Here is a 55844-nt window from a genome sequence, read left to right as displayed (position 1 = left end):
AAGCGCATGGCCGGCGTGGACATGCTGCACGTGCCATACAAGGGCAGCGGCCCCGCGATGACCGACCTGATCGGCGGCCAGGTACTGAGCATGGTGGAAACGGTGCCCGCCGCGCAGGCCTATGTGAAGGGTGGCAAGATCCGCGCGCTCGCGGTGACCTCGGCCCAGCGCGTGAGCGCCCTGCCCGACGTGCCTACTGCCGCCGAAGCGGGCCTGAACGACTTCGAGGTGAGCTCCATGTTCGGCATCGTCGCGCCGGCCGGCACGCCGGCGCCCGTGATCGATCGCCTGAGCGCCGACCTGAAGAAGATCCTGGCGGAGCCGGAGGTCAAGGATGCGCTGCTCAAGCAAGGCGCCATCGCCACGTGGACCAGCCCGGCGCAGACCGGTGTGCGGATCAAGGCGGAAACGGCGAAGTGGAATACGGTGATTCGCGACGCGGGTGTGAAGCCGGACTAGGCAGGCGCCGGCCGGAAGCGGCCTGGGCGGGGTACCCACATTCAGGCCACGGCTCCCGGCACGCCTGCCCCCCCCCCGTCGCGCGCTCCCTGGCCGAGACGATGCGGCCGCACAGATCCGGCGCGGTATAGCAAACCAGAATCGCCATCCCCCCGTTTGGGGCTTTGGCATTGGCCGAATTTCGCCCACCATGACAGGAAACCGCCCGGCACGCGCGCCTGGGCAATCACGGGACCTTGAATTGAGCAAACAAGCCGTGTTGCGCCGCATCGGGATGCGGTGGATGCCCTGGACGACCCTACGCCCCAGCGGATCGGGCAGCATGCCGTGAACCGCCACCTCGCCAGCCTCGAACAAGCCTTCTCCTCGTTCGAGGAGGCCATCTGCCTGGTCGGCGCCAGCGGTGCGGTCATCCGCGAATCGCCGCTGGCCCGCGAGATCTTCGCCAGCGCCTTGTTCGCCCCGCGCCATGGCGTGCTCTGGCATGCCGACCCGCGCGTCCGCGCGATGCTGCTGCGGCAGGTCGCCGCTGCCAGCCAGAGCGGAATGCGGCAAGCCATGACGGTTTCCGCCGGTGGCGGCGCCACGGTGTCGATCGACATGGCCGTGGCCGTGCCCTCCCTGAGCGTCGCCGGCGAGCGCTGCGTGCTGCTGCGGATGCAGCGCCGCCACGCCGCTGGCGCGCCGCCCGACCCCGACCGCCTGGCCGCGGTATTCCGCATCACGCCGGCCGAGGCGCGGGTGCTGGCCGCACTGGCGTCGGGCCAGACCGCCGCCGCCCATGCGGCGTCGGTGGGCGTGTCGGTCAATACCGTGCGCAAGCAGATCGCCATGCTGATGACGAAAATGCACTGCAACCGGCAGTCGGAACTGGTCAGGAAGGCAATCCTGGGCCAGGGATAGCGCGGTATTCGCCTCTGCCAGGCGACCGGCAACAACCGTCAACAACCGGCAGCGACCGGCAATGACCGGCAACAATCGCTGCGGCAGCCGTATACTCTGCGCCAGAGGCAATGCCTCCCCGCGCGGCGCGTCTCCATGTGGTGCCTGCTACAGGAGCCGCCAGCAGCCGCCGCGCGTCACCGAATATCCAACAATATCCAATCAGTTACGGAGTCGCAGCATGCGCGTCGCATTTCTCGGGCTTGGCGTCATGGGTTTCCATATGGCCGGCCATCTTGCCGCCAAGGGCCATGAAGTCACCGTGTATAACCGCACCGCCGCCAAGGCGCAGGCCTGGGTCGCACAATTTGGCGGCAACGCGGCGGAAACACCGGCGCTGGCCGTCAGGCAGGCGGACGTGGTGTGCTCGTGCGTCGGCAACGACGACGACCTGCGCTCGGTGCTGATCGGCCCCGACGGCGCCTTCTTCACCGCGCCCACCGGCTGCATCTTCGTGGACCACACCACCGCCAGCGCCAATGTGGCGCGCGAACTCTACGCGGCGGCGCGCGAGCGGGGCCTGCACTTTGTCGACGGCCCTGTGTCGGGCGGCGAAGTCGGCGCGGAGAAAGGCATCCTGACCATCATGTGCGGCGGCGACGCCGAGGCCTACGCGCGCGCCGAGCCGGTCATCGGCGCGTATGCGCGCGCCGTGACGCGCGTCGGTGACGCAGGAGCGGGCCAGCTTGCCAAGATGGTCAACCAGATCAGCATCGCCGGGCTGATCCAGGGCCTGTCCGAAGCGATCGCCTTCGGCGAGCGCGCCGGCCTCGACATGCGGCTGGTGCTCGACGTCATCAGCAAGGGCGCGGCCGGCTCCTGGCAGCTCGAGAACCGCGGCCCGACCATGATCGACAACAAGTTCGACTTCGGCTTCGCCGTGGACTGGATGCGCAAGGACCTGGGCCTTTGCCTCGACGAGGCGCGCCGCAACGGCGCCAGCCTGCCCGTCACCGCAATGGTCGACCAGTTCTACGCCGACCTGCAGCAGATGGGTTGCGGCCGCGCGGACACCTCGTCGCTGATCAAGCGCCTGCGCCGCTTCTCCGGGGAATGAGCGATGCGGACGGCACCTGCCGCCGTCCGATAATTCCTACACCGCAATCGGCAAGCGCCTGAAAGGCCCGCTGGATCGTCCTGCCTAAGCTGTAGTCAGAAGCGCGGGTGGCTGGGGTCACCTGTGCACGGTACGGGAGATGACCATGTGGAAACTTGCAATCGCGCTGGTGATCAGCGCTGGCATGGGCCTGGCCGGCTGTACCGCGACGGGTGCGGTAGCCGGCGGCGTGGCGGGGCATGAACTCACGCACGGCAGTACCGCCGGCACCGTGGGTGGTGCCGTGGTGGGCGGCGTGGTCGGCCACGAACTGGGCAAGTAGCCCTGGACCGGACGCCAGCCAGTCCTCGCCCCAACGCCCGCTGCTCGCAGCGGGCGTTTGCATAGGTGCCGGGGCACCGTGACAAGGGCGGCTTCAGCGGTTTTGCACGCGCTGAAGAGTGTTGTTGCACGGTCCCGGCCGCCCGGATTCCCGCATTATTCGGCTACGATAGGCGGGCAAGCCACATCTACCCGATCTCCATGACACCTGCCACGCCTCGCAAGCGCCTGTCCTCCATTCCCGCACGCCATGCCCGCCACTGGATCGGCGGCACGCTCGCTGCCTGGCTGCTGGCCTGCGCCGCGAGTGCTGGCGCGCAGCCGCTATGGTTCGCCGGCGGACGGCCGACGCCCGACGCCCAACAGGCCGTGGCGGCGCTGGCCGGCGCCGAGGCGGATGGCCTGACGCCGAAGGACTACGACGCCGACGGCCTGAAACGCGCGCTGGCGCAGGCCGCCACCAACCCGCAAACGGCGCCGGACGCCGTGGAGAAACTCGACAACGCGCTCAGCGACGCCATGCGGCGCTACCTGTCGGACCTGCACAGCGGGCGCGTCGATCCACGCAAGGTGCACGCCAATTTCACGGCGCCGGCGTCGGCGCCGTTCGATCCCGACAGCTACCTGCGCGCCGCCGTGGCCAGCCATCGCCTGCCCGACGCCATCCGCGAAGCCGCGCCGTCCTTCCCGCTCTACGGCACGCTGCGCGATGCGCTGGCGCGCTATCGCAAGCTCGCGGCGCAACCTGGCTGGGAACATCCGCTGCCGGGGCTGCCTGGCGGCAAGCTGACGAGCGGACAGGCCTACGGCGGCATTGGCGAACTGGCTGGCCGCCTCAAGACGCTTGGCGACATGGCTGCCGACGCGCCCGTGCCGCAACGCTATTCGGGCGCCGTCGTGGACGGCGTCAAGGCCTTCCAGTCACGCCATGGCCTGGAGGCGGACGGCACCATCGGCGCCGCCACCCTGACCCAGCTCAACACCCCGCCGGCGGCGCGCGTGCGACAGATCGAGCTGACCATGGAGCGGCTGCGCTGGACCCCGCTCGCCGAGGGACCGCGCGTGATCGTCGTGAACATCCCCGAGTTCATGCTGCGCGCCTATGAGTACAACGACGGCAAGCTCGACATCAAGCTGGAGATGAAGGTCATCGTCGGCAAGGCGCTGGACACGCGTACGCCGCTGTTCAAGGAGGACATGCGCTACATCGAGTTCAGCCCGTACTGGAACGTGCCGCCGTCGATCGCACGCTCCGAGACCATTCCGCGGCTGCGGCGCGACCCGGGGTACTTCACGCGCCAGGGCTTCGAGTTCGTCTCCAACGGCAAGGCCGTGACCACGCTGTCCGATGCCAACCTCGAGGCCGTGCTGAACGGCCAGATGCGCATTCGCCAGCGCCCCGGCCCGATGAACGCGCTCGGCGACATCAAGTTCGTGTTCCCGAACAACCAGAACATCTACCTGCACCACACGCCCACGCCGCAATTGTTCAAGCGCGACCGGCGCGATTTCAGCCATGGCTGCATCCGCGTGGAAGAGCCCGTGGCGCTCGCGCAGTTCGTGCTCAAGGACATGCCGGGCTGGGACGAGGCACGTATTCGCCAGGCCATGACCAAGGGCCAGTCCAACACGGTGGCGCTACAGCAGCCGCTGCCCGTGGTGCTGGCCTATGGCACCGCGATTGCCCGCGCCGATGGCCGGGTATACTTCCTGGCTGACATTTACGGCCAGGACAAGCTGCTGGACCAGGCGCTGCGGCAGAACGCGGCGCGCCGGCCGGCCAGTGTGCCTGCCGCGGCACCGGCTACACCGGACGCCCTTGCCCGCCCCGCGCCAACGCAGAACCCGACATGAAACACTCTCGCAATCCTTCGCGCCGCCGCTTCCTGCAACACACGGGCGGCCTGGCGATTGGCGCCGGCCTGGCCGCGCTGTCGCCGCAATTGGCCTTGGCCACCGCGCCCGGCGCTCGCAGCCTGTCATTCGACCATACGCATACCGGCGAGCACTTGTCGCTGGTGTATGCGCTGGGCGAACAGGTGCTCCCGCAGGCACAAACCACGCTCAACCGCTTCCTGCGCGACCATTATTCCGGCCAGGTCGGCGTGATCGATCCGCAATTGTTTGGCCTGCTGTTTGATCTGCGCCAGACACTCGGCAGCGAGTCGCCGTTCCAGGTGATTTCGGGCTATCGCAGTCCCCTCACCAACGCGCGGCTGCGCCGCACGGGCGGTGGCGGCGTCGCGAAGCACAGCCTGCATATGGACGGCAAGGCCATCGACATCCGCCTGCCCGGCGTGGCGCTGGCGGACTTGCGCGATGCCGCCATGTCGCTCGGCGTTGGTGGTGTGGGCTTCTATGCGCAAGAGGATTTCGTTCACGTGGATACAGGTCGCGTGCGGCACTGGGGCTGAACTCCCGCACTGCTACGGCAAAAAAAGCACCCGACTGCTGCTGTGCGCGGGAGGGGCTCATCGCTAGGCTTGAGTCTGGTCCACGCCTGCCGGCGTGGTAGGCCCAGAGCGATGCGAGACCAGCCCCCATGTACCTCTATGATTCCACGGACCAGCAACTGGTCGACGAGCGCGTTGCGCAGTTCACTGACCAGGCCGCGCGCTTCCTGAACGGCGAGCTTTCGGAGGAAGAGTTCCGCGTGCTGCGCCTGCAGAACGGCCTCTACATCCAGCGCCATGCGCCGATGCTGCGCGTTGCCATCCCTTACGGCATGCTGGTCTCGCGGCAGCTGCGCAAGCTTGCGGAAATCTCGCGGCGCTGGGATCGCGGCTACGGCCACTTCAGCACGCGCCAGAACATGCAGTTCAACTGGCCGCGCCTGGAAGACGCGCCGGCCATCCTGGCCGAACTGGCAACGGTGCAGATGCACGCGATCCAGACCAGCGGCAACTGCATCCGCAACACCACTACCGACCACTTCGCCGGCATTGCGCCCGATGAAGTGGTGAACCCGCTGGTGTGGTGCGAAATCATCCGGCAGTGGTCCATGCTCCATCCCGAATTCGCCTACCTGCCGCGCAAGTTCAAGATTGCCGTGAGCGGCGCTAGCACGGACCGCGCCGCGGTGGGCGTGCATGACATCGGCCTGCAGGCCGTCGAGCGCGATGGCGAAACGGGCTTCCGCGTCTGGGTCGGTGGCGGCATGGGCCGCACGCCGATGGTCGGCAAGGTGATCGGGGAATTCGTGCACTGGTCCGACCTGCTGACCTACCTGCAGGCCATCCTGCGCGTCTACAACCTGCATGGCCGCCGCGACAACAAGTACAAGGCGCGCATCAAGATCCTCGTGAAAGACCTCACGCCGGAAGTCTTCGCGCAACAGGTCGACGAACACTGGCAAGGCATCCGCGGCGGTCCCGATACGGTCGACGCCGCTTTCGTGCGCGAGATCGCCATGCGCTTCACCACCCCGGACTACGCGCCTTCCGCAGCCAACGACGAAGACCCGAACCCATCGCTTGCCGCGGCCGATCCTCGCTATGCGCGCTGGCTGCGCAGCAACGTGCATGCGCACCGCGTTCCCGGCTATGCCGCCGTCACGGTGTCGCTGAAGGCAACCGGCACGCCGCCCGGCGATATCACGGCCGACCAGATGGAAGCCGCGGCCGACCTCGCCGACCGCTACGGCAGCGGCGAACTGCGCGTCTCGCATGAGCAGAACCTGATCATCGCCGACGTGCGCCGCACGCGCTTGCATGAATTGTGGCAACAGCTGCAGACGTGGAACCTGGCTACGCCCAATATCGGCTTGCTCACCAACATCATCGCGTGCCCCGGCGGAGACTTCTGCTCGCTGGCAAATGCCGTGTCGATCCCGCTGGCCGAAGCAATCCAGCAGCGCTTCGACGATCTCGACTATCTCTACGAGATCGGCGAACTGGACCTGAACATTTCCGGCTGCATCAACTCGTGCGGGCACCATCACGTGGGCCATATCGGCATCCTCGGCGTCGACAAGGCCGGTGAAGAGTGGTACCAGGTCACGATCGGCGGACGCCAGGGCGGGCCTTCCGGCGCAGCGATCGGCCGCATCATCGGGCCGTCGTTCGCACGCGACGAGATCCCCGAGGTCATCGAGCTACTGATCCGGAGCTACCTTGCCATGCGCGACAGCGATGCAGAGCGCTTTATCGATGTGGTCGAGCGCGTCGGCTGCGAACCGTTCAAGACGGCGGTCTACCAGAACCCGGCGATCGCCCTGCGCAGACAGCAAGCCGAGGCCGCCCGCGGCTGATCGATGGCCCTCAGATCCGCAATCCGCCCTCGTCGCGGCCGAGCCTGCGGATCACGCAGGCCATCCAGGCCGCCAGCCCGGCCGCGGCAAAGACAACCAGCGCGCGTCCTGCCGCACCTTGCTGATCCGCCAGGTACACGCTGCAAAGCTGTTGCGGCGCGTCCTGGTAGAGCAGTCCCGCCACCAGCGTCATCGCGCTCCAGTTGATCGCGAAGAATGCCTGCAGCACGATCCCGGCACGCGGCCAGGACATACCGAGCGCGGCGCCAGCCGCGATCATGCTCGCCACTTTCGCAACGGACCAGCGCGCATCGAGCACGGCAAGATCCAGTGCGACCGGAAGCATCCAGTAGCTGGCGATGGCCGTGGCGGCAACCAGCCCCGGCAAGCCGCGCCGGTTCCATGCAATGACCCGCGCAAACCGGCCGCACAATGCGGCCGCAACCATGCCGAGTGCCAGGAGCGATGGCAGTTCGATCGCCATATGCCGGAACATCGAGGCCTCCAGCCACCCGCGCAGCAGCGCCAGCACGGCCAGCGCCGCGCCGGGCAGCCAGACCACCGCGGGCCGCTCAGCGCTGCGCATGGACGATGTCGGCCAGCACCGCATCCGGGCGGTCGATGTCGTAGGCGCGGGCGAGCCGGCCCTGCGCGTCGATGAGGAAATGCGCGGCATTGTGGACGTAATCGCCGCGGCCATCCGGCAGCACGACCACGCCGAACGCCTTCAGCAAGGCCGGCAAGTCAGCGGCGTCCGCCACCGAGGCCATGCGCCAGACGGCGGGATCGGTCCCCTGCTTGCGGCCATAGGCACTGAGTACCTCAGGCGTGTCACGGCGCGGATCGAAGCTGATGGCCAGCAACTGGTAGCGCCCGGCAAGGCCGCGCGCAATCAGCTGCGCTTGCAGGTAGGCTTGCCCTGACGCGCTGCTGCGGCAGACCGTGAGGCAGTGTGTGTAGATGAAAGTGACCAGCGTCTGCCGTTGCGCATTACCGGTTTGGCGCAGGGAGAAGCGGCGTCCGGACGCATCGGCCAGCTCGATATCCGGCAGTGCAACGGGGGCTCGCGCCAGGTCGAATTGCCTTGCACCATCCGACGTCACAACGCGGAAGCCGCGTGTCACGTGGGCAAAGGCGAACAGCGCCAGTGCGCTGGCGAGGGCAGTCGCAAACAGGGTGCCCCGCCAGCCGCCCGGCATCACTGCGCTCCGGCGAGCTTGTGCAGTTCGTCGCTATGCCAAGGGTCCTTGCGAGATGCGCTCCATTTGCGCGCCGCGCCAACGGCCGCCGCGTCGATGGCGGGCGCCCTGTTGCCCCACTCGCTGCGGATATGCGTGAGCACCGCGGCCAGTTCGGCATCGCCGAGTTGCTCGCCAAAGGCCGGCATGGCGCCGTTATAGGTCGTGCCCAGGATCTCGACGGGCCCGGTCAGCCCGTGCAGCACGATCTGCGACAGCACCACCGGATCACCCGTCACCAGCGGCGATCCGGCCAGTGGCGGGAAGACGCCGGGCAGGCCCTGGCCGGTGGCCTGGTGGCAGGCCTGGCAGTTGGCCGCGAACAGTTGCTTGCCGTCGGCCACGCGGGCACCACCAGCGGCAGCGCCCTGGGCCAGCGCCTGCGCATTGCGCCGATCGCCAAGCTGGGCGAGCCCGTCGGCGCGCTCGGTCCAGATATAGCTGGCGGCCCAGACCACCAGTCCCGCGACCAGGCCCAGCACGATCTTCGGCACCGGGTTGTGCTGCTCGTGCGGGTCGGCGTGTTCAGTCTTGTGGCTGCTTGGGGGCTTGATCTGCGGCATGGTTCTTCGTGGTGCTGGCGGCGAGTACGAGGCCCTTGGCCAGGCTCGCTTCGGTCGGGGTCAGGACGGGATAGGTGTGGCGCAGCCCGGTGAGGTAGGCCACCAGGTCCAGTGCCTGCGGCGTGGCGACCACGGCCTTCCCGGCCGGGGCGGCGCCGGGCGGCAGCGAAACGACGCGATCGTCCTTGCCGACGGCATCGCTGTCCCTGGTCTCGAACAGGAACGGATAGGCCGGCATGATGCTGCCCGGCACATACGCGCGCGGCTGGTACAGGTGCCCGAGGTGCCAGTCGGCACTGGGCTGGCGCACGCCGATATTGAACAGGTCGGGGCCGGTGCGCATGGTGCCGAGCAGCGGCGGGTCGTCATAGTGATAGTCCGCCGCGACCGAGGGCCGGCCCCAGCCGCGCTGCGCGTCGGCAATGCCCGCGCCCGTGGAACTGGGCTGCTGGGTATGGCAGGCGATGCAGCCGTTGGCCATGTAGACCTGCCGGCCCCGCAATTGCGCGCTGGTGTAGGGCGCGAGTTCCTTCGGCGCGGGCACGTCCTTGAGTTGCAGGAAGGGCACCACGATCATGGCGCAGGTGGCCAGCGACAGCGTCACCATGGCGCCGCCTACGAGCTTCAGTTCGTTTTCCATCGTCGTCGGTCGTCGTCGGTCGTTCAGGCCAGGGATTCGGAAACCACGCGATCGCCCTGCCGCAGCGTGGCCGGACGGAACGCCATCAGCGCGAAGTGGCAGGCAAACACCAGGTGGCCCAGCGTCATCAGCGCGCCGCCGATCGAGCGGCCCTGCAACCATGGCAGGGTCACCGCGACCGACTCCATGAACGGCCGCGCCGGGTCCAGCAGCGCCAGCCCCTGCAGCACGCCGCCGATCGTCAGCGTCACGAGGTAGACCGCAAACCCGCCAGCCACCAGCCAGAAGTGCGCGGAAATCAGCGCCGGTTCCGGCCACGGCGCGTCGACGATGCGCGGCATGGCGAAGTAGATGCCGCCGAAGATCACCATCGACACGAAGCCATACATGCCCAGGTGCGCGTGCGCCACGGTGAAATGCGTGAAGTGCGTGATGGCGTTGAGCGAGCGCAGCGCCTCGAACGAGCCCTGCACCGAGGCCAGCGTGTACATGATCGCGCCCAGCACCACGAAGCGCAGCGTAGGCGAGCGCTTGAGCACGCCGAAATGGCCCTTCAGCGTCAGGTGCTGGTTCACGGAAAAGGCCACCACGGGGATGATCATCATCACGCTCTGCACGATGGAAAGCGTGATCAGCCAGCCGGGAATTGGCCCGCCGATCAGGTGGTGCGCGCCGACCTGGCCGTAGAAGAACGCCAGCGTCCAGAAGCCCAGCAGCGACAGGTTGTACGACTGCACCGGCTTGCCGATGACCTTGGGCAGGAAGTAGTACACGGCGGCAATCGACAGCGGCGTGTAGAACAGCCCGAGCACGTTGTGGCCGAACCACCAGTTCATGGTCGCCTGTTCCACGCCGAAATGCACGCCCGGCACCTTGGCGACGATATAGAGCACCGGAAACCAGAACAGCGCCGCGCCCATGTACCACACCGACACGTAGAGGTGATGCACCTGGCGCCGCTGCAGCATCAGCACCAGCGGCACGCCGATCAGCATGCCGCCCACGGCGAACAGCAGGCCGATCTGCCACGGGATCTCGAGCCATTCCATGCCTGCGTTGATGCCGCTGGCAATCGCTCCCAGACCGGCCACGAGCCCGGCATTCCAGATCAACGTACCGACCAGCGCAAAGCGGCCCCCGCTCAGCGGCGTGCGCAGCAGGCGCGGCATCATCCAGATCGCCAGGCCGAGCAGGCCCATCGGCGCCCAGCCATAGGCGACCGCGTTCAGGTGCAGCACGCGCATGCGGCCGAACGATTGCCATGCCTGCGTGACCAGGAAGTCCGGCAGGTGCAGCTTGAGCGAGCTGACCAGCCCCGCAAAGGACGCGACCACCAGCCAGACCACGGCACAACTCAGGAGCATCAGGGCTGGCAAGGCGCTGGAGCGGTCGGCCCGCGCGCGCGCCGCGAGTTCTTCGGCAAGGTCGGCGTCGGGCGCCAGGGTTGCGCCAGGCCCTGACGGGTCTTCGGGCCGGCCGACCTCGCCGCTGGCAAAGATGGTCCGGGCGCCACTCGACTCCAAATCGAAAAGGCCTTTCCTCAGGGACCAGATAAAGGCGAAGAGGCCGCCGATCGACAGCAGGAAGGTAAGCAGCAGCAGGCTGGTGGGGTCCATGGCTTTGGGGGCGAGACAGGCGCGGTCCGTGGCGGGCCGCATCCGGGAATTGGCCGGCCAATGCTAGAGGCCTTGCCACCGGTGCAACAGAAGCAAAACTGTCGGAAATGACCGGAGCAGTGGATTCCAAGGCGCGACCGTTTGTCGCAGTTGCGCCACTTCGACCCGGGATCCGCATGGCTGGCCAGGCCACAATCTGGTACTTGTCCTCAGCGTCCATTACAGTTGACCTAATCGCAAAAAGGACAAGATCAGATGACCACCGGCGCGCGCCCGATGACACGCTATGAAGAACTGGCCGAGGACATCGCCCAGTCGATCCATGCCGGCGTACTGCGGCTGGGCGACCGCCTGCCGTCGGTGCGCCAGGCCAGCGCAGGCCGCGGCGTGAGCCAGTCGACCGTGTTCCAGGCCTATTACCTGCTCGAGGCGCGCGGCCTGATCCGTGCGCGCGAGCGATCCGGGTATTACGTCGCCACGGGCTCGCGCCAGTTGGCGCCTGAAGCGGAGACACCCTCCGCCCCGGCAGAGGAGTCCGGACCGATCGATGTCAGCGAGCTGGTTTTCAAGGTGCTCGAATCGACCATGCGGCGCGACGTGGTGCCGTTCGGCTCGGCCTTCCCCAGTCCCCTGCTCTTTCCGCTGCAACGGCTGGCCAAAACCATGGCGTCGACGGTGCAGAAGCTCGACCCATGGAGCAGCGTGGACGACCTGACGCCCGGCAATGCGAGCCTGCGTCGCCAGATCGCGCTGCGCTACCTGGGCGACGGCCTGACCGTGCAGGCCGACGAGATCGTCGTCACCAACGGCGCGCTCGAAGCGCTGAACCTGTGCCTGACGGCGGTCACGCGCCCCGGCGATGCTGTGGTGATCGAAAGCCCCACGTTCTACGCGGCGCTGCAGGCGCTGGAGCGCTGCGGCCTGTCCGCGATCGAGGTGCCCACGCATCCGCGCGAGGGCATGGATCTGGGCGCGCTGGAACAGGCGCTGCAGCGCCACCGCCCCAAGGCGTGCTGGCTGATGACCAATTTCCAGAACCCGCTCGGCTCGCTGATGCCCGAAGCCAAGAAGCAGGCGCTGGTGGAACTGCTGGCGCGCTACGAGGTGCCGCTGATCGAAGACGATGTGTATGGCGAGCTTTACTTCGGCACGCGCCGCCCGACGCCGGCCAAGGCGTTCGACAAGGCCGGCCTGGTCATGCACTGCGCGTCGTTTTCAAAATGCCTGGCTCCGGGCTACCGCGTGGGCTGGGCGGCACCGGGCCGCTTTGCGCGCGACGTTGCACGGCTCAAGCTGACCACTACGCTGGCCGGCTCCGCGCCCGCGCAGGCCGCTATTGCCGCCTACCTTGAAAAGGGTGGCTATGACCGCCACCTGCGCCAGCTGCGGCACGCGCTGATGCTGCGGCAGGACGCCGTGGCGCAGGCCGTGGCGCGCCACTTTCCACCCGGGACGCGCGCCACGCGGCCGGCGGGCGGCTACTTCCTGTGGATCGAACTGCCCGAAGGCACCGATACGCTGGCCCTCCACCAGCTCGCACTGTCGCACGGCATCAGCATTGCGCCGGGGCCGATCTTTTCGGCGCGGGCCGGCTTCCGCAATTGCATGCGGCTCAACTACGGGCATGAGTGGGACAAGCGCGCCGAAACCGCGCTGGCCACGCTCGGCCGGCTGGCCCGTGCCGTAGCCAGCGCGCGGCCCTAGCCCTTGGTATCGGCTCGGCTATCGGCGCGGGAAGCCATTGTCACTTGCCGGCAGGATCGTCCTTTGGGTCCAGATAGTTGATGTCCAGCGGGCCGGTGCCGTGGATCTGCACGACCGTCTCGGTCTTGCTGAACGCGTAGTGATGGGCCTTGGCGGGCAGGTAGTGGAAGCCGCCCGTTTTCAGGGCGTGGGCATGGCCCATGTCCATCTTGTCCCCGGCTCCCAGATAGAGCGTCCCGGAGATCACCGTCAGGTTCTCGGCCTGGCTATGCCAGTGGGGTGGCACCTTGTATCCGGCCGGCGTCTTGAGCCGGACGACGAACGGGCCGTCCTTGCCCGGGTCGCCATAGAGCACGGCCAGCTTCGCCCCCTTGGGCAGCGAAGGCGGCGCCTCGCCCCATTTCACCGTGCCGGGATTGATCATCTCCATGCCGGCTGCGGCCGGCTCCTGGGCGCTGGCCAGCCCGGCCGCAAGCGATGACGCGAGCGCCGCTGCCGCCAGCCACGCAAGCTGCAACCGATGGTCCGAAGAATGCGCTTTCATGGTCTTCTCCTTCTTGCCTTGGCACCCGCCACGCGCGGCATGGCCGCCGCATCGCCACCCCGGGCAGTGCCTGAAACCATCGTAGTGCAGAAGGACGATGCCGACGCAACCGGCAACAGTTCGGGCAGGTCCTGTCAGGCGGCCCGGTTCGGCGGATGCGAGTTGTTGCCGCCGGCCGGCGCATGCAGGCGCCGCCAGACCAGCCGCGGCAGGCGCACCAGGCAGCCCGCCGTCAGCCGCAGGTGCATCCAGGCCAGCAGCAGGTTGTCGCGCAGATAGCGGAAATGGGAAACGCCGCCCGCGCTCCGGTCAAAGTAGCGCACCGGCGCGTCGAGGTTGACGGGCCGCACGCCGCGCCAGCACAGGCGCACGGCGACTTCCGGGTCGAAGTCGAAGCGGCGCATCCAGCGGCTTTCCCGCATCACGGCGCGCAACGGCGCGATCGGATAGACGCGGAAGCCGTACAGCGAGTCGCCGACGCCTGCCCACAGCGTCTCCATGTCCGCCCAGAAATTGGACAGGCGGCGCCAGTACACGCGTTCGACCGGCGCGCTTGCGTCGAATACCGGCCGGCCAAGCACCATCGCGTCGGGCTCGCGCATCGACACCGCCATGAACTCGCCGATCAGGTGTGCCGGGTGCTGGCCATCGGAGTCCATCACCAGCACATGGGTGAAGTCCTCCGCGGCGGCGGCCTCGATGCCGTGCATTACCGCGGCGCCCTTGCCCTGGTTTTCCGGCAAGACCAGCACGCGCAGGCTGGCATCGTTCCGGGCCTGCTCCTGCAACCACGCCACGCTCCCGTCGGTGCTGCCATCCACCACCACCCAGACCGGACACCAGGCCTCGCGCGCGGCGCGCAGCGTCTGCCGCAGCATGGCGCCCGGGTTGTAGCTCGGGATCAGTACCAGATGGGTGGGAGACGGCACGGCCATGATTGCGAGATATTCAGGCCATGCCGCCATTGACCGACAGCACCTGGCCGGTCACGTAGGCTGCGGCATCGGAAGCGAGGTAGGCCACCATCCCCGCCACGTCCTCGGGCGTGCCCGCGCGGCCCGCCGGCACGATCTGGCGGAGGCGTTCGGCGGGAAACGCCAGTTCCGACATGGGGGATTCGATTACGCCCGGCGCCACGGCATTGACCGTCACGCCGCGCGACGCCATCTCCATCGCCAGCGAGCGCGTGGCGCCGATCAGGCCGGCCTTGGCCGCGGCATAGTTGGCTTGCCCGCGGTTGCCCATCACGCCTGCCACCGAGGCCATATTGATGATGCGGCCCCAGCGCGTGCGCATCATCGGCATCAGCAGCGGCTGGGTAACATGGAAAAAGCCGTGCAGCGAGACCTCGATCACGCGGCGCCACTGTTCGCGGCTCATGCCGAGCAACGGCGCATCGTCATGGATGCCGGCGTTGTTGACCAGGATCTGGACGGTTCCGTGGGCGAGGATGCCCTGCAACGCCGCCTCGGTGGCCTCGGCATCGGTCACATCGAAGGCAATGGCGCTGGCGGTGCCGCCCGCGGCGCGGATGGTGGCCGCCACGGCTTCCGCCTGGTCCAGGTTGCGGTTGGCGTGTACCCAGACCTCATGTCCGGCGCGCGCCAGCGCATGGCTGATGGCGCTGCCGATGGCACCGCTCGCGCCGGTGACCAGCGCCACCCTGCGCGTGACCTGCGGCGTGCCTTCTTGCGCCATGTGCTGCTCCCTGTCTGGCGGACTTCCAGTTGCGCCGCGCTCAGCGCGTGCGGTTGGCAGCGACATAGTCGGCCAGGCTGCCCAGCGAAGCGAAGATCGTCTTGTTGTCGGGATTGTCCGAGCGCAATTCCACGCCGTACTTGCGGGACACCAGCAGCGCAATTTCGAGGATGTCGATGGAATCGAGCCCGAAGCCTTCACCATACAGCGGCGTTTCGGCCGTGACTTCATCCAGTTTAAGGTCCGCGATATCGAGTTCGCCAATGATCAGGCTGGCGAGTTCCGTTTGGAGTTCGTTCATGTTCGTCAGGGTCTTCTTCCGCGCCACAAAAGGCGCCGGAAGATGGCGGGGCGATGCTACCAAAGCGCGGCACATCGCACTACCTACGAGAAGTTTAGTAACAACATTGGAGCGACTTTGCTGAAACATCTCTGCGCCCGCCGGGTCTTTTAAGGTATAAAACGTTCGCCTTGCCGTCCGGGCACGCCGGAAACCACCCGAAGTGCCGGTTCGGTGGCAAGAAAAGAGTATTTTGCACCACAATAATCGTCAATGTCTTCGAGCCACCTTCCCCACCTCGCTGCAACGTCTTGCGACGCCACGCCGCTGACTCAGCGCGTTGGCTGGATTGCCGCGCCCGTGGGTTTCCTGGCCTATGAGTCGGCTCTTCATCACGCCGCGCACACGCCGGGCGCCGAAGTCGGGGCGCTGATGCTGGGCCTGGCGCCATTCGGGCTGATTGCCCTGGCCGCCGCCTGGCGCTGTGCCCGGCGCCTGCCCTGGCTGATCCTTCTGGCCGCTTGCGGCATCGGCCTGTGGGTCGGCCGCATGCCATTGGCCGCCCATTTCGGCTGGACTTACTTCCTGCAGCACTTTGGCGCGAACCTGGCACTCGCGGCGATGTTCGGCCGTACGCTGCGCCGCGGCGGCACGCCGCTGTGCACCGAGTTCGCAGCGGCCGTGCATGGGCCGCTGTCGCCCGACATGCGGCATTACACGAGCCGTGTCACGCAGGCCTGGACGCTGTTTTTCGCGCTGACGGCGGCCGTATCGCTGATCCTGTTCGCCCTGGCGCCGATGCCCGCCTGGTCGACCTTCGCCAACCTCGGCACGCCCTTGCTGGTCGCGCTGATGTTCGTGGCCGAGGCCGCGTGCCGCCGCGCCTTGCTGCCGGCGGCGAAGCATACCGGCGTGCTCGATGCCGTGCGCGGTTACCGGGCCGTCATGGCCGAGCGCGCCAGCCGTGCCGGCGCGTCGCACTGAACGCGGGTTGCCCATGACCACGTTCCCACTGCTTTCGCACCCGTCATCCGACAGCGTCGTCGCGCTCGCCAGCGGGCAGGCCATCACGGCCAGCCGGTTCCTGGCCGACGTCGACGCGCTGGCCGCACGGCTGCCTGCCGGCCATCATGTCTTCAATGCATGCGCCGACCGTTACCGCTTCGCGGTCGGCCTCTGCGCCGCGCTGCTGTGCGGCAAGGTCAGCCTGCTGCCGCCGTCGCAGACGCCGGACATGGTGCGGCAGCTGGCGGCCTTCGCGCCTGATGTCTTCTGCTTGCATGACGACGCCGATTGCGACGTGGCGCTGCCCCGCTTCTTCTATGCCGCCGCGGACGAGCGCACGCCGTCTGCTACGCAAGCGGCCATCCCCGAGATCCCCGCCGATCGCCTGATGGCCTACGTGTTCACGTCCGGCTCGACCGGCCAGCCCGTCGCGCACGCCAAGACCTGGGGCGCGATGGTACGCGGCGCCCGCGCCACGGCGCAGCGCCTCGGGCTGCTCGATGGCCGCGCCTGGACCTTGGTCGGTACGCTGCCGCCGCAGCACATGTTCGGCCTGGAAGCAACCGTCATGCTGGCGCTGCAAGGCGGCGCGGCACTGGCTTCGGCCCCGGCCTTCTATCCGGCCGATATCCGCGCCGCCCTGCATGCCGCACCGCGGCCACGCACGCTGGTGACTTCGCCGGTGCACCTGCGCGCGCTGCTGCAGGCAGCCGGCGATCTGCCGCCGGCCGACCTGGTGCTCTGCGCCACCGCGCCGCTGGGCCGCCCCCTGGCGCAACAGGCGCGGACCGGCCTGGCGGCACCTGTGCTGGAGATCTATGGCAGTACCGAGACCGGCGCGCTTGCCACACGGGCGACGGCCGACACCGAGGCATGGACGCCGCTGCCGGGCATCACGCTGGACAACCGTCTTGACCCTTGCGCCGACACCGGCTTCGAAACCGTGACGTGGGCCTCCGGCGGGCACATCGACCAGCCCGTCGCGCTCGGCGATGCCGTCGAACCGATCGACGCCACGCGTTTCCGGCTCCACGGCCGCAAGGCCGACATGATCAAGATCGCGGGCAAGCGCACCTCGCTTGCCTACCTGAACCAGCAGCTCGCGAGCATCGAAGGCGTGCAGGACGGTACCTTCTTCCTGCCCGACGATGTCCACGAAGACGAGGCCGCCGGCCGCGTGGTGCGCCTGGTGGCGCTGGCCGTGGCCCCTGGCGTGGCGCCCGCAAAGATCCTGCAAGCGCTGCGCGGGCGCATCGATGCCGCCTTCCTGCCCCGCCCGCTTTGCCTGGTTGACCAGCTGCCGCGCAACGCCGCGGGCAAGCTGCCGCGCGAAGCGCTGGCGCCGCTGGTCGCGGCCCAGCTTGCGCAACGCCATGCACCGGGCTTCGTGATCGATGCCGGGCATCCGGCCTTGGCCGGCCACTTCCCGGGCAACCCAGTGGTGCCCGGCGTCGTGCTGCTGGACCATGCCATCCTGCAGATCGGCGCGGCGCTGGGGCGCCCGGTGGCGGTCACCCAGGTCGGCACGGTCAAGTTCCTCAGCCCGGTCCGGCCCGGTGAACGCGTCGAGGTCGATCACCAGTGGCAAGCCGAAGCGTCCGGTGCCAGCCCGGCCTCCCTCCGCTTTACGTTGAGCGCGAGCGGGCGCGATGTGGCCAGCGGCACGCTGACCATGCGGGCCGCCCAGGGCCGACAGGAGGCATCGCCATGCTGACCTGGCTGCGCAAGGCACAGCCGCTGGACGCCAACTGGTCCAGCCGCGAAGAGCGCAGCAACGTCACGCTGTTGCGCATCATGACCTGGATCTCGCTGGCGCTCGGCCGACCGGCCGGACGCGTGGTGCTGCGGCTGATCGCGGCCTATTTCACGCTGTGCTCGCCGGCGGCGCGCCATGCATCGCGCGCCTACATGGACCGCGCGCTCGGCCGCGAGGCCGGCTGGATCGACGGCTTCCGCCACGTCTTCACGTTCGCGTCGACGATCCACGACCGCATCTACCTGCTCAACGGACGCTTCGACCTGTTCGACATCCGCCTGCACGGCGAGAAGCAGCTCGAAGAGACCATTGCGCGCGGCCAGGGCGCGTTCCTGCTCGGCGCGCACCTGGGCAGCTTCGAAGTGATCCGCGCGATGGGCCGCCAGCATCCGGACATGCGCGTCGCGATCACCATGTACGAAGAGAACGCCCACAAGCTCAACGACGTGCTGCAGTCGATCAACCCGGCCATGCGGCGTGACATGATCACGCTCGGCAAGGTCGACGCCATGCTCAAGGTGCGCGACTACCTCGATCGCGGCTACATGATCGGCATGCTGGCCGACCGCACGCTGTCGCAGCGCGCCACCGACCCGGTCCAGCAGTGCGATTTCCTTGGCGCGCCGACGGGTTTCCCGACCGGGCCGCTGCGCATGGCGGCAATGCTGCGCCGGCCCGTGTTCTTTATCACGGGCCTGTATCGCGGCGGCAATCGCTATGATGTGCACTTCGTGCGGCTGGCCGATTTCTCGCAGGTTCCGCGCGGGCGCCGCGAGGCGGAGGTACAAGGTGCGCTGCAGCGCTACGTCGCACTGCTCGAACAGTTCTGCCGCAGCGCGCCCTATAACTGGTTCAACTTCTACGACTTCTGGCACGCCGGCCCCCCGCTGTCCGGGCAGCCGCCCCCCGGCAACGAGCCCTGACCCCATGCACCGAATCCGCCTGATCCTGCCAGCCCTGGTGCTGGGTGTTGCGCTGTTGCCCGGCATGACCATTCCCGCGTTCGCCGCTGACAGCGGCTCGGCAGCCTGGGGCGTCGACCAGCTCATGTCCGCGCTCGCGCAGCGCAAGTCCGGCCGCGTGCAGTTCACCGAGAAGAAGTACCTGGCCATCCTGGAGCGCCCGGTGGAATCGAGCGGCGAACTCGTCTTCGTCGCGCCGGACCACCTGGAGAAGCGCACAGTCGCCCCCAAGCCTGAAAACCTGGTGCTCGATGGCGACATGATGACCGTGGAGCGCGGCGGCAAGCGTTTCACCATGCCGCTGCAGAACTACCCGGAAATCGCCGCCTTTATCGAAAGCATCCGCGGCACGCTGGCGGGCAACCGTTCCTCGCTTGAGCGTTACTACAAGCTCGGCGTGGAAGGCCGCGCGAGCCGCTGGACGCTTACCCTGACGCCGGCCGATTCGCGCATGGCGGCCATCATCACGCAGGTGCGCATCGAAGGCGCCCATGACGCGCTGGACAGCGTGGAAATCCGGCAGGCCGACGGCGACCACTCGGTCATGAAGATCCGCCCCGCCGCCAGGCCATGATGCCCGCGCCGCGCGGCGGGCCGCGTCCAACCGCCCTGCCGGCCGCGCGCCTGGCCGTGGTCCTCTGGCTGGCCTGGCTGCTGGGCTGCGCGGCCGTCGTCACACGCACCAGTTTTACCGCCGACCTGTCGGCTTTCCTGCCGCGCATGCCAAGCGCCGAACAGCAGTTGCTGGTCGACCAGTTGCGCGAAGGGCTGGTCTCGCGCCTGATCCTGGTTGGGGTGGAAGGCGGCGATGCCGACGGGCGCGCGGCCGTCTCGCGCGCCATGGCCGCGCACCTGCGCAAGGATGCGCGCTTCTCCGCCATCAGCAACGGCGAGCCCGTCAACCAGGCGGCCGACCAGCGCTATCTCTACAACCACCGCTACCTGCTGAGCCCGACGGTCACGCCCGAACGGTTTTCGCAGCAGGGGCTCACGGCGGCCGTCGCGGACACCTTCGACCTGCTGGCCTCTCCTGCCGGGCTCTTCACCAAATCGCTGTTGCCGCGCGACCCCACGGGCGAGGTGATGTCGGTGATGTCGCAGCTCGACGCGCAGCAGCGCGTGCCGATGCATGGCGGCGCCTGGGTCTCGCGCGATGGCCGGCGTGCCGTGCTGCTCGCGCAGACGGCCAGCGCGGGTTCCGATACCGATGGCCAGGCCAGGGCCATCGACGCGATCCGCGAGGCCTTCGCCGACGCAGCCAATGCGGGGCCGTACCGGCTCGTGATGACGGGGCCCGGCGTGTTCTCGGTCAAGGCGCGCGACACGATCCGGCACGACGTGGAACGGCTGTCTGCCATCGGCGTTGCGATCATCGTCACGCTGCTGCTGGTGGTGTACCGGTCGGTGCCCCTGCTCGTGCTCGGGCTGGTTCCGGTGCTGTCCGGCGCGCTGGCCGGCGTGGCGGCGGTCAGCCTCGGCTTTGGCGGCATGGTGCACGGGCTGACGCTCGGCTTCGGCACCACGCTGATCGGCGAAGCCGTGGACTACTCCATCTACCTGTTCGTCCAGTCGGCGCAGTACACGCGTGGCGGGCAGCGCGACAACCGCGCCTGGATTGCCGGCTTCTGGCCGACCGTGCGGCTCGGCGTGCTGACCTCGGTGTGCGGCTTTGCCTCGCTGCTGCTGTCGGGCTTTCCGGGGCTGGCGCAACTGGGCCTGTACTCGATATCTGGCCTGGCCACGGCCGCGCTCGTCACGCGCTTCGTGCTGCCGCACCTGGTTCCGGCCACCCTGCACCTGCGCGACGTCACGCCGCTCGGCACGCGCCTGGCCGCGCTGCTGGCCCGTGCCCGCCGGCTGCGCTGGCTGGTCGCGGTGATCGCCATGGCCGCCTGTGCCGTGCTGTGGGCTCGCCACGAAACCTTGTGGGGGCGCGAACTGTCGGCGCTGAGTCCCGTGCCGGCGGCGGAACAGGCGCTCGACGCCTCGCTGCGCGCCGATCTCGGCGCGCCCGATGTGCGCTACCTGGTGGTGCTGTCCGGCCCGGACCAGGAGTCCGTGCTGCAAGGCGCCGAGCGCGTGGCGCGGCAACTGGACCCGCTGGTCGCTTCCGGCGTCATCGGCGGCTATGAGAGCCCGGCGCGCTACCTGCCCAGCGCCGCCACGCAGCGCGCGCGGCAGGCGAGCCTGCCGCAGCCTGACGAGCTGGCGCGGCGTTTGGACGCGGCGGTCGCGCAGCAACCGGTGCGCCGCGAGCTGTTCGCCCCATTCCTGGCCGAGGCCGGCCAGGCCCGCACGGCTGCGCCGCTGCGGCGCGAAGACCTGAAAGGCACTTCGATGGCGCTGGCCATCGATGCCCTGCTCACGCGGCACGGCGACCAGTGGAATGCCACCCTGCCCCTGCGCGCGCCAGCGTCGGCCAAAGCCACCGACGTGCTGGACAGCCAGCCGATACGCGCGGCATTGGACCGCGCCGGCGTCAGCCATGCGCTCTTTGTCGACCTCAAGCGCGAATCGGACCAGCTCTACGGCGGCTATATGCGCGAAGCGCTGCACCTGTCGCTGGGTGGCGTGCTCGCCATCCTGGTGCTGCTGTCGGTGGCGCTGCGTTCGCCCAGGCGCGTGCTGGCGACCGTGCTGCCACTGGCTGCCGCCGCCCTGGCTGTCATGGGCGGGCTGGCCGCGCTGGGACAGCCGCTCAACCTGCTGCACCTGGTGGGCCTGCTGCTGCTCGTGGCGGTGGGATCGAACTACGCGCTGTTCTTCAATGGCGCGGCCAGTACGGGGCCGACGACGGCCATTTCGGCGCATACACTGGTATCGCTGCTGCTGGCAAACCTGACCACTGTGGCGGCCTTCGGGTTGCTGGCCTGGTCGGACCTGCCACTGCTGAAGGCATTCGGGCTGACCGTCGGGCCCGGGGCGGTACTGGCGCTGTGCTTCTCGGCCATCCTGGCGCGCGCGCCGGCGAACCGCCGCCGCGCCAGGGCCGGACAACCGTAAGACGTTTGTGATGAAACCTGCAACCCACCCGCCTGTCCCGGCACACAATCAGCGGCCAGTCCCCACGCGCCAATGGAGGCCGGGCATGCTGCTGTACGGCGCGGGCGTGGTGCATGTGGGGGCAGCGGCCGCGGTGCTGGCCGATCCTTCCACGCTGGGATGGGCCGCGGCCGGTGTCGGCACCACCCATGCCACGCTGGCGGCGGTGGGACTGTGGCCGCGCAGCACCTGGCTGGGTCCGAACGTGCTGCGCCTGCCGCGCGCGGCAGGCCGCAGCGTCGCCCTGACCTTTGACGACGGCCCGCATCCGGAAATGACGCCACGCGTGCTCGACCTGCTCGACGTCCAGGGCGCGCACGCCACTTTCTTCTGCGTCGGCGAACGCGCGGCACGCTATCCGGGACTGGTGCGCGAAATCGTGCGCAGGGGTCACACGGTGGAAAATCACAGCATGCATCACCGGCTCGATTTCGCGCTGTTCGGGCCATGGCGCATGCGGCGGGAGATCCGCGAGGCGCAGCAACTGCTGGCCGATATCACAGGACAAGCGCCGCGCTTCTTCCGCGCCCCCGCCGGCCTGCGCAACCCGTTACTCGAACCGCTGCTGTGCGCCGAAGGCCTGCGGCTTGCCGCGTGGACCCGTCGCGGCTTTGACACGCGCAACGGCGACCGCGCGGCCAGCGTCGCCCGGCTGCTCACGCGCGACCTGGGCGCCGGCGACGTGCTGCTGCTGCACGATGGCAACAGTGGCGTCGACACTGCCGGCAGGCCGCACTGCACGACGGTGCTGCCCGGCCTGCTGGCGGCCATTGCCAACGCCGGGCTGCAATGCGTGACACTGCCCGCCGGCATGGCGGCAAAGGACCCGCACACGGCTTGATACAATGGCCTCACCCCTGCGCATCCCACTTCCCACACCCTGTGTCGCCGCTCCATCTCTCGCATTTCACTGCCACCAGTTGCATCGGCACCGGGCTTGACGACACGCTGAGCGCCCTGCGCGAACAACGCGGCGGCCTGGCGCCCTGCCGGTTCGCAGACGTCCGCCTCGATACCTGGACCGGAGAAGTCCCGGGCGTGGAGGCTGTCACCCTTCCCCCTGCGCTGGCGGACTTTGAATGCCGCAACAATCGCCTCGCGTTCCTAGCGCTGGAACAGGACGGCTTCGCCGATCGTGTCAGGGAAGCCGTGGCGCGGTATGGCGCGGACCGTATCGGGGTGTTCCTCGGCACCAGTACAGCCGGCGTGCTGCAGACCGAACTGGCCTACCGCCAGCGCGACCCGCAGACCGGGGCACTGCCCCCGGGGTTCAGCTATGCAGGCACCCACAGTCCATATTCGCTGCCCGGCTTCGTGCGCGCGTATTTCGGGCTGAAAGGGCCGGCCGCCGCCGTGTCGTCGGCATGCTCGTCGGGGGCGAAGGTCTTTGCCTCGGCACGCCGCCTGATGGAGGCGGGACTGATCGACGCGGCCGTGGTCGGCGGCGTGGACTCGCTGTGCCACACCACGCTGTATGGATTCGATTCGCTGGAACTGCTGTCGGACCAGCCGTGCCGGCCGTCCGACGCCGACCGCAACGGCATCTCGATCGGAGAAGCCGCAGCGTTCGTGCTGGTCGAGCGCGCGCCGGAATCGGAACAGGCACCGGAAGGCGCCGTCCTGCTACTTGGCATCGGTGAATCGAGCGACGCCCACCACATGTCCGCGCCGCATCCCGAGGGGCTGGGCGCGCGCATGGCCATGGCGCAGGCGCTGGCCAGTGCCGGCGTCGCGCCGGCACAGGTCGACTACGTCAACCTGCACGGCACCGCCACGCGCGCCAATGACGCCGCCGAGGCGCGCGCGCTCAACGCGCTATTGCCGGGTACGCCGTGCAGCTCCACCAAAGGCGCCACCGGACATACGCTCGGCGCCGCGGGCGCGCTCGAAGCGGTGATCTGTGCGCTGGCGCTGCGCCATGGCCTGCTGCCGGGCGGCATCAACACCACGCAGGTGGATCCGGCGCTGGCGCTCGACTACCGCCTCGCCAGCCGCGAACAGCCGCTGCGGCATGTGCTGAGCAACGCGTTCGGTTTTGGCGGTTCCAACTGCAGCCTGCTGCTCGGGCGCGCAACCGGCGGGCAATGACCATGGGCGCACCGCTTCTCGCCTTTATCGAAGGCATCGGCGTGCTGGGCCCGGGGCTCGGCAACTGGGCACAGGCCGGAGGCGTGCTCGCCGGCCGCGAGCCCTACCAGCCCGCGCCGACCGAACTGGCGCCGCCCGCCATCCTGCCGCCGGCCGAGCGGCGCCGCAGCGGCACCGCCGTCAGGCTCGCGCTTGGCATCGGGCAACAGGCCGTGGACGCTGGCGGCATGGAGGCTTCGGACCTGCCCACGGTAATCACGTCGTCGAGCGCGGACGGCCACAACTTCCACGCGATCTGCGAAGCCCTGGCGCAGCCCGAGCCGCTGATGTCGCCCACGCGCTTCCACAACTCGGTCCACAACGTCGCGGCCGGGTACTGGTCGATTGCCACGCGCGCCATGCGCCCGGCCAATGTGCTGAGCGCGCTGGACGCGAGCTTCGCCGCCGGCCTGCTGGAAGCGGCCGCCCAGGTGTCCGCCGACCAGGAGCCGTGCCTGCTGATCGCCTACGACTCCGATTACCCGGAACCGCTGCGCACGCTGCGGCCCATCGCCGCGCCGTTCGGCGTGGCGCTGCTGTTGTCGCCGCGCGCGTCGGAACGATCGCTGGCACGGATTGAAGTGGGATTGGCGCACGCCCCCGTGACGCAGATGGACGATGCCGCGCTGGAGAACCTGCGCCGCTCGATACCGACTGCGCGCGCGCTGCCGTTGCTGCGCGCTGTCGCCATGCAGCCGGCCGGCACGGTCGTGATCGATTATCTGGAAGACCTGCAGCTGCAAGTCGCCGTGCAACCAGCGGCGCGGCCTGGGACTGGCGGATAACGTGCCAGCGCCGCACACGCCGCTGGACCACGCCTGGATCGCGGCCCGAATCCCTCATCAGGGCAGCATGTGCCTGCTCGACAGCGTGCTCGACTGGAATGCGGAATTCATCCGCTGCGAGGCCACGAGCCACCGCAGCGCCGACAATCCGCTGCGCGCGCATGGCCGGCTGGCCGCGGTGTGCGGCGTGGAATACGCGGCGCAGGCCATGGCCGTGCATGGCGCAGTGCTGCAGCAAGGCGCGCGGCGGCCGCGCATGGGCTACCTGGCCAGCGTGCGCAAGCTGGTGCTGGACGTCGAACGGCTCGACGATATTGACGGACCGCTGACCATCGAAGCGCATCGCGTCAGCGGCGAAGGCGCCAACGTGCTTTACACGTTTGAAGTCAGCGGTGGCGGCAAGCGATTGCTTTCCGGCCGGGCGGCGGTCATTCTCGACGTGGCGCTGCCCGGCACCGCCTGATCCGCCTGGTCCGGCTTAGGCCTTGGGCGCAGGCAGGATCTTGCCGGAGACTTCGCCGAAGCCCACGACAAAGCCGTTGCCCTGTGCAAACCCGCTCATGATGATTTCGTCGCCGTCCTCGAGGAAGGCGCGGCTGCTGCCGTCGGCCAGCTTGAGCGGCTCGGCGCCGTTGCGCGTCAGTTCCAGCAGGCTGCCGTAGGAATCCGGCGTGGTGCCGCTGATCGTGCCCGAGCCCATCAGGTCGCCCACGCGCACATTGCAGCCCGACACCGTGTGGTGCGCCAGCTGCTGCGCCATGGTCCAGTACATCGCCTTGAAGTTGGTGCGGCAGATCGTGCTCGGCGCAGCGGCGCCTTGCGGGCGCAGGGCCACTTCGAGCGCGATGTCGTAGGCGTTCTTGCTGTGCTGCTGCAGGTACGCCAGCGGCTCCGGCGACTGCGCGGGATTGTCGCGGCGGAACGGCTCCAGCGCTTCCATGGTCACCACCCACGGCGAAATCGAGGTACCGAAGCCCTTGGAGTTGAACGGTCCGAGCGGCACGTATTCCCACTGCTGGATGTCGCGCGCGCTCCAGTCGTTGAGCAGCACCATGCCGAACATGTGGTCCGGCGCATCGGCGGTGCTGACCGGCTCGCCCAGCGCGGATTCCTTGCCGACGATAAAGCCGACTTCGAGTTCGAAGTCCAGCTTGCGGCACGGCCCGAAGACCGGACGCGCCTCGTTGGGCAGCTTGATCTGGCCGTTCGGACGGCGCAGGTCGGTACCGCTCACCACCACGGAGCTGGCGCGGCCGTTATAGCCGATGGGGATTTCCAGCCAGTTCGGCAGCAGCGCGTTTTCCGGGTCGCGGAACATGCGGCCGACGTTGGTGGCGTGCTCCTTGGACGAATAGAAATCGGTATAGCCCGGGATTTCGACGGGCAGGTGCAGCGTGACCTGGTCCATCGGCACGAGCGCGCGATCGCGCAGCGCGGCGTTGTCGCGCAGGGCGGCGTCGGCGTCCGACAGCAGCGCCGTCAGGCGCTGGCGGGTTGCCGACCACACCGGCTTGCCCAGCGCGATAAAGCGGTTCAGGCTGGCGGCGGCAAAGCTGCCCTTGGCTGCCGCGGGCAGCAGGCCGGCTTCGTCGAGTGCGGCGAGGTCCAGCACAACATTGCCGATTGCCACGCCAACGCGCGCGGCCTGGCCTTTCACGGAGAAGATGCCGAACGGCAGGTTCTGCAGGGGGAAATGGGTCTTGCCGTCGTTGGCGGATTCAATCCAGCTGGTGGTCGGGGCGGTCATAAGGTACTCCGGAAATGTCTGTGGCAAGCGGACGCTGCCGCCTGCCGTTGTTCGTTTTAGGTATGTGGCGCCTGGCCTGCTCAGCGCTCGTTCGGATTGAAATGCTTCTTCAGCCCTTGCCAGCAGGTGTAGTAGTCCTGCTGCAGCGATGCCGAGCGCTCCGCGTAAGGCGTGGGCCGGATCACGCCCGGCGTCTCGAACATGAACGCCATGGTGTCGGTGATGTGATGCGGCGTGGACGTATCGGCCGAGGTCGCCTTGGCGAACGTATCGGCATCGGGGCCGTGGCCGCTCATGCAGTTGTGCAGGCTGGCGCCGCCCGGTGCGAAGCCATCGGCCTTGGCGTCGTACACGCCGGTGATCAGGCCCATGAACTCGCTGGCGATATTGCGGTGGAACCAGGGCGGACGGAACGAGTTCTGCATCGCCAGCCAGCGCGGTCCGAAGATGACGAAGTCGATGGTGTCCACGCCCGGCGTGTCCGACGGCGACTGCAGCACCAGGAAGATCGACGGGTCCGGATGATCGAAGCTGATCGAGCCGATGGTGTTGAAGCGGCGCAGATCGTACTTGTAAGGCGCGAAGTTGCCATGCCAGGCCACCACGTCGAGCGGCGAATGGCCGATATCGGCGCGCCACAGGTTGCCCTGGAACTTGGCGACCAGTTCGAAATCGCCTTCGCGGTCCTCGTAGGCGGCCACCGGCGTCATGAAGTCGCGCGGGTTGGCCAGGCCGTTGGAGCCGATCACGCCCAGGTCCGGCAGCTTGAACAGCGCGCCGTAGTTCTCGCAGATATAGCCGCGGGCCGTGCCGTCCAGCAGTTCCACGCGAAAGCGCACGCCGCGCGGGATCACCACGATCTCCTGCGGCTCGACATCGAGCTTGCCCAGTTCCGTCACGAAGCGCACGCGGCCCTCTTGCGGCACGATGAGCATTTCGCCGTCGGCGTTGTAGAAGAAGCGGTCCTGCATCGACTGGTTGGCCAGGTACAGGTGGATGCCGCAGCCGGTCATGGCTTCCGGGCCGCCGTTGCCGGCCATGGTGACGATGCCGTCGATGAAATCCGTCGGCGTGGCCGGCATGGCCGGCGGGCTCCAGCGCATCTGGTTCGGCGACGCCGGGATTTCGTCGAAGCGGCTCAGGAAGCGCGACTGCTCCACCATCGTGAACGGCTTGTGCACGGCGCCCGGACGGATGCGATACAGCCACGAACGTCGGTTATGGGCGCGCGGCGCGGTGAAGGCCGTGCCGGACAGCTGCTCGGCATACAGGCCATACGGCGCGCGCTGCGGCGAGTTCTGGCCCACGGGCAGTGCGCCCGGCAGCGCCTCGGTGGCGAATTCGTTGGCAAAGCCGGACATGTAGCCGTGTTCGGCCAGCTGGGTGTGCGTGAGGTTCATGGTCGGATCAGCGTCGGGGGTCGGGAGGTTCGTGGCGGAGTCGGGAGGCATGCCGTGCTAGGCCGTGGCATGGTCATGGTCGGCGGTCGGCATGCCGATCGCCTGTTGCAGGGCGCGGAGCACGGCATCCGCGGAAAAACGGCGCCAGCGCGCACAGACGTGCTGGTCGGGGCGCAGCAGGTAACAGGTGCCCGGGTGGGCGTCATAGCGACGCGCGGCCAGGCCTTCGGTATCGGTCACGGCATGCAGGCCTGTCGGGTCCACGCAGTGCTCGCCTGCGGGAACGACGCACAGCACGGCCAACGGCACCGGCGCGGCGGCAAGCGCTTCCAGCGAAACGCCCTCCCCGTTGCCGAACACCATCAGCGTAAAGCCCGCGCCCATTTCGCCAAGCAGCCACGCAGCCCGGGCGGGCGTGCCGGCGGAGACTGGCGCATCGGCACAGGCAGTGCCCGGCACCATGGCGCCGGCAAAGCTGTCGGCATCGGGCGTATTGAGCGGCGAGCCATCCAGCACCGTTGGCTGTGACAGCCGGCCGCTGTTGACCAGTTGCCGCGCGAACGCATGATGGCGGGCAAGCCGCAGCACGGCGTCGCGGAACGTACGGCTCACCGCGCTCTTGGGCGTGATGAAATCGGTCGACCGCGTTGCATGCCGGATGTTCTCGTCGGCCGCGGCCTCGCGTTCACTGGCGTAGGTGTCCAGCAGCGCGTCCGGGGCACGAGCTTGCAGGACCAGCGCCAGCTTCCACGCCAGGTTCTCCGCATCCTGCACGCCGCTGTTGGCGCCGCGCGCGCCGAATGGCGACACCCGGTGCGCGGCGTCGCCGGCAAACAGCACGCGGCCATGGCGAAAGGCATCCATGCGCTGGCAGCAGAAGGTGTAGACGCTGACCCACTCCAGGGTGACGTCGACATCGTCGCCCAGCATCGCGCGGATGCGCGGCATGACGCGCTCCGGCTGCTTCTCCGTGTCGGGGTCCGCGTCCCAGCCAAGCTGGAAATCGATACGCCAGACGTCATCGGGCTGGCGGTGAAGCAGCGCCGACTGGCCGCGGTTGAAAGGCGGGTCGAACCAGAACCAGCGTTCGGCGGGGAATGGCGCCGACATCTTCACGTCGGCAATCAGGAAGCGGTCGCGAAAGACGCGGCCCTTGCTTTCGAGTCCCATCAGCGCCCGCACGGCGCTGTGCGCGCCGTCGGCGGCCACCACGTAACGCGCGTGCAACCGGTAGCAGCCATCCGGCGTCTCGACGGTCAGCCGGACGCCATCCTGGTCCTGCTCCACGCCGCAGACGCGGTGCCGCCAGCGCAGGTCGATGCCCGGCAGTTCCGCGGCGCGGTCGACCAGGAAGCCTTCCAGGTAGTACTGCTGCAGATTGACGAAGGCCGGCCGTCGGTGTCCGCTTTCCGGCTGGAGGTCGAACTGGTACACCAGCGACGCGTCGAAGAACACCTTGCCGACATGCCAGCTGACGCCCTTTGCGGCAATGCCTTCGCCACAACCGAGGCGATCCAGGATATCGAGCGTGCGCTTGGCGAAACAGATCGCGCGTGAACCGCTGGCCAGCGCGCAGTCGTCGTCCAGCAAGACCACCGGCACGCCCCGCTGCGCGAGATCGATCGCCGTGGCCAACCCGACCGGACCCGCACCCACGATCGCAACAGGATGCGACACAGGCAAACCGCGCCCTTCCAGCGGCATGCGCTGTTCGGCACAAGGCTGGTACGCGAAGGTACGGGGCTGGGAGCTGGTGTCCACGGTGTCTCCTGGTCACGCCGGTATCCGGCTGTGCCGCGGTCCTGGGAGTTTTGTCCTTGCAGGACTCCTCAGGCAAAATTACGGAATGCGTAATGCATTTACCATATCGTAATCGTCAGCAACGGACGTGTCAAACCGTTGCCGATAAGACGGCCTCAAGGATGTTCTAGTCGGGAAAAGGGCGATGCGGGGGTTATTGGAGCACCAAGCGCTGCGGCTTCGCAGGCGCGGGTCGAGTCACTTCAGGAATAGTGACCCATGGCTCAGCGCGGCGGAGGCATTTGCGAGCCGCATGGCGGCCTAAGGCGAGGCGATACTGGCAGCAGCAGGCCGCCGCCGCCTGATATGGGGATCGTCTTCAAGAACGAAAAAACGCCGAAATCCAGACAACAGCAACCGGCACAGTCCAGTTCGTACTGTGCCGGTTGCTGCCCCCCTGTCCGGCGTTCCCTGCTTCCGCCGGCCACGTCTGGAACGTGGCCGGTCGGGCAGGGTCATCAGGAGGCCGGCTAGTGCCCCTCGCCTGTACCGGAGCCGAAGCCACCGGTAGCCGGGCTGGCCGCGGTCGCCGGTGCGCTCGCGGCGGCCGGCTGGCCGGCCATCGAGGCTGCCGTGACGCCGCCATTGCGGCTGGCGATGAATGCGTTTACGTCGGCAGCAAGATGCTGCGGCGCCAGGACGACTTCGAGCCCGAGGGCTTCGCATGCCGCCAGGAAGGTCGACATGCGCGGATCGGCCTGGCCAGACTCTGCACGCAGGTAAGCTTCTCGCGAAATCCCCGCCTTGCGGGCAACGTCTTCCTGCTTCAGCTTGCGCGCTCGACGCAACGCCCGCAGTTGCCGGAACGGTTCGCTAGCGCCTCTTGGCACGGCTGTACTGTTCATGTCGGTCTCCAGTCACCAGTGAAAAAAAAGTGCGCGGACGTGCATTCGAGTATAGAGCACGCAAAGCATTCCGTATGTAACTGCCCAAACACTTTGTGCAGATTTCTTGCAACGAGGTTTTCCGGCACAAACGCTCGCTGTCAATGGGTCGAATACTGCACTGCATCGTCGCACCGCCCTGAGACTAACGACGATGTACCGATTGCGTTGACGCGAGAGACCACAAAGTGAGTGACTCCCGCTAAAGCAGGAATGACTTGATTGACAAACCGACCGGTCGTGCTATTCTGCATTTCATGCAAAAAGGCCAACTTACGCGCAACGCCATCATCGCGCAGGCGTTCGACACCGCTGCCCGGGTCGGATTCGAACAATTGTCGCTGGCGAGCCTGGCGGCGGACACGAATATGTCCAAGAGCGGGCTCTACGCGCACTTCAAGTCGAAGGAAGCGCTGCAGCAGGCCGTGCTGGAGCTGGCCACGGAACGTTTCGCCGCGATGGTCGCGCGACCCGCCATGCGCCAGCCGCGCGGCGTACCGCGGCTGGAGGCGCTCTTCGAGGGTTACCTGGAATGGCTGGGCGGCACGGTGACCCAGGGTCGCTGCCTGTTCATGGCGCTTGGCCAGGAATACCGCGACAAGCCGGGCGCGATCCGCGACCAGGTGGTGCAGTCGCTGAAGGACTGGCACAGCACCATCGCCCGCGTGGTGACGGACGGCATCGAGGAAGGCCAGCTGGCGCCGGAGGTCGACGCACGCCAGTTCGCCTTCGACATGGTGGGCATCGGCATGTCGTTCCAGCAATCGTCCAAGCTGCTGGGCCGCGCCGACGCCGAAGCCATGGCGCGCCGCGCATTTGCCGGCCTGCTTGAACGCGCCCGTCCGCGGACGCCGACGGCGAACTGACTACCCACGAAGGATCCCGAACGACGGCACGCGATTTCCCAAAAAAAGCACGACTGGTCGTTCTTTATAACAGCGCAGACGCCACCAGGCACGAACCGCCTGATCGGGACCGATCCGCGCGCCCAATCCGTTGGAGGTGTGTTGTGAGGCAGGGACTTTCATCATCGACGTCAGGCTCCGCCGAGAAGATCACGGCTCCGGGCCAATGGGCGAAGGACGCCCTGACGCGACTGCGCTGGCAGGCCGGAAGCCTGCTCGACCCGGTCGGCACCGCGCGAGCGCTGGAAAGGCTGTGGTTTGGCCCCCGGCATGCGATCCCGAACGGCGCCGCGCTGCGCGTAGTCGAGCGCGCGCGTGCCGACTGGGCGTTGGTCGTTGGCCACGGGCCGAGCCGGCGCGTGCGCATCTACCGCTGGGGCAACAAGGGCCCTGTCGTGCTTCTGGCTCACGGCTGGGGCGGCCATGCAGGCCAGTGGCATGCCGTTGTCGATGGGCTGCTGGCAGCCGGCATGCGCGTGGTGGCATTCGATGCGCTGTCGCATGGCGCCTCGGATGCCGGCGTGCGCGGCAGCACACAGACTTCCGTGCTGGAGATGTCGCGCTCGCTGCTGGCGGCAGCGTGGCACGCGGGCCCGGTGCATGCGGTGGTTTCGCATTCGCTCGGCAGTGCCGCCGCCGCGCTGGCGATTCGCGAAGGCCTGCCCGTGCGCGCCGCCGTCATGCTGGGGCCCCCGGCCGATATGCAGGCTGCCTGCGCGACCCTGGCCTGGCGGCTCGGCATCGGTCCACGCGTGCTCGCGCGCATGCAGCGCGCCAGCGAGCAATGGCTGGGCATGCCGTGGTCCGCCTTCAACGTGCCGGAGGTGGGCCGGACCCGGCCCGTGCCGCCGACCTTGATCGTCCATGACCGGCACGACCGCGAAGTGCGCTGGGAGGACGGCGCCGCCATTGCCGGCGCGTGGCCGCAATCGCAACTGGTGACGACGGAGGGCCTGGGGCACCGGCGCATCCTGCAGGACGCCAGTGTCATCGCCCGCATCGCCAGCTTCATCCGACCGGTGGCCGAGCAACCTGTACCACGGCTGGTGCTGCCAGACCTGGCTTTGCAGTGAAACGGGAGAACCGCCATGTTCCTGGTCAGCAACGACATGACAGCCACCCTGCCCGCCCGCGCGTCGCTGCGCGTAGTAGCGGATCCGGGCGAAAGCGTCGCGGTGCGCTGCACCGAAGGCGAGCTGTGGCTCATCCGCGACGGCGATCCGAAAGACACCTCGCTGGCCGCCTGCGAGAGCTTTACGCTGCCCGAAGCCAGCCGCGTCGAGCTATACGCCGTCACCCCGGCCACCTTGCGCGTGACGCGCTGCCGATCAGGCGCCACGACGGGAAGCACCTGGCGCAGCCGCTTCAGGCGCCTGCTAGGGCTGACCCAACCCTTCCCCGCTGGTCGCTAGCGCCCGTTGGCGGGACGACGCACTGCGTCGCCCCGCTCGTGCAGATGGGCGGACCTCTTGTCGGTTAATTGCTTTATTGACCTGCGATCGTCGGCGCCTGAAGCATTTCGCGCAGCTTGAACTTCTGGACCTTGCCCGAAGGCGTCGCCGGCAACGCGTCGCACACCAGCAATCGCTCCGGGATGTACTGCAGCGCCACCTTCTGCGCCTTCAGGAAATCCACCATCGCCTGCTTGTCGAAACCCTGCCCTTCCCTGGGCACGACCACGGCACAGGCCCGCTCACCCAGCCGCTCGTCCGGATACGCGACGATGGCCACCTGCGACACGGCGGGATGCCGATACAGCAGCGTTTCGATCTCCACCACCGGAATGTTCTCGCCGCCGCGGATGATCACGTCCTTGCTGCGCCCCGCGATGCGCACATAGCCTTGCGCATCGATGCGCGCGAGGTCGCCGGTGTCGAACCAGCCCTCGGCATCCGTGGCGTTCAACCGGGACCGCTTGAGGTAGCCGCCGAAATTCGAGCAAGCCCGCACCAGCAGCCGCCCGATTTCGCCAGCAGGCAAGGAAGCGTCGAGCCCGTCCACCACCTTCACCTCGACGCCGGGCAACGGCACGCCATCGGTCGTCGACGCGCGCGTTTCCTCATCATCGGGCAGCGTGGTCGTCACCGCGCCGTTCTCGGTCATGCCCCAGGCCGAGACGATGCTGGCGCCCAGCGCCGCGCGGGCGCGCTCCACCAGCGCACCGGGAATCGGCGCCCCCGCGCACAGGAAAGTACGCAGGCTCGGCACGGGTTCGCCTTCCGCCACCGTGCGGGCCAGATCGGTCAGGAAGGGTGTCGATCCCATGGTGAAGGTGACACCCGCTTCGCGGATCAGCCGCGCCGCTTGCACCGGATCCCAGATGTCCTGCAGCACCGCCTGCGCGCCGAGCACCACCGGCATCATCAGGCCGTACATGAAGCCGGTCTGGTGTGCCATCGGCGAAGCCATCAGCACCACGTCGCCGGCACCCAGGTGCAGCCGCTCCGCATATGGAAGGATATTCGACAGCAGCGTGTTGGCCGTATGCATCACGCCCTTGGGCTCCCCCGTGGTGCCGGACGTATAGATCAGCTGCGTGACGTCGTCCGGGCCCGGACGATGGCGCGTCAGGATGGCGCGCGCGTCGGGATCTTCCTCTCGATCGGGCCCGCACAGCATGGCTTCAAACCCATCGGCGCCATCACTCCCTGCCACCACCACATGGCGCAAGTCCGGCAACGATCCGCGCAACCCGTCCAGCATCGCCGCATGGTCAAAGCCGCGGAACCGCCGTGGCACGACCACGACCTGGCTGCCCGCGTGCGCCAGCATGAACGCCAGCTCGCGCTCGCGGAAGATCGGCATCAGCGGGTTGAGCACCGCGCCGATGCGCGCGCAAGCCAGGTACAGCGCCGTGATTTCCCAGCCATTGGGCAACTGGCAAGACACCACATCGTTGCGTGCGATCCCGAGCCGGCTCAGCCCCACGGCGATACGCGCGACCACCGCATCGAGTTGCCGCCACGTGAAGCGCCTGATCGCCCCACTTTCCACCTGCAGCGACGTCAAAGCGGCCGCGTCCGGCGACCGCGCCACGCTGGCATCGAAATAGTCATTGATGGTGCGGTCGTGCCACAGCCCCGCCGCCACGCTCGCCGCGCGGCGCGGCGCAATCAGTACCGCGTCGAAATCCATGGCTTGTCTCCTGTGTTCTTGTCTGGATAGCCCGGCCTGCCCGCTGCTTCAGGCCGGCACCGCGGCGCGCCCGGCTCGGCCGCGCGCGATGATGGTCTTCATGATCTGGGCCGTGCCGTCGCCAATCTGGAAGCCCAGCACATCGCGCAGGCGCTGCTCCATCACGCCGCGGTCATAGCCGCCATGCCCGAACGACAGCAAGCACTGGTGCACCACGTCGTAGGCCAGCCGCGGCGCCCACCACTTGCACATGGCCGCTTCGGCCGTGTGCGGCAGCCCCTGGTCCTTGAGCCACAGCGTCTGCAGGCACAGCAGGCGCGCGGCCGTGACCTGCGTCTCGAAATCCGCGAGCGGATGCGATACGCCCTGGAATGCCGACAGCGGCTTGCCAAAGGCCTGGCGCTCCGCCACGTACTCCCAGGTCTCGTCGAGCGCCGCCTGCGCTACCGCAAGCACCTGCAGGCCGATCAGCGCGCGCGAGAAATCGAAGCCCTGCATCACCTGGACAAAGCCCTGGCCTTCGCTGCCCAGCAAGTGAACCGCCGGCACGCGTACGTTCTCGAAGAAGATCGAGCCGCGCCCGATCGCACGCTGGCCATGGCAATCGAAGCGGCTGCGCGTGACCCCCGGCAGGTCCATTGGCACCAGCACGGCCGAGATGCCGCGCGCGCCATCCTCGACACTGCCGGTACGCGCAAAGACCACGGCCGCATCGGCCTGGTCCGCCGCGGAAATCGACGTCTTCTCGCCATTGAGCACAAAGCTGTCGCCCACGCGCTCCATGCGCAGGCGCAGGCTCGCCGCGTCCGACCCGCCGCGGGGCTCGGTCAGCGCGATCGCCAGCAGGGCCTCGCCGCGCGTGAGCCGCCGCAGCCAGGGCTTCCCCACCTCGGGCAACGCATGCTGCGCGAGGATTTGCCCGTTGAGCGAGGCCAGCAGGTTGACGTACGACATGCTCAGGTCAGCGCGCGCGACGGCCTCGTGGATCACCCCGGCGGCCAGGCAACCCATGCCCTGCCCGCCGCAATCCTCCGGCAGTTCCGGGCCGATAAAGCCCATCTCGCCCATCTGCCGCATCAGCGTGCGGTCAAGTACTCGCGTCTTGTCGCGCTCCAGGAAACCAGGCGCGATGCGCTCATCCGCGAACCGGCGCGCATGCTCCGCCAGCGCCTGCAGGTCTTCATTGAGGTAGGGATTCATGATGTCTGCTCGGTCTGCCTGCCGGTGAATTACTTCGCGTACTTGCGGAACTCGGGCTTGCGCTTTTCCTGGAAGGCCCTGACGCCCTCGCGCGATTCCTCGGTGTCGTAATAGAGCTTCAGCGCATACATGCCCATGCCGGCGATACCGCTCTGGTGGGCCGTGTCCATGTTGAAAGAGCGCTTGGCGATGGCGATGGCGGTCGGGCTCTTCTCCATGATCTCGTCGCACCACTTCTGCACCTCGGCATCGAGCTGCCCGTGCGGCACCACGGCGTTGATCAGCCCCATCGCCAGCGCCTCGGCGGCCGGATAGCGGCGGCACAGGTACCAGATTTCTCGCGCCTTCTTTTCGCCGACGACGCGAGCCAGGAAGGCCGTGCCATAGCCCGGGTCGACCGAGCCGACCTTCGGCCCGACCTGCCCGAACACGGCCTTTTCGGAGGCAATGGTGAAATCGCAGATCGTGCACAGCACGTTGCCGCCGCCCACGGCATAGCCCTGCACGCGCGCGATGACGGGCTTGGGCACGTCGCGGATGGCGTTATGCAGTTCTTCCATCGGCAGGCCGATGGTGCCGCGGCCGTCATACTGGCCTTCATGCGCGGACTGGTCGCCGCCGGTGCAGAAGGCCTTGTCTCCGGCTCCCGCGAGCACGATCGCGCCGATCTCGCGGTCGTAGCCGGCGCGGTTGATCGCGTGGATCAGCTCGTCGCAAGTGCGGCCGCGGAACGCGTTCATCTTCTCGGGGCGATTGATGATGATCCAGGCCGCGCCGTTGCGGACTTCATAGAGGATGTCTTCGTATTGCATGATGTTCTGTCTCCTGTCGGATACCTTGTGCAGAGCCGGCAATCAGCCGTTCATGGTCAGGCCGCCGGACACGCTGAGTACCTGTCCGGTGATGAATGCCGCGTCGTCGCTGGCAAAGAAGGCAATCGCGCCGGGCAGGTCGTCGGGTTGGCCGATGCGGCCCAGCGGAATCGAGCGCGTGAACGCTTCCACCAGCTTCTCGGGGTTGCCAGCGCCCTGCTTGTAGTCTTCGAACAGCGCGGTCTGCGTCGGCCCCGGGCACACCACGTTGACCGTGATGCCGTGGCGCGCATGCTCGCGAGCGATAGTCTTGGAGAACGACACCAGCCCGCCCTTGCACGCGGCATAGACGGCTTCGCCGGATGACCCGACGCGCGCCGCGTCCGAGGCGATGTTGATGATGCGTCCCTGCTTGCGTTCCACCATGCCGGGCAGCACCGCGTGATGCATATGCAGCGCGCCGGTCAGGTTGATGGCGATCAGGCGCTCCCATTGCGCCGGTTCGGTTCGCGTAAAGGGCTTGAACACATCCCAACCCGCGTTGTTGACCAGCACGTCGACGGGACCGAACTCTTGCTGCACCGCTGCCACCGCCGCATCCACGCTGGCCCGGTCGGTGATGTCGCAAGATATTGCCAGCGCGCGCCCGCCGGCCTCAGCGATGCGCGCCGCCACCTTCCGTGCCGCCTCCACGCTGAGATCCAGCACGCCCACTGCCGCGCCTTCCCGCGCAAAGCGCAAACACGTTGCGCCGCCGATACCGCCGCCCCCCCCGGTCACGATGACCGTCTTGCCCTTGAGTCCTTGCACAGCTTTCTCCCACGAGGTCTCCAGTGATATCGTGCCGCCAGCGCGTCACGCATCGTCACTGAATTAGGTCAATATATTGACATATACTAGGTGGTGTCGCGTCAGTGCGCAAGGCTCTCGATCATTGGATGGCATCATGGTTAACCCGGAATTTGGCGACGCAATCGCCCCAGACGCGCGGATGGAACTGGCCAATCGGCTGTTCTTCCGCCTCTATCAATGCGCAAACATGTTGCATAAGACGGGTTCGCGCGCCGTGGAAGCGGAGGGGCTGACCACGCAGCAGTGGGCGGTCCTGGGTGCGCTGTCGCGGCCGGAGGCCGCCAATGGCATGAGCGTGGGCGACCTGGCGCGCTACCTGATGGTTAGCCGCCAGAACCTGTCCGGGCTGGTCAGCCGCATGGAGCGGGACGGCCACGTGAGCCTGGCGCCCGACGGGCGCGACCGGCGGTCCAGGCTGGTGCGGATGAGCGAAACGGGACGCGAGGTGTGGCTGCACCAGGCGCAGCCGAAGATCCGCGACTACTACGAGCGCGCGCTAGAGGGCTTTTCCACGAACGACCTGACGCACACGCTGCATTACCTGCTCAAGCTGCTGGACAACATGCAGGGACTCGACACCGGTGCGGCAGATGCGGAAAGCGACTGAACCGGCGTATCGCGTGTGCAACGGCGCGAGCCGCAAACCGTGCTGCGCGCCAGCCCTGAATACCGGAAAGCCGCCTGGTACGGCGAGTGGCTTGCAACTTGCGTGATGCCGGGATTGCTCAGGTGCGAGGGGGCCTTATCCCGCAAGGCGCGATGGCTTCATCGCTCTGCCTCCTGCCTCCAAAGCCCCTAGCCACCGTCAACGCCAGTTGCGCCGGCGGCGCCGTTCCATCTAGCCGGAGACACACCATGAACCGATATCTCGTGCTGGCAACCTTCACCGACCAGGGCATCCGTACCGTGAAGGAAACCACAAAACGCGCCGCCGCGGTGCGCGAAATGGGGGCGCAATTCGGCGTGCAGGTCAAGGACATCTACTGGACGCTCGGCGCCTATGACATCGCGCTGGTACTGGAAGCATCGGATGACGCGGCGATCACCGCCTTCGGCATGTCCATCGGCGCGCAGGGCAATGTGCGCACGCAAACGCTGCGCGCGTTCAATGCCGACGAAATGCAGGGCATTCTCGGCAAGGTGCGTTGACGGGTTGACGCCTTGATGCAGTGATACAGCGGAAAGCGCCGGCACGGGCGTGTGTCAGGCGCTTTCTGCTTGCGGCCTCATTGGGACTGCCGCGCCCTCGACCGGGAAGGCTCGTCGTCGTAGAAGCCGGGCGGATAAATCGGGTAGCGCAGGGCCGCATACACGACAACGGCCGCGCCGATCACGGTAATCCAGTCGAGCAGATCCGCCACGCACACTCCTTGCAACGGCCGCACGGTGAATCCGCCGGCCCTGCCTGAAGTCTATGAACGATCGGCCCCCGGCCCAACGACCGATTTCGACTTTGCATCCTCGGGCGGTGACGCGCGCTGCGCCAGCAGCTTCTGGATCACCGCCTCGGTTTCGGCATAGTTGCCTTCGCCATAGTGGTGGTAAACGATGCGGCCCTGCGCATCGATAAGGTAGGTGGCGGGCCAATACTGGTTGTGGAATGCCGACCATGTGGCATACGCGTTGTCCTGCGCGACCGGATAGCGGATGCCGAAGCGCTTGATGGCCTCCTGCACATTGGCCGTCGATTTCTCGAAGGCGAACTCCGGCGTGTGCACGCCGACCACGACCAGCCCCTGGTCCTTGTACTTCTCATGCCACTGCTTCACGTAAGGCAGCGTGTGGATGCAGTTGATGCACGAGTAGGTCCAGAAGTCGACCAGCACGACCTTGCCGCGCAGCTCTCGCATCGACAACGGTGGCGAATTCAGCCAGTGGTCGATGTCCGTGAACTCGGGCGCCTTGCCCCGGTCCGCGACGGCCGGGCCGGCGGAGGCACTGAACCCGGTGCCGAAGACATAGATGGCAATGAGGAGGGCCGCTGCCATGGCGGCGCGAAGGAAGGTGCGCATGATTGAGCTGGGACGCGACGCCGGTCGCGCTCTCTGGTCGTTGGGGCAATGTGGCCGGCGCGTCCATCGCGCTGGCACACCTCCATTGAAGTCGACCGATGTATCGCGCGCTTGTTGCGTAGCGGCCCGGTGCATGTGCCCACGTATCGCCGGGCGGCTGTGATACAGGCGCATACAAAGGCCCCCGCGCAAGCAGGCCTTGCGCGTCTCCCGACGCCTGTTCAGCCCAGCCTGACTTCCGCCGCCAGCCCGCCGCCTTCGCGATTGCGCAGCCGCAGCGACCCGCCTATCGCCACCGCGAGCTGCTGCGCAATGGCCAGGCCCAGCCCGGTGCCGCCGGTCTCGCGGCTGCGTGAATTCTCCAGCCGGACAAACGGCTGCAAGACCGCGTCCAGCTTGTCTTCCGGAATGCCGGCACCGCGATCCAGCACTTCGATGACCACGGCATCCTGGTCGCGGCGCACATTCAGTTCCGCCGCCCCGCCAAACTTGATCGCATTGTCGATCAGGTTGGTCAGGATGCGGCGCAGCGCCTGTGGGCGCGTTTCGATGGCACAGCCGATGCTCTGCTGCACCGTGACCGCCTTGCCGGTGTCCTGGTAGTCATAGACCAGGCTCTCGACAAACGACCCGAGGTCGATGCGCGAAGTCTTCTCGCCGCCGCCGTGCGCCGAGCGCGCATAGGCAAGCCCTTCGCGCACCAGCGTCTGGATCTCCGCCAGGTCGCTCACCATCTTGCGCTTCTCCTCGGATTCCTCGGCCATCTCGGCACGCAGCTTCATGCGCGTGATGGGCGTCTGCAAGTCATGGGAGATCGCGGCAAGGATCTGCACGCGTTCTTCCACAAACGTTGCGATGCGCTCGCGCATGGCATTGAACGCGCGCGCCGCGCGCGCCAGCTCGGTCGGGCCGCTCTCGTCGAGCGGCGCCGTCTTCGCGTTCGGGTCGAGCGCATCGGCGGCATCGGCCAACTGCACCAGCGGGCGGATCGACAGCCGCACCGCGAACCAGCAGCACAGCACCAGCAGCAACAGCTGGACCACCAGCACATAGGGCAGCCATTGCGCGATCGGTGTCATGCGCGGATGCACGTCGATGGTCAGCGGGCTGCCGTCGCTGAGCGTCAGGTGCGCCTGCAACTGCTTGCCGTCGCCCGGAATGGATTCCACCTTGACCGAAAAGCGGCCGCCGCTGGCCTCCATAATGCGGTCGGCAATGTCCTGTCCCCGCTGGGACATCTCGGGGATGCCGGGCTGGCCCGGCCCAAGGATGTACTGATAGTTGCCCCGGTTCAGGCGAGGCAGCCACTGCGGCCGCTCGTTGGCCGGCAGCCGGTCCAGAATGGCAATGGACGTGGAGACGTCGGTTTCCAGCGTGCCCAGCATCACCTGGCGCGCCGAGATATAGCGTTCCGAAAACAGCACGGCGAACGACAGGCCGTGGGCGATCAGCAGCCCGGCGAACAGGATCAGGAACAGCCGCGCCCCCATCGTGCGGGGCCACGCCCAGTGGCGTGCGGGCAACGTCACTGGCGTGCCTCCCGGATCTCGACGGGCACGGCGAACACATAGCCCTCGTTGCGCACCGTCTTGATGTGCCTGGGTTCGCGCGCATCGTCATGGAGTCGCTGCCGCAGGCGGCTGACCAGCAGGTCGATCGAGCGCTCGAACATCTCGGCCTCGCGGCCCTGCGTCAGGTTCAGCAGCTGGTCGCGGTTCAGCACGCGCTGGGGATGGTCGACAAATACGCGCAGCAGCCGGTATTCGGCCCCGCTCAGCGCGACAATGGTGCCCTCCTGGTCGATCAGGTGGCGCGCGGTGGTATCGAGCTGCCAGTCGCCGAACGCGAGGATTTCCGCGGCCTCGGTGATCTGCAGGTTGGGCGGCAGCATGCGCGTGCGGCGCAGCACCGCCTTGATGCGCGCGAGCAGCTCGCGCGCCGCGAACGGCTTGGCCAGGTAGTCGTCGGCGCCCATCTCGAGGCCGACGATACGGTCGGTTTCGTCGTCGCGCGCGGTCAGCATCAGGATCGGCGTCGCCTTGTGCTTGCCGGCCCGCAGCTCGCGGCACAGCACCAGCCCGTCGTCGCCGGGCATCATCACGTCCAGGACGATCAGGTCGACGGTGTTGGCCTCCAGGAACGCCCGCATATGCCGCCCATCCGGCGCGACCGTCGTGCGCAGGCCGTTCTTGGTCAGATAGGCGGAGACCAGTTCGCGGATCTCGCGGTCGTCATCGACGATCAGGATGTGGTCGACGTGTGCGTCCATCGTTGTGGCCTCGGCAAAAGTGGAAGGGATCGGGCAGCCTGCTTTGCCAGCATTGTATGAGGGTGGCCCGTCTTGCGTGTATCGCCATGTATCTGGCGGCTGCGGCCGCACAAAGCGGTACAAAACCGCGCCATGGCGACACATGGCGGCGACTCCGGCCCGGTCTGATAGGGGCCAAGCCAATCCCGAGCGAAAGGGCACCCGTCATGACCTTGCTGATCCTTGCCTACCTGGGTGGAGTCCTCACCATCCTGAGCCCCTGCATCCTGCCCGTCCTGCCCTTTGTCCTCAGCCGGGCCGGGCAGCCATTCGTGCGCAGCCGGCTGCCGTTGCTGGCGGGCATGGCGCTGACCTTTGCCGCGGTGGCCTCGCTGGCGTCGGCCGGTGGCGCGTGGGCCGTGCGCGCCAATGCCTATGGCCGCATCGGCGCGCTGGCGCTGCTGGCCGTCTTCGGGCTGTCGCTGCTGTTGCCCCGCGTGGCGGAGATGCTCGCGCGCCCCCTCGTGGCGCTCGGCAACCGGCTGGCGGGCGGCCGCGCATCCGGGCCGGCCTCCGACTCGCCCTGGGGATCGCTGCTGCTCGGCATCGCCACCGGGCTGCTGTGGGCGCCTTGCGCCGGGCCGATCCTCGGCCTGGTGTTGACCGGGGCCGCGCTGCATGGCGCCAGTGTCTCGACGTCCCTGCCGCTCGCGGCCTATGCCGCTGGCGCGGCGACCTCGCTGGCGGCGGCGCTGGGCCTCGGCGGACGCGTCTTCGCGCTCATGAAGCGATCCCTGGGCGCGAGCCAGTGGCTGCGCCGCGGGTTGGGTGCCGGCGTGCTCGGCGGCGTGCTGGCGATCGGACTCGGCACCGATACCGGCCTGCTTGCACAGTTGCCCGCAAGCGGCCCGGTGCGGCTCGAACAGGCGCTGGTCGACGCCTTGCACAAAGACCGGCCCGCGCCGCAGGCCGCCAACGACGCCAACGACACCGCAGGTCCGGGCCGCCGCACCGACATGCTGCTGGCCGCCCATGACACCGGCGTGGGCTTCCCGGGCGGCCTGCGCGTGGAAGGCCGGTTGCCGCCGCTCGACGGCGCTACGCAATGGCTCAATTCGCCGCCGTTGTCGCGCGAACAACTGCAGGGCAAGGTCACGCTGGTCTACTTCTGGACTTATTCCTGCATCAACTGCATCCGCACGCTGCCCTACCTGCGCGCATGGGCTGACAAGTACAAGGACCAGGGCCTGACGGTGGTCGGCGTGCATACGCCCGAGTTCGCGTTCGAGCAGTCGCCGGACAACGTGCGTCGCGCGGTGGCGGACTTCCGCATCGGCTTTCCCGTGGCCGTGGACAGCGATTACCGCATCTGGCGCGCGTTCCATAACAATTACTGGCCGGCCGCCTACTTTGTCGACGCGCGCGGCAATATCCGCCACCACCAGTTTGGCGAGGGCGACTACGCAACATCGGAACGGGTCGTCCAGACCCTGCTGGCCGAAGCCGGTCACCGCGCCATGACTGGCGATGTCGTCAAGCCCGAAGCGGGCGGCGCACAGGCGGCGCCGGACCTGCGCAATGTACGCTCCGACGAGACCTATATCGGCTACAGCCAGGCGGTGAATTTCGCCTCGCCGGGCGCGATGCGGCAAGACGCATCTCGGCAGTACACCGTGGGCAAGCTGCTCCTGAACGAGTGGGGCCTGTCCGGCCAATGGACCATCGGCCCCGAGCAGGCCACGCTGGACCGGGCCGATGGCGCCATCCGCTACCGCTTCCACGCGCGCGACCTGCACCTGGTGCTGGGGCCAGCGGCGAATGGCCGGGCGGTCCGCTTCGTGGTGACGATCGACGGCAAGCCGCCTGGCGCGAGCCATGGCGCCGATACCGATGCAGGCGGCAACGGCGCCGTCACGCAGACACGGCTCTACCAACTGGTGCGGCAGGCCGGCGAGGTGGGCGAGCATACGTTCGAAATCCGCTTCCTGGACCCCGGCGCACAGGCTTACGCATTCACGTTCGGCTAGCCTCCCCTGCGCATTTCGCGGCGGTTTCGCGCTCGTTTTCGGGCGGCGGGCAAAGGCAAAGCCTGCGTGAACCGCCCCATCAAATCGCCGCTTTGGGGCCAGCCAGTCCGGTCTGGCCACAAATGCGGCGAAATCGCACCCGCGTCCGAGTAAAATGCTGGATTTTTCGCTCTGGCGATATGCTCCAAGCACCACGGCGCGCAGGCTTCAGCGGTCCGACGCTGATCCGCCTGCTGGTTCGCCTGACAGGCAATGACGCCCCCGAATCCGGCCAGTCGCTTTCGGCCCAGCTCAGCCAATGGCTCGGCTGGACGGAGGCGATCGCCCTGTCCGCGGCGCTGAACGGCAATCCGCCGGCCTCGGCCGGAACGCACGCGGCCGGGGCCGAGGAAGCCGAGTGCGCCCGCGTGCGCACCGCGCTGGCCACGGCCATTGCCGATGACAAGGCGGCCGGCAGCCGGCCACGCGGACGCCCGCGCCAGGCGCTGCCAGAGCCGGCAGGCACCGTCATCGACTATGCAGCGTTCCGCCAGCGATACGTCACTTCGCAGCAGACCATGGAGACGGAAATCGCCAGCCTGCGCGCACGCCTGCGCACGGTGCTGGCGTCCCGGTCCTCCGGCATGGCACGGCTGGCGATGGTAGATGGCGTCATGGAACGCGTGCTGGGGGCGCGCGAACAGGCGCTGCTGGGAACCATTCCGGGCATGCTCGAAGCGCACTTCACGCGCCTGCGCAAGGCCGAGGAAGCCGCGCTGGCCGGGGCGCGGCCGACGGGCGTCCCGGCGCCCGTGACGCCCGGTGCCTGGCTCGCCGTCTTCCAGAACGATATGCAGAGCGTGCTGCGCGCCGAGCTGGACATCCGTTACCAACCCGTCGAAGCCTTGCTGGCGGCGCTGCGTGACAGCTAACCCAACCACTATGACCAGAACCCTTATCCAAATCGTCGTTTTCCTGGCAGGCCTGGCCGTCGTGGGCTGGATTGGCGCCGGCTACGCGGGCACCAACGCGCTGGCGCTGGCCGTCACGCTGCTGATCGGCGGCTTCTACCTGGCCGGTGCGTTCGAACTCAAGCGCTACCACCAGGCCACGGGCACGCTGGCCCAAGCCGTTGCGGGACTGTCCGAAGCCCCCGCCAGCCTTGGCGCATGGGTCGACTTGCTGCCTCCGGGCCTGCGCAATGCCGTGCGCCTGCGCGTCGAAGGCGAGCGCGCCGCCCTGCCCGGCCCGGCCCTGACGCCGTACCTGGTCGGCCTGCTGGTCCTGCTGGGCATGTTCGGCACGTTCCTTGGCATGGTCGCGACGCTTCGGGGCACCGGCATCGCGCTGGAAGGCGCTGCGGACCTCGATGCCATCCGCGCATCGCTGGCCGCCCCGGTCAAAGGCCTGGGCTTTGCGTTCGGCACGTCGGTGGCCGGTGTCGCCACCTCGGCCATGCTGGGCCTGCTTTCCACGCTGTGCCGGCGCGAGCGCATCGAGGCCGCGCAGGCGCTCGACGCCCGCATCGCCACCACGCTGCGCCCGTTTTCGCGCAACCACCAGCGCGAAGAAGCGTTCCGCCTGCTGCAGCGGCAGGCGGACGTGATGCCCACGCTGGTCGACCGGCTGCAGGGCATGATGACCACCATGGAACAGCAGCACCAGGCCATGTCCGAACGGCTCGCCACCAGCCAGGCCGCGTTCCATGACCGCACCGACGCCGCGTACGGCCGGCTGGCCGATGCCGTGCGGCAATCGCTGACGCAGAGCATCGCCGACAGCGCACGCACCGCCAGCGCGGCCATCCAGCCTGCCGTCGAATTCACCATGGCGGGCATCGCACGCGAAACGGCGGCCCTGCACACCACGGTCTCGGACGCCGTGAAGCAACAGCTCGATGGCCTGTCGAGCCGCTTCGAGGACAGCACGGCGACCGTCGCGGATTTGTGGAAGCAGGCGCTGGCCGGTCATCAGCGCACCAGCGAAGCACAGGCCGGCGACCTGCGCGCCACGCTCGAAGGCTTCACGCAGACTTTCGATGAACGCTCGGCGGCCCTGCTGGAAAGCGTGGCCGCCCGCCTGGACGCCACGGCGGCCAGCGCCGCCGGAACCTGGAATGCTGCGCTGGCGCAGCAAGCGCGCGTCAGCGAGAAAATCGCCAGCGACAGCCAGCAAGCCATCGCCAGTGCGGCGGCAGCGTTCGAGCAGCACGCGGCCTCGATGGTGCGGGCGCTGGCCGGCTCGCATGCCGAACTGAAGCAGGAACTGTCGGCACAGGATGCACAGCGGCTGCAGGCCTGGGCGCAAACGCTTGGCGCCATCGCCAACACCCTGCGCAGCGAGATGGAACAGGCGAGCGCGCACACCGCAAGCCGCCACCAGGAAATCGCCGACGCCCTGGCGCAGACCACGCGCGACATGTCGGCGGAAGTTCGCGCGCATGCCAGCAGCACCGTCGCCGAGATCGAGCGCCTGGTGCAAGCGGCCGAGCAGGCCCCCAAGGCTGCCGTTGCCCTGCAGGAAGAACTGGCCGCTCGCGACCAGCAGCGCCTGGCCGCATGGACCGAGGCACTGGCCGGCATGGCCGCGACGCTGCGCACGCAGATGGAACAGGCCAGCGCGAATGCCGCCGGCCACCAGCAGCAGATCACCGAAACGCTGGCGCAGACCGCGCGCGCTATGTCCGCCGAGGCGCGCACGCACGCCAGCAGCACCATCGCAGAGATCGACCGCCTCGTGCAGGCCGCCGAGTTGGCCCCGAAGGCTGCCGTCGCGCTGCAGGAAGAACTGGCGTCTCGCGACCAGCAGCGCCTGGCCGCATGGACCGAGGCACTGGCTGGCATGGCCGCGACGCTGCGCGCGCAGATGGAGCAGGCCAGCGCGAACGCCGCCAGCCATCAGGAACAGATCACCGAAACGCTGGCGCAAACCGCTCGCGCTATGTCCGCCGAGGCGCGCACGCACGCGAGCAGCACCATCGCCGAAATCGACCGCCTGGTGCAAGCCGCCGAGTTGGCCCCGAAGGCTGCCGTCGCGCTCCAGGAAGAACTGGCTTCGCGCGATCAGCAGCGCCTGGGCGCATGGACCGAGGCACTAGCCGGCATGGCCGCAACGCTGCGCGCCCAGATCGAACAGGGGAGCGCGCAATCCGCTGACCGCCAGCAGGCCATCACCGACGCACTGGCCCAGACGGCACGCGATATTTCGGCCGAAGCGCGCACCCACGCCAGCACCACCATCGCCGAAATCGACCGCCTCGTGCAGGCCGCCGAGCAGGCCCCGAAGGCCGCCGTGGCCTTGCAGGCCGAAATGGCCGCGCGCGACGAGCAGCGCATGACCGCCTGGACCGAGACGCTCGGCAGCATCGCCGCATCGCTGCGACAGGAATGGGAACAGACCACGACGCACACGACCAACCGCCAGCAGGAACTCTGCAATACGCTGGCCCGGACCACGCGCGACATCGCGGCCCAGACGCAGGCACAGGCCAGCCACGCCATCGCCGAGGTCTCCCGCCTGGTGCAGGCCGCCACCGAAGCGCCCAAGGCGGCGGCCGAGGTCATCGCCGAACTGCGCCAGAAGCTTACCGACAGCATGGCCCGCGACAACACGATGCTCGAAGAGCGCGGCCGCCTGCTCGAAACGCTGGGCACGCTGCTCGATGCGGTCAACCATGCTTCCACCGAGCAGCGCGTGGCCGTCGACAGCCTCGTTGCCACCACGGCCGACCTGCTCGACCGTGTCGGCACGCGCTTCCACGACCAGGTCGAATCGGAAACCGGCAAGCTCGCCACCGTGGCTGCGCAGGTCACGGGCAGCGCCGTCGAAGTGGCCAGCCTTGGCGAGGCGCTGGGCGTGGCCGTGCAGATGTTCAGCGAGTCCAACGACAAGCTGATGGCGCATCTGGAGCGCATCGAGACCGCGCTCGACAAATCCATGGCGCGCAGCGACGAGCAGCTGGCCTACTACGTGGCGCAGGCGCGCGAGGTCGTCGACCTCAGCATGCGCTCGCAGAAGCAGGTGCTTGACGACCTGCAGCAGCTTGCCGGACAGCAGGCATCCAACGCAGAGGCGGCATGAGAGACGACGACATCGACGCAGGCGTCGAGCCGTCCGTACCGACCTGGGCCGTCTTTGGCGACCTGATGTCGGTGGTGCTGGGCGCATTCGTGCTGATCCTGCTGGGCGTCATCGGCGCCCAGATGGAGCTCACGTCCAGGCTGGAGAAGGAAGCGAAGCAGCGCCAGGAAGAAATGCAGCGCCGCGAAAGCCTGGAAAAGGCGCTGGCGGCCCCACTCGCCGCCGGGCGCGTGACGCTGGTGAACGGCCGCATCGGCATCAATGGCAGCGTGCTGTTCGCACTCAACTCCGACCAGCTCCAGCCGCAGGGCCGTGACGTGCTGAAGAGCCTGGCCGGGCCGCTGTCGGCCTACCTGCGCTCGCGCGACGAGATCCTGATGGTGAGCGGCTTCACCGACGACCAGCAGGTGCGCGAACGCAACCGCCGGTTTGCCGACAACTGGGAGCTGTCCGCCCAGCGCGCCTTGACGGTGACGCGCGCGCTGATCGATGCGGGCATCCCGGCCGCCTCAGTGTTCTCGGCCGCGTTCGGCGCCGAGCAGCCGGTAACGTCGAACGCCGATGAAGCCGGCCGCGCCCGCAACCGGCGGGTGGAAATCGCCCCCGTTCCGCGCGTGTCCATGGGCACGGGGAAGCCGCATGGCTAACGACGCCGTGCTCGACACGCTGGCCGCCTGGCGCGAACGCGGCGCCGACCGCGTCGACCCGGTCCGGTTTCGCCTGATCGAAGCGATGGCACGGCGCGCGGCTGGCCACAGTGGCGATGCGCGCCGCCTGCTCGAAGGCCGGCTGTCCGAACTGGTCAGCGCATACGGTGCGGCCGTGGAAAGCGAGGCATCCCGGGACACCGGCGATGCGCCTCGACCACGCCTGCCCACGCGCGGCGCGCTGGCGGAGGTAGTCGACTACATCGCGAGCCAGGCCCCGCTGCCCGATGCTGCCCCAGCTCCTGGCGCAGCGCCGCGCAGCGCTCCGCGCGACGCATTGCGCGCCGAGCCGAAGCTGATCGATTACTTCCGGGATACCTGGACGCGCGTCAGCGCGAGCCAGCAGTTGCAGCAATCGCTGGAGCGGGTGCCCGAGCATGCGGGTCCGCTCAATTCCAGCCATCTCGTGCATCGCTCGCTGACGCTGATGCGCGAGATGTCGCCCGCATACTTCGAGCAGTTCCTGTCCTATGTCGATGCGCTGACGTGGCTGGAACAGATGCATGGCGGCGGCGCCGCGGCCGTCAAGGAAGCGCCCCGTGCCGGCGTGGTGAAGAAAGCCGTGCGCGCCAGGGCGCGCAAATAAGCGGCTGGCAATCGCCGGCGCATGCGGTGTGCCGGCACGCGAATCACTCCAGCGACACTCCCGTGTCCGCCGTCAGCTTCAGAACCACCGGCAAATATGCCTTGTAGGCGCTCACCGCTTCCCCAGGCAAGTTGCCCAGCGGCTCCGCCCCCATCTCGTCGATCTTCTTGCTCACCGTGGCGCTTCTGACCAGCGCGCTGACCTCGCGGCCCAGTCGCTCGATCAGCGCATCGGGTGTTTTCGCAGGCGCCATCAGCGTCACGGGGCCGACCAGCGCGAACGCACTGTCCTTGTAGCCGGCCTCGGCAAAAGTCGGCACGTCCGGCAGCGCGCGCGCACGGCTGGCGCCTACTAACGCCAGCGCCCGCAGCCGGCCATCGGCAATGTGCTGCCTCAGCGAAGTGACCGAGCCCACCGTCAGGTTCACCTGGCCGCCGAGCAGGTCCGTGATCATGGGTCCCTCGCCCCGGTACGGCACATGCAGCATGTCGATCCCGTAAGTCTTGCCGAGATACGCCTGAATCGTATGCGGTTGAGTGCCCGGCCCCCAGGAACCCATCACCAGCTTGCCCGGGTGCGCCTTCGCATAGGCAATCAGTTCGGCCACCGTCTTCACTGGCACCGATGCGTTCACCGCCATCACCGTGCGCGCGACGGCCACGTCGGAAATCGGCCGCAAGTCGGTGCGCGGGTCATAGGGCAGCCGCTTGTAGAGCACGATATTGGCCGTGATGGGCCCCGGAATCGTCATCAGCAAGGTGTAGCCGTCCGGTGCCGACTTGGCGACGTAATCGGTACCGATGCCGCCGCCTGCCCCGGCGCGGTTCTCGACCACCACGGGCTGGCCCAGCCGGCGCGACAAGCCGTCGGCCACCGTGCGCGCGAGCGTATCGGTCAACCCGCCGGGCGGATACGGCACCACCATGCGGATCGGCTTGGCTGGATAGGCAGCTTCGATGGCCTGCCCCGCGCACGGCAGCAGCGTCAGCGCCAGGGCCGCCGCCCCCAGCGTGCGCATGGACATCGACAAGGTACGGCGCCGGACGGCGCTGACTGCGCTGTGAATCGTCATGCTGTCTCCACTGGCAGGGCAGCGCCGGCAGTGCCGGGCCGCCCATTTTAATACGACGCATTAATCACTGACGGAAAATGTAGCAGAGCGATTGCGCCGAGCGGGATGGTGGAAACCCCAATGCCCGCATCAGCGCCCGCCGCCTAAGCTGTCCCCGACCGTTTAATACGATAGATTAAAATCGCCTGGGAACCTGATCGCCATGAACGCCCCGCATCCCTCTTCCGATCGCGCCGCGCTGCTGCGCGATGCCGTCGTGTACACCTATCCGCTTTACGAGATGGCACGCATGCGCGCCGCAACGTGCCCGCGCCGCGGCCCCGACGGGGTCTTTGCCGGCGACACCCCCGACACCCCGCTGCGCTGGGTCAACCAGCTTTTCCACACGCGCGTCCTGCTTGGGCCGCAGCACCGTCAGGTGGTTACGCCCAACAACGACACGCTCTATACCAACGCCTGGCTCGACCTGTCCGAAGGACCGGTCTGCCTCAGCGTGCCGGACACGGCCGGGCGCTATTACGTGCTCGGCCTGCTCGACGCCTACACCAACCCGTTCGATGCGGTCGGCAGCCGGACCACCGGCACCGGCGCGGGCCGCTATCTGCTCCACGGGCCGCGCTGGCAAGGCGAGATCCCGCCCGGCATGCAGCCGCTGGCGTGCCCGACCGACGCAGTCTGGATGATCGGCCGCTGGCTGGTCGATGGCGAAGCGGACCTGCCAGCCGTGCATCACTTGCAGGATGCCGTCAGCCTGACGCGCCTCGACGGCACGCCGGCCGCGCGCGCGTTCGACGTGGGCATGCAGCCCGGCGAGCGCGTGGGCGACCCGCTGCGCTTTACCGCCGTGGTCAACCGGATGCTGCGCGACAACCCGCCGCCGGCCAGCCAGGCGGTCCATGTGGCCCGCTTTGCAGCCGTCGGCATCGGCGCAGACTGCGACGCGATGGAACCCGATGAGGCACAGCGCAGCGCAATGGCCGCTGCCTTATCCGAACTCGAGGCCGAACTGGGTGCGCCGATTCCGTCTGACCTCGGCGGCGGCTGGTCGCTGCCGGTCGAGTTGCTGTCGACATTCGGCGAACGCTACCTGGAACGTGCGCTGGTCGCGCGCAACTACATCGGCGCGCTGGGCATGGAAGAAGCGATGTACCTGATCGCGGATTGCGATGGCGAAGGGCAGCCACTGGATGGCCGCTGCGACTACGAACTGGTTTTTCCTGCCAGCGGACTGCCGCAGGTGGACGCGTTCTGGTCCCTCACGGTTTACCGCAAGTCCGACTGCATGCTGGTGGAGAACGCGCTGTGCCGGTATTCGCTGGGGGACCGCTCACTGGACCTGCGTCATGAAGCGGATGGGAGCCTGCGCCTGTTCCTGGGCGAGCGCGCGCCGGATGCGCTGGCGCTGCGGGGCAACTGGCTGCCGGCGCCCGCCGAGCCGTTCTACGTCACGCTGCGGCTGTACGTGCCGCGCCAGTCGCACCTGGACAAGAGCTTCGCCTATCCGCCGATCCGGCGCGTCAACGGCGTGTCGTAAAGACCGTAGCGGGGGTCGCCGCTGCCGCTCAGTCCGTGCGCGCCTTGCCGCCGCGGCGGGTGCCGCCGGAAGTCCGTGTCACCGGCCCGGTGAGCCCCGCAGTGCAATAGTCGGCCAGTTCGTCGACCGGCGGCGCGCGGTGTTCGCCGCGCGCGCGCTGGTACCAGTCCGCGAGCGAGAAGACCGTGCCGTGGTTGAACCACATCAGGCGGTAGTCCATCACCTTCGCCGGCACATCAGGCAATGCCGCCATGATCATTTTCCGCGTGCGGACCAGGCCGGTCAGCGCGTTCTTGTCGAGCAGGTCCGCGCTGAACAGCGTCGGGCTGAACATGGTCTGCGCGGCAACCTGCAGGTAGCTTCCTCCCCACGTAGTCGTGACGACGGTATCGGCCAGCGCGCTGATCGACGCATACACGATCGCGCGGACGTCGCCCGCTTTGCCGTCGGCCTCGACTTCGTCCAGATGGGCGTTGCGCAGCACGTTGATATGGGCCAGCCGCATATTGAGCAGATGGGCAACCAGTGCTTCACGCGAGCCGAAATGGTAGTGCAATGCCGAGCGGTTGCGCTGGCCGGATTCGACCACGATCTGCCGCAGGGGCACCTGTTCGATGCCGTGCTCGGCAAACAACCGCTCCGCGATTTCCAGCATGCGCATCGCGGTCTCGCTTTGCTGCGGGCCGGCCGACGGCGCAGGCTCCGCCGGCACGGCCTTGGCTTTGCTGCGAGCCGGCTGGCCGGCCTCGGCAACGAGGGAACTCAGGGTGCGGATGCGGCTCATGCCTGGGAATCTGGATGGGAGGTGAATGATTATCGGAGTTGGACAGAGTTCAGGCAATCGCTTTGGCAATATGAAGGCGGCGGCCCTTGAGCCGCTGCCTTGACTGCCGTGCGGGGGTCACTCCAGCGTAATCCCCTCTCGCTGGATCACGGTTCCCCAGCTCGCGTCCTCTTTCTCGATGCGCTTCGCGAACGTCGCCGGGTCGATCATTACCACCTCGCCCTGCTGCCCCAGCGCCGCCTTCGCCTTGCTGTCTTCAAGCAGGCCATGCGTGATGGTATTGAGCTTCTGGACAATCTGCGGCGGCGTGCCGGCCGGCGCGAGCATGCCGATCCAGAACGTCACGTTGAACGGCGCAATGCCAAGCTCCTCCAGCGTCGGCACATCCGGCAGTTGCGTCATGCGCTTGGACGAACTGACGGCGAGCGGCCTGAGCTTGCCGACCTTGATCTGCGGCAGCGCGCTCCAGGTGTCGAAAGCGGTCTCGAGCTCCCCGCTCATCACGGCCATCTCCGCCTGGGCGGCGGACTTGTACGGGATATGCGTGGTCTTGATCTTCGTCCGGTTATTCAGCATCGCAAAGCTCAGGTGCGCGATGTTGCCGGGACCGGCCGAGCCGTAGCTGATCTTGCCCGGATTCTGCGTGGCGAACTTCACCAGCTCCGGCAACGTGCCGACTGCGTTCTTCTGCGACCACTCCGGATTCGTGACGAGGATGAACGGCGCCTCCAGCACCAGCGTGACCGGCGTGAAGTCCTTCGGCTTGTAGTTGCTCTTCTTGTAGACCTGGTGGTTGATGGTGATGCTGCTGGAATTGGTGACCAGCAGCGTGTAGCCGTCCGGCGCCGCGCGGGCAGCCTCGGCCACGCCGATCAGCCCGTTCGCGCCGGCCTTGTTGTCGACGATCACCGGCTGGCCGAGCGACTTGCTCAGGTGCTCGGACAGCACGCGCGCCACCGTGTCGGTGAACGATCCGGCGGGGAACGGCACGATCATCCGGATGGGCTTGTTCGGCCAGTTCGCACTCTGGGCGGCGGCCGGCCCCGCGATCGTGCAAGTCAACGCGACCAGCGCGGCAGCAGCCACTCTGAAGCGGCCTGACGCCCGGCGGCAGCGCATAGAAAAATTGAGTTCCTGCATGCTTGTCTCCTGTTTTTGCTGGGTGTTCCTGAATGCCTTGTCGACCTACGCGGCCTTGCCTGATGACTTCGGCTGCGCCGTCCTGCCGGTGATGCCCATGCGTTCGAGTTCCGCGATCCGCGCCGCGCCGAGCCCCAGCACGCGGGCGAGCACCTCTTCGGTGTGCTGCCCCAGCGTCGGCGACGCGCTGCGGACCGGCATGGCGTCGTGGCAGGTGCGGAACCACGGTGTGCTGGCGGTGTACGTGCCGCTGTGGGCGCGCTGCAGGTCATGCCAGAAGCCCCGTGCGCGAAGGTGGGCGTCCTGCAGCACCTGCGACATGGGGCGAACCACGCCTGCGGCAACCCCGCCCTGCTGCAGCACGCGCATGGCGTCCTCCGGATCGCGGCCCGCGCTCCACGCGGCGATGGCTGCGTCGATCCTGTCCTGCTGCGCACGGCGCCCCGTTGCGTGGGCAAGCTGCGCATCCGCACCCAGATCGTCCCTGCTGATGGCGCGGCACAGGCCGGGCCATTCCGCATCAGTGACGGTCAGTACGATCCACGCATCGTCGCCCGCGCAACGGAAGCAGCCGTGCGGCACATTCAACGGATGGCGGTTGCCCTGGCGCGGCGAGACCGCGCCGCTGACCGATTGCTCGATGATGAACGGTGCGGCCATCGGCAACATGGCCTCGACCTGCGACAGGTTGAGATGCCGGCCCTTGCCAGTCGACTGCTGCGCGAACAGCGCGAGCAGCATCGCGGCGCCGGCATTCAGTCCGCCGATCGGATCGCCGTAGGCGTAGGACGTCATGGCCGGCGGTCCATCCGGGTGCCCGGTGTGGAGCGGCAGCCCGCTGGCCTGTTCCAGCGTGCCGCCATACGCGCGCGTGTTGCTCCACGCGTTGCCAAGCCCGAACGCTGGCATCGACACCATGACCAGGCGCTCGTTGACGGCGCGCAGCGCCTCGTAGTCGAGCCCGAGCTTCGGCAGGACTTCGGCCGAGTAGTTTTCGATAACGGCATCGGCGCCCGCCACCAGGTCGAGCAGCAACTGCCTGCCCTCGGGCCGCGTCAGGTCCAGCGTAATGCCGAGCTTGTTGCGGTTCATCAGGTTGAAGTTGGTGTTCTTCTCGTACAGCCGTTCGCGATAGAACTCCTCGGTGAAGTTGGCGCCGCGCCACCAGTCGGGATAGCCGGTGCTCTCGACCTTGATGATCTCCGCGCCGAAGTCGGCCAGCGTCCGGGATGCAAGCGGACCCGCCCAGCCCATCGTCAGGTCGACCACGCGCACACCTTGCAAGGGCAGCTCCGCGCAGGAGGTTCTGCGCAGTGTCCGGTGCGGCTGATGATCCAGTCCGGCTGCCCGATAGAAGGCATCGTGAGCCCCCTTCATTGGCGCGGGACCGCCATGCAGCGGTCCCGCTGCATCGAGACGCAGCGGCACGACCGGGCCTTCAAACGTAACGCCCGCGGCTTCGACCGGCACGAACGCATGGCGCTGACGATGGACGTCCTGGCGCAGCAACTCGTCCATCGTCGGCACGATGACCGTCGGATGCTTCTTGTCCCCGAGGATCTCGAACCATTCCCTTGCCGTACGCGTCCGGAAGGCCGGAATCAGCAGATCGTCGATCTCGTCCGCCCGCGCCATGCGTTCCTGGCCGTTCGCGAAGCGCGGATCGCCGCCGAGTTCAGGGCGCCCGATCGCGTCGCACAGCGCCTTCCACTGCGGCAGCGTGTGCGTGAAGATGCCGATCCAGCCTTGCGCGGTCTCGAAGATGCCGGCCGGATGCGTACCGCAGAAGCGGTTGACGCCAAGACGACGCAACGGGTGGCGCTTGTCGGGTACCATGCCGGCCTCCATCTCGACTACGCTGAAGGCGCATTCGTGTTCACTGAGCACGTACCGGCGGCTGCCCTGCGCGCTGCCGATAAGACCGGCGACAGCGGCCGAAAACGCGCTCAGGC

Annotated in this window: 53 protein-coding genes (2 of these 53 running past the window's edge); 28 read left to right on the top strand and 25 right to left on the bottom strand. The window is 67.9% G+C overall.

All coding sequences use genetic code 11. From position 1 onward, the window contains the following. The 7 genes from AC3FKG_RS22770 to AC3FKG_RS22740 all read left to right on the top strand — a co-directional run. A protein-coding gene (locus tag AC3FKG_RS22770) for a tripartite tricarboxylate transporter substrate binding protein (RefSeq protein ID WP_483711824.1) crosses the window boundary here: on the top strand, positions 1–459 show its end. Its footprint begins 561 nt before the window's first position; only the last 459 of its 1020 coding nucleotides appear in the window; the start codon falls outside the window, past its left edge; its stop codon occupies positions 457–459. Between the two features lie 327 nt (positions 460–786). Beyond that, the gene (locus AC3FKG_RS22765) at positions 787–1362 is read left to right on the top strand and encodes a helix-turn-helix transcriptional regulator (RefSeq protein ID WP_483711825.1); all 576 of its coding nucleotides are present in this window, start codon (positions 787–789) and stop codon (positions 1360–1362) included. A 220-nt stretch (positions 1363–1582) separates the two neighbouring features. Then, on the top strand, positions 1583–2458 hold the full coding sequence (locus AC3FKG_RS22760; RefSeq protein WP_483711826.1) for an NAD(P)-dependent oxidoreductase: 876 nt from the start codon (positions 1583–1585) through the stop codon (positions 2456–2458). Positions 2459–2603: 145 nt separating this feature from the next. Continuing rightward, entirely contained in the window at positions 2604–2780 is a 177-nt protein-coding gene (locus tag AC3FKG_RS22755; protein ID WP_211946512.1) for a glycine zipper 2TM domain-containing protein, read from the top strand. A gap of 200 nt (positions 2781–2980) precedes the next feature. Next, positions 2981–4633, top strand: a complete 1653-nt coding sequence (locus AC3FKG_RS22750) for a L,D-transpeptidase family protein (protein WP_488744184.1) — start codon at positions 2981–2983, stop codon at positions 4631–4633. Then, complete coding sequence (locus tag AC3FKG_RS22745) at positions 4630–5193, top strand: YcbK family protein (protein ID WP_483711828.1); 564 nt, start codon at positions 4630–4632, stop codon at positions 5191–5193. The genes AC3FKG_RS22750 and AC3FKG_RS22745 overlap by 4 nt, the downstream gene beginning before the upstream one ends. 128 nt (positions 5194–5321) lie before the next feature. After that, positions 5322–7028 (top strand): nitrite/sulfite reductase, encoded by a 1707-nt coding sequence (locus AC3FKG_RS22740; RefSeq protein ID WP_488744183.1) that lies wholly within the window; start codon positions 5322–5324, stop codon positions 7026–7028. Between the two features lie 10 nt (positions 7029–7038). On the opposite strand, the gene AC3FKG_RS22735 is transcribed toward AC3FKG_RS22740, so the two are convergent. From AC3FKG_RS22735 to AC3FKG_RS22715, 5 genes are read right to left on the bottom strand one after another with little or no spacing between them, the layout of a single operon-like run. After that, positions 7039–7614 (bottom strand): hypothetical protein, encoded by a 576-nt coding sequence (locus AC3FKG_RS22735; RefSeq protein ID WP_488744182.1) that lies wholly within the window; start codon positions 7612–7614, stop codon positions 7039–7041. Next, positions 7601–8227: an SCO family protein gene (locus AC3FKG_RS22730; protein ID WP_488744181.1), complete on the bottom strand. Its 627-nt coding sequence runs from the start codon at positions 8225–8227 to the stop codon at positions 7601–7603. Before AC3FKG_RS22730 ends, AC3FKG_RS22735 begins: the two co-directional genes overlap by 14 nt. After that, complete coding sequence (locus AC3FKG_RS22725) at positions 8227–8829, bottom strand: c-type cytochrome (RefSeq protein WP_488744180.1); 603 nt, start codon at positions 8827–8829, stop codon at positions 8227–8229. Before AC3FKG_RS22725 ends, AC3FKG_RS22730 begins: the two co-directional genes overlap by 1 nt. Continuing rightward, positions 8792–9469: a cbb3-type cytochrome c oxidase subunit II gene (locus AC3FKG_RS22720; protein WP_483711833.1), complete on the bottom strand. Its 678-nt coding sequence runs from the start codon at positions 9467–9469 to the stop codon at positions 8792–8794. The genes AC3FKG_RS22725 and AC3FKG_RS22720 overlap by 38 nt, the downstream gene beginning before the upstream one ends. A 23-nt stretch (positions 9470–9492) precedes the next feature. After that, positions 9493–11085 (bottom strand): cbb3-type cytochrome c oxidase subunit I, encoded by a 1593-nt coding sequence (locus AC3FKG_RS22715; RefSeq protein ID WP_483711834.1) that lies wholly within the window; start codon positions 11083–11085, stop codon positions 9493–9495. Between the two features lie 276 nt (positions 11086–11361). Between AC3FKG_RS22715 and AC3FKG_RS22710 the strand changes: the two genes are divergently transcribed. Next, the gene (locus AC3FKG_RS22710; protein ID WP_488744211.1) at positions 11362–12789 is read left to right on the top strand and encodes an aminotransferase-like domain-containing protein; all 1428 of its coding nucleotides are present in this window, start codon (positions 11362–11364) and stop codon (positions 12787–12789) included. 40 nt (positions 12790–12829) lie between these two features. Here the strand turns inward: AC3FKG_RS22710 and AC3FKG_RS22705 are convergent, their stop codons facing one another. The 4 genes from AC3FKG_RS22705 to AC3FKG_RS22690 form a co-directional block, all read right to left on the bottom strand. After that, positions 12830–13333 carry a cupin domain-containing protein gene (locus AC3FKG_RS22705; protein ID WP_483711835.1) on the bottom strand — a complete coding sequence of 168 codons (504 nt, stop codon included), beginning with the start codon at positions 13331–13333 and terminating at the stop codon, positions 12830–12832. 134 nt (positions 13334–13467) lie between these two features. Then, positions 13468–14268, bottom strand: coding sequence for a glycosyltransferase family 2 protein (locus AC3FKG_RS22700; protein WP_483714367.1), 801 nt, complete (start codon positions 14266–14268; stop codon positions 13468–13470). A 13-nt stretch (positions 14269–14281) separates the two neighbouring features. Then, positions 14282–15031 carry a 3-oxoacyl-ACP reductase FabG gene (gene fabG, locus AC3FKG_RS22695; protein ID WP_488744179.1) on the bottom strand — a complete coding sequence of 250 codons (750 nt, stop codon included), beginning with the start codon at positions 15029–15031 and terminating at the stop codon, positions 14282–14284. A gap of 40 nt (positions 15032–15071) precedes the next feature. Next, entirely contained in the window at positions 15072–15332 is a 261-nt protein-coding gene (locus AC3FKG_RS22690; protein ID WP_483711837.1) for a phosphopantetheine-binding protein, read from the bottom strand. Between the two features lie 252 nt (positions 15333–15584). On the opposite strand from AC3FKG_RS22690, the gene AC3FKG_RS22685 reads away from it, so the two are divergent. The 9 genes from AC3FKG_RS22685 to AC3FKG_RS22645 all read left to right on the top strand — a co-directional run bounded on the left by AC3FKG_RS22685 (position 15585) and on the right by AC3FKG_RS22645 (position 25451). Beyond that, complete coding sequence (locus tag AC3FKG_RS22685) at positions 15585–16295, top strand: COG4648 family protein (RefSeq protein WP_488744178.1); 711 nt, start codon at positions 15585–15587, stop codon at positions 16293–16295. 13 nt (positions 16296–16308) lie between these two features. Continuing rightward, positions 16309–18030, top strand: a complete 1722-nt coding sequence (locus AC3FKG_RS22680; protein ID WP_488744177.1) for an AMP-binding protein — start codon at positions 16309–16311, stop codon at positions 18028–18030. Next, positions 18024–18995, top strand: a complete 972-nt coding sequence (locus tag AC3FKG_RS22675) for an LpxL/LpxP family acyltransferase (protein ID WP_483711840.1) — start codon at positions 18024–18026, stop codon at positions 18993–18995. Before AC3FKG_RS22680 ends, AC3FKG_RS22675 begins: the two co-directional genes overlap by 7 nt. A 4-nt stretch (positions 18996–18999) precedes the next feature. After that, positions 19000–19608, top strand: a complete 609-nt coding sequence (locus AC3FKG_RS22670) for a LolA-related protein (protein ID WP_488744176.1) — start codon at positions 19000–19002, stop codon at positions 19606–19608. After that, positions 19605–22037, top strand: a complete 2433-nt coding sequence (locus tag AC3FKG_RS22665) for an MMPL family transporter (RefSeq protein ID WP_483711842.1) — start codon at positions 19605–19607, stop codon at positions 22035–22037. The genes AC3FKG_RS22670 and AC3FKG_RS22665 overlap by 4 nt, the downstream gene beginning before the upstream one ends. Before the next feature lie 85 nt (positions 22038–22122). Then, complete coding sequence (locus AC3FKG_RS22660; RefSeq protein ID WP_488744175.1) at positions 22123–22917, top strand: polysaccharide deacetylase family protein; 795 nt, start codon at positions 22123–22125, stop codon at positions 22915–22917. A gap of 41 nt (positions 22918–22958) precedes the next feature. Beyond that, entirely contained in the window at positions 22959–24164 is a 1206-nt protein-coding gene (locus AC3FKG_RS22655) for a beta-ketoacyl-[acyl-carrier-protein] synthase family protein (protein ID WP_483711844.1), read from the top strand. Further along, on the top strand, positions 24161–24988 hold the full coding sequence (locus AC3FKG_RS22650) for a beta-ketoacyl synthase chain length factor (RefSeq protein ID WP_483711845.1): 828 nt from the start codon (positions 24161–24163) through the stop codon (positions 24986–24988). Before AC3FKG_RS22655 ends, AC3FKG_RS22650 begins: the two co-directional genes overlap by 4 nt. Positions 24989–25055: 67 nt before the next feature. Beyond that, on the top strand, positions 25056–25451 hold the full coding sequence (locus AC3FKG_RS22645) for an ApeP family dehydratase (RefSeq protein WP_488744210.1): 396 nt from the start codon (positions 25056–25058) through the stop codon (positions 25449–25451). Between the two features lie 15 nt (positions 25452–25466). Here AC3FKG_RS22645 and fahA read toward each other — a convergent pair whose 3' ends face one another. The 4 genes from fahA to AC3FKG_RS22625 all read right to left on the bottom strand — a co-directional run bounded on the left by fahA (position 25467) and on the right by AC3FKG_RS22625 (position 30780). Then, positions 25467–26735 (bottom strand): fumarylacetoacetase, encoded by a 1269-nt coding sequence (fahA, locus tag AC3FKG_RS22640; protein ID WP_483711846.1) that lies wholly within the window; start codon positions 26733–26735, stop codon positions 25467–25469. An 80-nt stretch (positions 26736–26815) separates the two neighbouring features. Beyond that, positions 26816–28135: a homogentisate 1,2-dioxygenase gene (gene hmgA, locus AC3FKG_RS22635; RefSeq protein WP_483711847.1), complete on the bottom strand. Its 1320-nt coding sequence runs from the start codon at positions 28133–28135 to the stop codon at positions 26816–26818. 57 nt (positions 28136–28192) lie between these two features. Then, positions 28193–29896, bottom strand: a complete 1704-nt coding sequence (locus AC3FKG_RS22630) for an FAD-dependent oxidoreductase (protein WP_488744174.1) — start codon at positions 29894–29896, stop codon at positions 28193–28195. 509 nt (positions 29897–30405) lie between these two features. Further along, positions 30406–30780 (bottom strand): helix-turn-helix domain-containing protein, encoded by a 375-nt coding sequence (locus AC3FKG_RS22625; protein WP_211946536.1) that lies wholly within the window; start codon positions 30778–30780, stop codon positions 30406–30408. 296 nt (positions 30781–31076) lie between these two features. Between AC3FKG_RS22625 and AC3FKG_RS22620 the strand changes: the two genes are divergently transcribed. The 3 genes from AC3FKG_RS22620 to AC3FKG_RS22610 all read left to right on the top strand — a co-directional run bounded on the left by AC3FKG_RS22620 (position 31077) and on the right by AC3FKG_RS22610 (position 33136). Next, positions 31077–31685 carry a TetR/AcrR family transcriptional regulator gene (locus AC3FKG_RS22620; RefSeq protein WP_488744173.1) on the top strand — a complete coding sequence of 203 codons (609 nt, stop codon included), beginning with the start codon at positions 31077–31079 and terminating at the stop codon, positions 31683–31685. Positions 31686–31873: 188 nt separating this feature from the next. Beyond that, positions 31874–32797, top strand: coding sequence for an alpha/beta fold hydrolase (locus AC3FKG_RS22615; RefSeq protein ID WP_483714369.1), 924 nt, complete (start codon positions 31874–31876; stop codon positions 32795–32797). Positions 32798–32812: 15 nt separating this feature from the next. Next, the gene (locus AC3FKG_RS22610; RefSeq protein ID WP_488744172.1) at positions 32813–33136 is read left to right on the top strand and encodes a DUF2917 domain-containing protein; all 324 of its coding nucleotides are present in this window, start codon (positions 32813–32815) and stop codon (positions 33134–33136) included. 73 nt (positions 33137–33209) lie between these two features. Here the strand turns inward: AC3FKG_RS22610 and aliA are convergent, their stop codons facing one another. Genes aliA through badH form a run of 4 tightly spaced genes read right to left on the bottom strand, consistent with a single transcriptional unit; the run spans position 33210 to position 37681 of the window. Next, positions 33210–34859 carry a cyclohexanecarboxylate-CoA ligase gene (gene aliA / locus AC3FKG_RS22605; RefSeq protein ID WP_488744171.1) on the bottom strand — a complete coding sequence of 550 codons (1650 nt, stop codon included), beginning with the start codon at positions 34857–34859 and terminating at the stop codon, positions 33210–33212. A 48-nt stretch (positions 34860–34907) separates the two neighbouring features. Beyond that, the gene (gene aliB / locus AC3FKG_RS22600; RefSeq protein WP_483711852.1) at positions 34908–36059 is read right to left on the bottom strand and encodes a cyclohexanecarboxyl-CoA dehydrogenase; all 1152 of its coding nucleotides are present in this window, start codon (positions 36057–36059) and stop codon (positions 34908–34910) included. A 29-nt stretch (positions 36060–36088) separates the two neighbouring features. After that, complete coding sequence (gene badI, locus AC3FKG_RS22595; RefSeq protein ID WP_483711853.1) at positions 36089–36871, bottom strand: 2-ketocyclohexanecarboxyl-CoA hydrolase; 783 nt, start codon at positions 36869–36871, stop codon at positions 36089–36091. Between the two features lie 42 nt (positions 36872–36913). Next, positions 36914–37681 (bottom strand): 2-hydroxycyclohexanecarboxyl-CoA dehydrogenase, encoded by a 768-nt coding sequence (badH, locus tag AC3FKG_RS22590; RefSeq protein ID WP_483711854.1) that lies wholly within the window; start codon positions 37679–37681, stop codon positions 36914–36916. 136 nt (positions 37682–37817) lie between these two features. Between badH and AC3FKG_RS22585 the strand changes: the two genes are divergently transcribed. Both AC3FKG_RS22585 and AC3FKG_RS22580 read left to right on the top strand, forming a co-directional pair. Then, entirely contained in the window at positions 37818–38330 is a 513-nt protein-coding gene (locus AC3FKG_RS22585; protein WP_483711855.1) for a MarR family winged helix-turn-helix transcriptional regulator, read from the top strand. 248 nt (positions 38331–38578) lie between these two features. Next, complete coding sequence (locus AC3FKG_RS22580; protein ID WP_483711856.1) at positions 38579–38872, top strand: GYD domain-containing protein; 294 nt, start codon at positions 38579–38581, stop codon at positions 38870–38872. A 77-nt stretch (positions 38873–38949) separates the two neighbouring features. On the opposite strand, the gene AC3FKG_RS22575 is transcribed toward AC3FKG_RS22580, so the two are convergent. The 4 genes from AC3FKG_RS22575 to AC3FKG_RS22560 form a co-directional block, all read right to left on the bottom strand. Next, positions 38950–39084, bottom strand: a complete 135-nt coding sequence (locus tag AC3FKG_RS22575; RefSeq protein ID WP_488744170.1) for a hypothetical protein — start codon at positions 39082–39084, stop codon at positions 38950–38952. Positions 39085–39135: 51 nt separating this feature from the next. Further along, the gene (locus AC3FKG_RS22570) at positions 39136–39735 is read right to left on the bottom strand and encodes a thioredoxin family protein (RefSeq protein ID WP_488744169.1); all 600 of its coding nucleotides are present in this window, start codon (positions 39733–39735) and stop codon (positions 39136–39138) included. Positions 39736–39956: 221 nt separating this feature from the next. Further along, positions 39957–41225, bottom strand: coding sequence for an ATP-binding protein (locus tag AC3FKG_RS22565; RefSeq protein ID WP_488744209.1), 1269 nt, complete (start codon positions 41223–41225; stop codon positions 39957–39959). A 35-nt stretch (positions 41226–41260) separates the two neighbouring features. Beyond that, entirely contained in the window at positions 41261–42004 is a 744-nt protein-coding gene (locus tag AC3FKG_RS22560) for a response regulator (protein WP_483711859.1), read from the bottom strand. A gap of 206 nt (positions 42005–42210) precedes the next feature. On the opposite strand from AC3FKG_RS22560, the gene AC3FKG_RS22555 reads away from it, so the two are divergent. From AC3FKG_RS22555 to AC3FKG_RS22535, 5 genes are all read left to right on the top strand, one after another. Then, complete coding sequence (locus AC3FKG_RS22555; RefSeq protein WP_488744168.1) at positions 42211–44010, top strand: cytochrome c biogenesis protein DipZ; 1800 nt, start codon at positions 42211–42213, stop codon at positions 44008–44010. 179 nt (positions 44011–44189) lie between these two features. Further along, complete coding sequence (locus tag AC3FKG_RS22550) at positions 44190–44921, top strand: DUF3348 domain-containing protein (RefSeq protein WP_483711860.1); 732 nt, start codon at positions 44190–44192, stop codon at positions 44919–44921. A 10-nt stretch (positions 44922–44931) separates the two neighbouring features. Beyond that, positions 44932–48069, top strand: coding sequence for a DUF802 domain-containing protein (locus AC3FKG_RS22545; RefSeq protein WP_488744167.1), 3138 nt, complete (start codon positions 44932–44934; stop codon positions 48067–48069). Next, the gene (locus AC3FKG_RS22540; protein WP_483711862.1) at positions 48066–48716 is read left to right on the top strand and encodes an OmpA family protein; all 651 of its coding nucleotides are present in this window, start codon (positions 48066–48068) and stop codon (positions 48714–48716) included. The genes AC3FKG_RS22545 and AC3FKG_RS22540 overlap by 4 nt, the downstream gene beginning before the upstream one ends. Next, the gene (locus AC3FKG_RS22535) at positions 48709–49362 is read left to right on the top strand and encodes a DUF2894 domain-containing protein (protein ID WP_483711863.1); all 654 of its coding nucleotides are present in this window, start codon (positions 48709–48711) and stop codon (positions 49360–49362) included. The genes AC3FKG_RS22540 and AC3FKG_RS22535 overlap by 8 nt, the downstream gene beginning before the upstream one ends. Positions 49363–49405: 43 nt before the next feature. On the opposite strand, the gene AC3FKG_RS22530 is transcribed toward AC3FKG_RS22535, so the two are convergent. Continuing rightward, entirely contained in the window at positions 49406–50386 is a 981-nt protein-coding gene (locus tag AC3FKG_RS22530) for a Bug family tripartite tricarboxylate transporter substrate binding protein (protein WP_488744208.1), read from the bottom strand. 250 nt (positions 50387–50636) lie between these two features. Between AC3FKG_RS22530 and AC3FKG_RS22525 the strand changes: the two genes are divergently transcribed. Beyond that, entirely contained in the window at positions 50637–51968 is a 1332-nt protein-coding gene (locus AC3FKG_RS22525) for a DUF1254 domain-containing protein (RefSeq protein WP_488744166.1), read from the top strand. Positions 51969–51996: 28 nt separating this feature from the next. Here AC3FKG_RS22525 and AC3FKG_RS22520 read toward each other — a convergent pair whose 3' ends face one another. The 3 genes from AC3FKG_RS22520 to AC3FKG_RS22510 all read right to left on the bottom strand — a co-directional run. Then, complete coding sequence (locus AC3FKG_RS22520; protein WP_483711865.1) at positions 51997–52752, bottom strand: TetR/AcrR family transcriptional regulator; 756 nt, start codon at positions 52750–52752, stop codon at positions 51997–51999. 117 nt (positions 52753–52869) lie between these two features. Beyond that, entirely contained in the window at positions 52870–53892 is a 1023-nt protein-coding gene (locus tag AC3FKG_RS22515; RefSeq protein ID WP_483711866.1) for a Bug family tripartite tricarboxylate transporter substrate binding protein, read from the bottom strand. A gap of 45 nt (positions 53893–53937) precedes the next feature. Further along, positions 53938–55844, bottom strand: the 3' portion of a protein-coding gene (locus tag AC3FKG_RS22510) for a CaiB/BaiF CoA-transferase family protein (RefSeq protein ID WP_488744165.1). 556 nt of this gene lie beyond the right edge of the window; the window shows 1907 of its 2463 coding nt (coding positions 557–2463); its start codon lies off the right edge, out of view; its stop codon occupies positions 53938–53940.

The sequence above is a fragment of the Cupriavidus sp. 22TCCZM04-2 genome (assembly GCF_057798895.1).
The sequence above is the reverse complement of the archived record's forward strand: the minus strand, read 5'-3'. Positions and strand labels throughout refer to the sequence as shown.

What these genes read in the sequence shown, in the direction of transcription:
- AC3FKG_RS22760 (WP_483711826.1), top strand. Translation starts at nt 1,583, where the DNA reads ATGCGCGTCGCATTTCTCGGGCTTGGCGTCATGGGTTTCCATATGGCC.
- AC3FKG_RS22755 (WP_211946512.1), top strand. Translation starts at nt 2,604, where the DNA reads ATGTGGAAACTTGCAATCGCGCTGGTGATCAGCGCTGGCATGGGCCTG.
- AC3FKG_RS22750 (WP_488744184.1), top strand. Translation starts at nt 2,981, where the DNA reads ATGACACCTGCCACGCCTCGCAAGCGCCTGTCCTCCATTCCCGCACGC.
- AC3FKG_RS22745 (WP_483711828.1), top strand. Translation starts at nt 4,630, where the DNA reads ATGAAACACTCTCGCAATCCTTCGCGCCGCCGCTTCCTGCAACACACG.
- AC3FKG_RS22740 (WP_488744183.1), top strand. Translation starts at nt 5,322, where the DNA reads ATGTACCTCTATGATTCCACGGACCAGCAACTGGTCGACGAGCGCGTT.
- AC3FKG_RS22735 (WP_488744182.1), bottom strand. Translation starts at nt 7,614, where the DNA reads ATGCGCAGCGCTGAGCGGCCCGCGGTGGTCTGGCTGCCCGGCGCGGCG.
- AC3FKG_RS22730 (WP_488744181.1), bottom strand. Translation starts at nt 8,227, where the DNA reads ATGCCGGGCGGCTGGCGGGGCACCCTGTTTGCGACTGCCCTCGCCAGC.
- AC3FKG_RS22725 (WP_488744180.1), bottom strand. Translation starts at nt 8,829, where the DNA reads ATGCCGCAGATCAAGCCCCCAAGCAGCCACAAGACTGAACACGCCGAC.
- AC3FKG_RS22720 (WP_483711833.1), bottom strand. Translation starts at nt 9,469, where the DNA reads ATGGAAAACGAACTGAAGCTCGTAGGCGGCGCCATGGTGACGCTGTCG.
- AC3FKG_RS22715 (WP_483711834.1), bottom strand. Translation starts at nt 11,085, where the DNA reads ATGGACCCCACCAGCCTGCTGCTGCTTACCTTCCTGCTGTCGATCGGC.
- AC3FKG_RS22710 (WP_488744211.1), top strand. Translation starts at nt 11,362, where the DNA reads ATGACACGCTATGAAGAACTGGCCGAGGACATCGCCCAGTCGATCCAT.
- AC3FKG_RS22705 (WP_483711835.1), bottom strand. Translation starts at nt 13,333, where the DNA reads ATGAAAGCGCATTCTTCGGACCATCGGTTGCAGCTTGCGTGGCTGGCG.
- AC3FKG_RS22700 (WP_483714367.1), bottom strand. Translation starts at nt 14,268, where the DNA reads ATGGCCGTGCCGTCTCCCACCCATCTGGTACTGATCCCGAGCTACAAC.
- fabG (WP_488744179.1), bottom strand. Translation starts at nt 15,031, where the DNA reads ATGGCGCAAGAAGGCACGCCGCAGGTCACGCGCAGGGTGGCGCTGGTC.
- AC3FKG_RS22690 (WP_483711837.1), bottom strand. Translation starts at nt 15,332, where the DNA reads ATGAACGAACTCCAAACGGAACTCGCCAGCCTGATCATTGGCGAACTC.
- AC3FKG_RS22685 (WP_488744178.1), top strand. Translation starts at nt 15,585, where the DNA reads ATGTCTTCGAGCCACCTTCCCCACCTCGCTGCAACGTCTTGCGACGCC.
- AC3FKG_RS22680 (WP_488744177.1), top strand. Translation starts at nt 16,309, where the DNA reads ATGACCACGTTCCCACTGCTTTCGCACCCGTCATCCGACAGCGTCGTC.
- AC3FKG_RS22675 (WP_483711840.1), top strand. Translation starts at nt 18,024, where the DNA reads ATGCTGACCTGGCTGCGCAAGGCACAGCCGCTGGACGCCAACTGGTCC.
- AC3FKG_RS22670 (WP_488744176.1), top strand. Translation starts at nt 19,000, where the DNA reads ATGCACCGAATCCGCCTGATCCTGCCAGCCCTGGTGCTGGGTGTTGCG.
- AC3FKG_RS22665 (WP_483711842.1), top strand. Translation starts at nt 19,605, where the DNA reads ATGATGCCCGCGCCGCGCGGCGGGCCGCGTCCAACCGCCCTGCCGGCC.
- AC3FKG_RS22660 (WP_488744175.1), top strand. Translation starts at nt 22,123, where the DNA reads ATGCTGCTGTACGGCGCGGGCGTGGTGCATGTGGGGGCAGCGGCCGCG.
- AC3FKG_RS22650 (WP_483711845.1), top strand. Translation starts at nt 24,161, where the DNA reads ATGACCATGGGCGCACCGCTTCTCGCCTTTATCGAAGGCATCGGCGTG.
- AC3FKG_RS22645 (WP_488744210.1), top strand. Translation starts at nt 25,056, where the DNA reads ATGTGCCTGCTCGACAGCGTGCTCGACTGGAATGCGGAATTCATCCGC.
- fahA (WP_483711846.1), bottom strand. Translation starts at nt 26,735, where the DNA reads ATGACCGCCCCGACCACCAGCTGGATTGAATCCGCCAACGACGGCAAG.
- hmgA (WP_483711847.1), bottom strand. Translation starts at nt 28,135, where the DNA reads ATGAACCTCACGCACACCCAGCTGGCCGAACACGGCTACATGTCCGGC.
- AC3FKG_RS22625 (WP_211946536.1), bottom strand. Translation starts at nt 30,780, where the DNA reads ATGAACAGTACAGCCGTGCCAAGAGGCGCTAGCGAACCGTTCCGGCAA.
- AC3FKG_RS22620 (WP_488744173.1), top strand. Translation starts at nt 31,077, where the DNA reads ATGCAAAAAGGCCAACTTACGCGCAACGCCATCATCGCGCAGGCGTTC.
- AC3FKG_RS22610 (WP_488744172.1), top strand. Translation starts at nt 32,813, where the DNA reads ATGTTCCTGGTCAGCAACGACATGACAGCCACCCTGCCCGCCCGCGCG.
- aliA (WP_488744171.1), bottom strand. Translation starts at nt 34,859, where the DNA reads ATGGATTTCGACGCGGTACTGATTGCGCCGCGCCGCGCGGCGAGCGTG.
- aliB (WP_483711852.1), bottom strand. Translation starts at nt 36,059, where the DNA reads ATGAATCCCTACCTCAATGAAGACCTGCAGGCGCTGGCGGAGCATGCG.
- badI (WP_483711853.1), bottom strand. Translation starts at nt 36,871, where the DNA reads ATGCAATACGAAGACATCCTCTATGAAGTCCGCAACGGCGCGGCCTGG.
- AC3FKG_RS22585 (WP_483711855.1), top strand. Translation starts at nt 37,818, where the DNA reads ATGGTTAACCCGGAATTTGGCGACGCAATCGCCCCAGACGCGCGGATG.
- AC3FKG_RS22580 (WP_483711856.1), top strand. Translation starts at nt 38,579, where the DNA reads ATGAACCGATATCTCGTGCTGGCAACCTTCACCGACCAGGGCATCCGT.
- AC3FKG_RS22570 (WP_488744169.1), bottom strand. Translation starts at nt 39,735, where the DNA reads ATGCGCACCTTCCTTCGCGCCGCCATGGCAGCGGCCCTCCTCATTGCC.
- AC3FKG_RS22565 (WP_488744209.1), bottom strand. Translation starts at nt 41,225, where the DNA reads ATGGGGGCGCGGCTGTTCCTGATCCTGTTCGCCGGGCTGCTGATCGCC.
- AC3FKG_RS22560 (WP_483711859.1), bottom strand. Translation starts at nt 42,004, where the DNA reads ATGGACGCACACGTCGACCACATCCTGATCGTCGATGACGACCGCGAG.
- AC3FKG_RS22555 (WP_488744168.1), top strand. Translation starts at nt 42,211, where the DNA reads ATGACCTTGCTGATCCTTGCCTACCTGGGTGGAGTCCTCACCATCCTG.
- AC3FKG_RS22550 (WP_483711860.1), top strand. Translation starts at nt 44,190, where the DNA reads ATGCTCCAAGCACCACGGCGCGCAGGCTTCAGCGGTCCGACGCTGATC.
- AC3FKG_RS22545 (WP_488744167.1), top strand. Translation starts at nt 44,932, where the DNA reads ATGACCAGAACCCTTATCCAAATCGTCGTTTTCCTGGCAGGCCTGGCC.
- AC3FKG_RS22540 (WP_483711862.1), top strand. Translation starts at nt 48,066, where the DNA reads ATGAGAGACGACGACATCGACGCAGGCGTCGAGCCGTCCGTACCGACC.
- AC3FKG_RS22535 (WP_483711863.1), top strand. Translation starts at nt 48,709, where the DNA reads ATGGCTAACGACGCCGTGCTCGACACGCTGGCCGCCTGGCGCGAACGC.
- AC3FKG_RS22530 (WP_488744208.1), bottom strand. Translation starts at nt 50,386, where the DNA reads ATGTCCATGCGCACGCTGGGGGCGGCGGCCCTGGCGCTGACGCTGCTG.
- AC3FKG_RS22525 (WP_488744166.1), top strand. Translation starts at nt 50,637, where the DNA reads ATGAACGCCCCGCATCCCTCTTCCGATCGCGCCGCGCTGCTGCGCGAT.
- AC3FKG_RS22520 (WP_483711865.1), bottom strand. Translation starts at nt 52,752, where the DNA reads ATGAGCCGCATCCGCACCCTGAGTTCCCTCGTTGCCGAGGCCGGCCAG.
- AC3FKG_RS22515 (WP_483711866.1), bottom strand. Translation starts at nt 53,892, where the DNA reads ATGCAGGAACTCAATTTTTCTATGCGCTGCCGCCGGGCGTCAGGCCGC.